General features: G+C 54.9%; 69 protein-coding genes and 1 pseudogene (1 of these 70 only partly in view). 51 read left to right on the top strand and 19 right to left on the bottom strand.

Translation table 11 applies throughout. The annotated features are described in order from the left end of the window. A protein-coding gene (locus tag J2857_RS30420) for a hypothetical protein (protein ID WP_210013809.1) crosses the window boundary here: on the top strand, positions 1-517 show its 3' portion. Its footprint begins 236 nt before the window's first position; only the last 517 of its 753 coding nucleotides appear in the window; its start codon lies off the left edge, out of view; the stop codon is at positions 515-517. Then, positions 514-747: a hypothetical protein gene (locus J2857_RS30415; RefSeq protein ID WP_210013808.1), complete on the top strand. Its 234-nt coding sequence runs from the start codon at positions 514-516 to the stop codon at positions 745-747. The genes J2857_RS30420 and J2857_RS30415 overlap by 4 nt, the downstream gene beginning before the upstream one ends. A 32-nt stretch (positions 748-779) precedes the next feature. Here J2857_RS30415 and J2857_RS30410 read toward each other — a convergent pair whose 3' ends face one another. The 5 genes from J2857_RS30410 to J2857_RS30390 form a co-directional block, all read right to left on the bottom strand. Continuing rightward, positions 780-1637, bottom strand: coding sequence for a hypothetical protein (locus J2857_RS30410; RefSeq protein WP_210013807.1), 858 nt, complete (start codon positions 1635-1637; stop codon positions 780-782). Between the two features lie 71 nt (positions 1638-1708). After that, a complete protein-coding gene (locus J2857_RS30405) occupies positions 1709-2344 on the bottom strand; it encodes a hypothetical protein (protein WP_210013806.1) in 636 nt (211 codons plus the stop codon). A gap of 147 nt (positions 2345-2491) precedes the next feature. Beyond that, positions 2492-2764 (bottom strand): DUF982 domain-containing protein, encoded by a 273-nt coding sequence (locus J2857_RS30400; protein WP_245364065.1) that lies wholly within the window; start codon positions 2762-2764, stop codon positions 2492-2494. Between the two features lie 7 nt (positions 2765-2771). Beyond that, a complete protein-coding gene (locus J2857_RS30395) occupies positions 2772-3560 on the bottom strand; it encodes an Abi-alpha family protein (protein ID WP_210013805.1) in 789 nt (262 codons plus the stop codon). Positions 3561-3644: 84 nt separating this feature from the next. Beyond that, positions 3645-4208, bottom strand: a complete 564-nt coding sequence (locus J2857_RS30390) for a hypothetical protein (protein ID WP_210013804.1) — start codon at positions 4206-4208, stop codon at positions 3645-3647. Between the two features lie 111 nt (positions 4209-4319). Between J2857_RS30390 and J2857_RS30385 the strand changes: the two genes are divergently transcribed. The 4 genes from J2857_RS30385 (at position 4320) to J2857_RS30370 (ending at position 7256) form a co-directional block, all read left to right on the top strand. Further along, positions 4320-4664 carry a DUF3768 domain-containing protein gene (locus J2857_RS30385; RefSeq protein ID WP_210013803.1) on the top strand — a complete coding sequence of 115 codons (345 nt, stop codon included), beginning with the start codon at positions 4320-4322 and terminating at the stop codon, positions 4662-4664. After that, positions 4664-5131 carry a thermonuclease family protein gene (locus J2857_RS30380; RefSeq protein WP_210013802.1) on the top strand — a complete coding sequence of 156 codons (468 nt, stop codon included), beginning with the start codon at positions 4664-4666 and terminating at the stop codon, positions 5129-5131. Before J2857_RS30385 ends, J2857_RS30380 begins: the two co-directional genes overlap by 1 nt. A 12-nt stretch (positions 5132-5143) precedes the next feature. Continuing rightward, positions 5144-5803 carry an abortive infection system antitoxin AbiGi family protein gene (locus J2857_RS30375; RefSeq protein WP_210013801.1) on the top strand — a complete coding sequence of 220 codons (660 nt, stop codon included), beginning with the start codon at positions 5144-5146 and terminating at the stop codon, positions 5801-5803. Positions 5804-6092: 289 nt separating this feature from the next. After that, the gene (locus J2857_RS30370) at positions 6093-7256 is read left to right on the top strand and encodes a Shedu immune nuclease family protein (protein WP_210013800.1); all 1164 of its coding nucleotides are present in this window, start codon (positions 6093-6095) and stop codon (positions 7254-7256) included. Positions 7257-7300: 44 nt separating this feature from the next. Here the strand turns inward: J2857_RS30370 and J2857_RS30365 are convergent, their stop codons facing one another. After that, positions 7301-8143: a hypothetical protein gene (locus J2857_RS30365; RefSeq protein WP_210013799.1), complete on the bottom strand. Its 843-nt coding sequence runs from the start codon at positions 8141-8143 to the stop codon at positions 7301-7303. 95 nt (positions 8144-8238) lie between these two features. Beyond that, on the bottom strand, positions 8239-9324 hold the full coding sequence (gene ligD, locus J2857_RS30360; RefSeq protein WP_210013798.1) for a non-homologous end-joining DNA ligase: 1086 nt from the start codon (positions 9322-9324) through the stop codon (positions 8239-8241). Between the two features lie 181 nt (positions 9325-9505). Between ligD and J2857_RS31200 the strand changes: the two genes are divergently transcribed. Next, entirely contained in the window at positions 9506-9700 is a 195-nt protein-coding gene (locus J2857_RS31200) for a hypothetical protein (RefSeq protein ID WP_245364063.1), read from the top strand. Here J2857_RS31200 and J2857_RS30350 read toward each other — a convergent pair. Further along, positions 9697-9993, bottom strand: a complete 297-nt coding sequence (locus J2857_RS30350; RefSeq protein ID WP_210013796.1) for a hypothetical protein — start codon at positions 9991-9993, stop codon at positions 9697-9699. The two genes, J2857_RS31200 and J2857_RS30350, sit on opposite strands and share 4 nt — an antisense overlap. A gap of 129 nt (positions 9994-10122) precedes the next feature. On the opposite strand from J2857_RS30350, the gene J2857_RS30345 reads away from it, so the two are divergent. Then, on the top strand, positions 10123-10290 hold the full coding sequence (locus J2857_RS30345; protein WP_210013795.1) for a DUF3606 domain-containing protein: 168 nt from the start codon (positions 10123-10125) through the stop codon (positions 10288-10290). A 7-nt stretch (positions 10291-10297) separates the two neighbouring features. On the opposite strand, the gene J2857_RS31460 is transcribed toward J2857_RS30345, so the two are convergent. Further along, positions 10298-11362 carry a TIR domain-containing protein gene (locus J2857_RS31460; protein ID WP_210013794.1) on the bottom strand — a complete coding sequence of 355 codons (1065 nt, stop codon included), beginning with the start codon at positions 11360-11362 and terminating at the stop codon, positions 10298-10300. A 1188-nt stretch (positions 11363-12550) separates the two neighbouring features. Here J2857_RS31460 and J2857_RS30335 point away from each other — a divergent pair. The 19 genes from J2857_RS30335 (at position 12551) to J2857_RS30245 (ending at position 22795) form a co-directional block, all read left to right on the top strand. Continuing rightward, on the top strand, positions 12551-12829 hold the full coding sequence (locus J2857_RS30335; RefSeq protein WP_210013793.1) for a hypothetical protein: 279 nt from the start codon (positions 12551-12553) through the stop codon (positions 12827-12829). A gap of 63 nt (positions 12830-12892) precedes the next feature. Beyond that, a complete protein-coding gene (locus J2857_RS30330; RefSeq protein ID WP_210013792.1) occupies positions 12893-13348 on the top strand; it encodes a hypothetical protein in 456 nt (151 codons plus the stop codon). 94 nt (positions 13349-13442) lie between these two features. Next, the gene (locus J2857_RS30325) at positions 13443-13934 is read left to right on the top strand and encodes a hypothetical protein (protein WP_210013791.1); all 492 of its coding nucleotides are present in this window, start codon (positions 13443-13445) and stop codon (positions 13932-13934) included. Beyond that, positions 13931-14173 (top strand): hypothetical protein, encoded by a 243-nt coding sequence (locus J2857_RS30320; RefSeq protein ID WP_210013790.1) that lies wholly within the window; start codon positions 13931-13933, stop codon positions 14171-14173. Before J2857_RS30325 ends, J2857_RS30320 begins: the two co-directional genes overlap by 4 nt. Next, the gene (locus J2857_RS30315; protein WP_210013789.1) at positions 14170-14457 is read left to right on the top strand and encodes a hypothetical protein; all 288 of its coding nucleotides are present in this window, start codon (positions 14170-14172) and stop codon (positions 14455-14457) included. The genes J2857_RS30320 and J2857_RS30315 overlap by 4 nt, the downstream gene beginning before the upstream one ends. A gap of 184 nt (positions 14458-14641) precedes the next feature. Next, positions 14642-15082 carry a hypothetical protein gene (locus J2857_RS30310; RefSeq protein WP_210013788.1) on the top strand — a complete coding sequence of 147 codons (441 nt, stop codon included), beginning with the start codon at positions 14642-14644 and terminating at the stop codon, positions 15080-15082. A 233-nt stretch (positions 15083-15315) separates the two neighbouring features. Further along, on the top strand, positions 15316-16059 hold the full coding sequence (locus J2857_RS30305; protein ID WP_210013787.1) for a hypothetical protein: 744 nt from the start codon (positions 15316-15318) through the stop codon (positions 16057-16059). 76 nt (positions 16060-16135) lie between these two features. Further along, complete coding sequence (locus J2857_RS30300) at positions 16136-16498, top strand: hypothetical protein (protein WP_210013786.1); 363 nt, start codon at positions 16136-16138, stop codon at positions 16496-16498. 7 nt (positions 16499-16505) lie between these two features. Continuing rightward, positions 16506-16889 (top strand): hypothetical protein, encoded by a 384-nt coding sequence (locus J2857_RS30295; protein ID WP_210013785.1) that lies wholly within the window; start codon positions 16506-16508, stop codon positions 16887-16889. Between the two features lie 12 nt (positions 16890-16901). Beyond that, a complete protein-coding gene (locus J2857_RS30290; RefSeq protein WP_210013784.1) occupies positions 16902-17327 on the top strand; it encodes a hypothetical protein in 426 nt (141 codons plus the stop codon). After that, positions 17327-17788 (top strand): hypothetical protein, encoded by a 462-nt coding sequence (locus J2857_RS30285; RefSeq protein ID WP_210013783.1) that lies wholly within the window; start codon positions 17327-17329, stop codon positions 17786-17788. Before J2857_RS30290 ends, J2857_RS30285 begins: the two co-directional genes overlap by 1 nt. Then, positions 17716-18306, top strand: coding sequence for a hypothetical protein (locus J2857_RS30280; RefSeq protein ID WP_210013782.1), 591 nt, complete (start codon positions 17716-17718; stop codon positions 18304-18306). The genes J2857_RS30285 and J2857_RS30280 overlap by 73 nt, the downstream gene beginning before the upstream one ends. Before the next feature lie 172 nt (positions 18307-18478). Further along, positions 18479-18799: a hypothetical protein gene (locus tag J2857_RS30275; RefSeq protein ID WP_210013781.1), complete on the top strand. Its 321-nt coding sequence runs from the start codon at positions 18479-18481 to the stop codon at positions 18797-18799. Further along, complete coding sequence (locus tag J2857_RS30270) at positions 18780-19304, top strand: hypothetical protein (RefSeq protein WP_210013780.1); 525 nt, start codon at positions 18780-18782, stop codon at positions 19302-19304. The genes J2857_RS30275 and J2857_RS30270 overlap by 20 nt, the downstream gene beginning before the upstream one ends. Beyond that, positions 19249-19536: a hypothetical protein gene (locus J2857_RS30265; RefSeq protein WP_210013779.1), complete on the top strand. Its 288-nt coding sequence runs from the start codon at positions 19249-19251 to the stop codon at positions 19534-19536. The genes J2857_RS30270 and J2857_RS30265 overlap by 56 nt, the downstream gene beginning before the upstream one ends. 159 nt (positions 19537-19695) lie before the next feature. Further along, a complete protein-coding gene (locus J2857_RS30260) occupies positions 19696-20547 on the top strand; it encodes a hypothetical protein (RefSeq protein ID WP_210013778.1) in 852 nt (283 codons plus the stop codon). A 258-nt stretch (positions 20548-20805) separates the two neighbouring features. After that, complete coding sequence (locus J2857_RS30255) at positions 20806-21459, top strand: hypothetical protein (RefSeq protein ID WP_210013777.1); 654 nt, start codon at positions 20806-20808, stop codon at positions 21457-21459. Continuing rightward, complete coding sequence (locus J2857_RS30250) at positions 21456-21824, top strand: hypothetical protein (protein ID WP_210013776.1); 369 nt, start codon at positions 21456-21458, stop codon at positions 21822-21824. The genes J2857_RS30255 and J2857_RS30250 overlap by 4 nt, the downstream gene beginning before the upstream one ends. A 20-nt stretch (positions 21825-21844) precedes the next feature. Next, on the top strand, positions 21845-22795 hold the full coding sequence (locus tag J2857_RS30245) for a hypothetical protein (protein ID WP_210013775.1): 951 nt from the start codon (positions 21845-21847) through the stop codon (positions 22793-22795). A gap of 2 nt (positions 22796-22797) precedes the next feature. Here J2857_RS30245 and J2857_RS30240 read toward each other — a convergent pair whose 3' ends face one another. After that, positions 22798-23868, bottom strand: coding sequence for a hypothetical protein (locus J2857_RS30240; RefSeq protein WP_210013774.1), 1071 nt, complete (start codon positions 23866-23868; stop codon positions 22798-22800). A 686-nt stretch (positions 23869-24554) separates the two neighbouring features. Here J2857_RS30240 and J2857_RS30235 point away from each other — a divergent pair. Further along, on the top strand, positions 24555-25640 hold the full coding sequence (locus J2857_RS30235) for a hypothetical protein (protein ID WP_210013773.1): 1086 nt from the start codon (positions 24555-24557) through the stop codon (positions 25638-25640). Here the strand turns inward: J2857_RS30235 and J2857_RS30230 are convergent. Beyond that, entirely contained in the window at positions 25522-26745 is a 1224-nt protein-coding gene (locus J2857_RS30230; protein ID WP_210013772.1) for a HEPN/Toprim-associated domain-containing protein, read from the bottom strand. The genes J2857_RS30235 and J2857_RS30230 overlap by 119 nt on opposite strands. Before the next feature lie 115 nt (positions 26746-26860). Between J2857_RS30230 and J2857_RS30225 the strand changes: the two genes are divergently transcribed. The 5 genes from J2857_RS30225 to J2857_RS30205 all read left to right on the top strand — a co-directional run bounded on the left by J2857_RS30225 (position 26861) and on the right by J2857_RS30205 (position 29561). Next, complete coding sequence (locus J2857_RS30225) at positions 26861-27613, top strand: hypothetical protein (protein WP_210013771.1); 753 nt, start codon at positions 26861-26863, stop codon at positions 27611-27613. A 92-nt stretch (positions 27614-27705) separates the two neighbouring features. Continuing rightward, on the top strand, positions 27706-27957 hold the full coding sequence (locus tag J2857_RS30220) for a hypothetical protein (RefSeq protein WP_210013770.1): 252 nt from the start codon (positions 27706-27708) through the stop codon (positions 27955-27957). Between the two features lie 608 nt (positions 27958-28565). Next, a complete protein-coding gene (locus J2857_RS30215) occupies positions 28566-28934 on the top strand; it encodes a hypothetical protein (RefSeq protein WP_210013769.1) in 369 nt (122 codons plus the stop codon). Positions 28935-29031: 97 nt separating this feature from the next. After that, entirely contained in the window at positions 29032-29367 is a 336-nt protein-coding gene (locus J2857_RS30210) for a hypothetical protein (protein WP_210013768.1), read from the top strand. Continuing rightward, positions 29355-29561 (top strand): hypothetical protein, encoded by a 207-nt coding sequence (locus J2857_RS30205; RefSeq protein ID WP_210013767.1) that lies wholly within the window; start codon positions 29355-29357, stop codon positions 29559-29561. The genes J2857_RS30210 and J2857_RS30205 overlap by 13 nt, the downstream gene beginning before the upstream one ends. 143 nt (positions 29562-29704) lie before the next feature. Here the strand turns inward: J2857_RS30205 and J2857_RS30200 are convergent, their stop codons facing one another. From J2857_RS30200 to J2857_RS30180, 5 genes are all read right to left on the bottom strand, one after another. Beyond that, on the bottom strand, positions 29705-30034 hold the full coding sequence (locus tag J2857_RS30200) for a nucleotidyltransferase domain-containing protein (protein ID WP_210013766.1): 330 nt from the start codon (positions 30032-30034) through the stop codon (positions 29705-29707). Between the two features lie 7 nt (positions 30035-30041). Next, the gene (locus J2857_RS30195; protein ID WP_210013765.1) at positions 30042-30413 is read right to left on the bottom strand and encodes a hypothetical protein; all 372 of its coding nucleotides are present in this window, start codon (positions 30411-30413) and stop codon (positions 30042-30044) included. 39 nt (positions 30414-30452) lie between these two features. After that, positions 30453-31226: a hypothetical protein gene (locus J2857_RS30190; RefSeq protein ID WP_210013764.1), complete on the bottom strand. Its 774-nt coding sequence runs from the start codon at positions 31224-31226 to the stop codon at positions 30453-30455. A 70-nt stretch (positions 31227-31296) separates the two neighbouring features. Then, on the bottom strand, positions 31297-32139 hold the full coding sequence (locus tag J2857_RS30185) for a hypothetical protein (protein WP_210013763.1): 843 nt from the start codon (positions 32137-32139) through the stop codon (positions 31297-31299). Between the two features lie 33 nt (positions 32140-32172). Next, on the bottom strand, positions 32173-32628 hold the full coding sequence (locus J2857_RS30180; protein WP_210013762.1) for a hypothetical protein: 456 nt from the start codon (positions 32626-32628) through the stop codon (positions 32173-32175). Between the two features lie 691 nt (positions 32629-33319). Here J2857_RS30180 and J2857_RS30175 point away from each other — a divergent pair. From J2857_RS30175 to J2857_RS30165, 3 genes are all read left to right on the top strand, one after another. Next, on the top strand, positions 33320-33778 hold the full coding sequence (locus J2857_RS30175; protein ID WP_210013761.1) for a hypothetical protein: 459 nt from the start codon (positions 33320-33322) through the stop codon (positions 33776-33778). An 11-nt stretch (positions 33779-33789) separates the two neighbouring features. Beyond that, positions 33790-38400 (top strand): AAA family ATPase, encoded by a 4611-nt coding sequence (locus tag J2857_RS30170; protein WP_210013760.1) that lies wholly within the window; start codon positions 33790-33792, stop codon positions 38398-38400. A 97-nt stretch (positions 38401-38497) separates the two neighbouring features. Then, positions 38498-38899 (top strand): hypothetical protein, encoded by a 402-nt coding sequence (locus J2857_RS30165; RefSeq protein WP_210013759.1) that lies wholly within the window; start codon positions 38498-38500, stop codon positions 38897-38899. Between the two features lie 377 nt (positions 38900-39276). On the opposite strand, the gene J2857_RS30160 is transcribed toward J2857_RS30165, so the two are convergent. After that, positions 39277-39978, bottom strand: coding sequence for a hypothetical protein (locus J2857_RS30160; protein WP_210013758.1), 702 nt, complete (start codon positions 39976-39978; stop codon positions 39277-39279). A gap of 484 nt (positions 39979-40462) precedes the next feature. Here J2857_RS30160 and J2857_RS30155 point away from each other — a divergent pair, with 484 nt between their 5' ends. After that, positions 40463-41047, top strand: a complete 585-nt coding sequence (locus J2857_RS30155; protein ID WP_210013757.1) for a hypothetical protein — start codon at positions 40463-40465, stop codon at positions 41045-41047. A 61-nt stretch (positions 41048-41108) separates the two neighbouring features. Then, complete coding sequence (locus J2857_RS30150; protein WP_210013756.1) at positions 41109-41627, top strand: hypothetical protein; 519 nt, start codon at positions 41109-41111, stop codon at positions 41625-41627. Positions 41628-41637: 10 nt separating this feature from the next. Here J2857_RS30150 and J2857_RS30145 read toward each other — a convergent pair whose 3' ends face one another. Then, on the bottom strand, positions 41638-42219 hold the full coding sequence (locus tag J2857_RS30145) for a zeta toxin family protein (protein ID WP_210013755.1): 582 nt from the start codon (positions 42217-42219) through the stop codon (positions 41638-41640). Between the two features lie 6 nt (positions 42220-42225). Beyond that, a complete protein-coding gene (locus J2857_RS30140; protein ID WP_210013754.1) occupies positions 42226-42417 on the bottom strand; it encodes a hypothetical protein in 192 nt (63 codons plus the stop codon). Between the two features lie 282 nt (positions 42418-42699). Between J2857_RS30140 and J2857_RS30135 the strand changes: the two genes are divergently transcribed. From J2857_RS30135 to J2857_RS30075, 13 genes and pseudogenes are all read left to right on the top strand, one after another. Further along, the gene (locus J2857_RS30135; RefSeq protein ID WP_210013753.1) at positions 42700-42870 is read left to right on the top strand and encodes a hypothetical protein; all 171 of its coding nucleotides are present in this window, start codon (positions 42700-42702) and stop codon (positions 42868-42870) included. After that, positions 42870-43709 (top strand): hypothetical protein, encoded by an 840-nt coding sequence (locus tag J2857_RS30130; protein WP_210013752.1) that lies wholly within the window; start codon positions 42870-42872, stop codon positions 43707-43709. The genes J2857_RS30135 and J2857_RS30130 overlap by 1 nt, the downstream gene beginning before the upstream one ends. A 1-nt stretch (position 43710) precedes the next feature. Then, positions 43711-46056, top strand: coding sequence for a TraM recognition domain-containing protein (locus J2857_RS30125; protein ID WP_210013751.1), 2346 nt, complete (start codon positions 43711-43713; stop codon positions 46054-46056). 246 nt (positions 46057-46302) lie between these two features. Then, positions 46303-46656: a hypothetical protein gene (locus tag J2857_RS30120; protein WP_210013750.1), complete on the top strand. Its 354-nt coding sequence runs from the start codon at positions 46303-46305 to the stop codon at positions 46654-46656. A 47-nt stretch (positions 46657-46703) separates the two neighbouring features. Beyond that, positions 46704-49106 (top strand): hypothetical protein, encoded by a 2403-nt coding sequence (locus J2857_RS30115; protein ID WP_210013749.1) that lies wholly within the window; start codon positions 46704-46706, stop codon positions 49104-49106. 63 nt (positions 49107-49169) lie between these two features. Beyond that, positions 49170-49643 carry a hypothetical protein gene (locus J2857_RS30110; RefSeq protein ID WP_210013748.1) on the top strand — a complete coding sequence of 158 codons (474 nt, stop codon included), beginning with the start codon at positions 49170-49172 and terminating at the stop codon, positions 49641-49643. 96 nt (positions 49644-49739) lie between these two features. After that, positions 49740-50105 carry a hypothetical protein gene (locus J2857_RS30105; protein WP_210013747.1) on the top strand — a complete coding sequence of 122 codons (366 nt, stop codon included), beginning with the start codon at positions 49740-49742 and terminating at the stop codon, positions 50103-50105. Between the two features lie 7 nt (positions 50106-50112). Beyond that, positions 50113-50559 carry a hypothetical protein gene (locus J2857_RS30100; RefSeq protein ID WP_210013746.1) on the top strand — a complete coding sequence of 149 codons (447 nt, stop codon included), beginning with the start codon at positions 50113-50115 and terminating at the stop codon, positions 50557-50559. A 10-nt stretch (positions 50560-50569) separates the two neighbouring features. Beyond that, positions 50570-51046, top strand: coding sequence for a hypothetical protein (locus tag J2857_RS30095; RefSeq protein WP_210013745.1), 477 nt, complete (start codon positions 50570-50572; stop codon positions 51044-51046). Positions 51047-51048: 2 nt separating this feature from the next. Continuing rightward, positions 51049-51510 (top strand): hypothetical protein, encoded by a 462-nt coding sequence (locus J2857_RS30090; protein ID WP_210013744.1) that lies wholly within the window; start codon positions 51049-51051, stop codon positions 51508-51510. An 80-nt stretch (positions 51511-51590) separates the two neighbouring features. Beyond that, positions 51591-52583 carry a hypothetical protein gene (locus J2857_RS30085; RefSeq protein WP_210013743.1) on the top strand — a complete coding sequence of 331 codons (993 nt, stop codon included), beginning with the start codon at positions 51591-51593 and terminating at the stop codon, positions 52581-52583. Further along, positions 52580-53083 carry a DUF6634 family protein gene (locus tag J2857_RS30080; protein ID WP_210013742.1) on the top strand — a complete coding sequence of 168 codons (504 nt, stop codon included), beginning with the start codon at positions 52580-52582 and terminating at the stop codon, positions 53081-53083. The genes J2857_RS30085 and J2857_RS30080 overlap by 4 nt, the downstream gene beginning before the upstream one ends. Then, a pseudogene (locus J2857_RS30075) lies at positions 53073-53316 on the top strand (hypothetical protein); the annotation flags it as partial. The gene J2857_RS30080 and the pseudogene J2857_RS30075, both read left to right, overlap by 11 nt.

The following is a 53316-nucleotide window of genomic DNA, read 5'->3' as shown; positions in this document are numbered from 1 at the left end:
TTTCGACAATGAAGCCGTTTCGGCTGATCGGCCGGAACTGTCTTGGACCATCGAGCAATTCGCCATATTCGCTCATCAGAAGGCGACAGAGGGCGTTGCAGCCGATCAGGCCATGAGCGAGGCGGAATGGCGCTGGCAGGATTTCAGCGGCCACGTTGACGCCGAGGCCAAGCGCCTTTTTCAGATCGAGGCTTTGCCGCGAGATTGGTTCGACCGCGTAAGTCTCGGTTTCGATAGCCTGGACGAAGCCGAGAAGATCGACGCCGACCGGCGCAAGGCAGCGGCCGAGGCTTTGGCGCAGCAGTTAGGCGACTACCACCAGTTTCCGCATAATCCGGCAGTCACGATCTTTGACGCCGAAAACCCCGGAACTGTTCACGACGTTCTCTTTTCGTGGGCCACCGGCCATCTGTCCGATACCCAGGTTATCGAAATGCTCCATCTGGACGCGGACGAAAACTTAGATGAGATTGCCCGCAACAACCGAGTGCCACAGCCAAAGGAGCGGAAGCCATGACAAACAAGATCGAGCAGGCAAAAGCGGCATCCGACAAGATCGCAGACGCCTTCATCACAACCAAGGAAATCCTTGGAACCTGCTTTGTGAACGGCCACGGCATCCTTGCCGACCCCTCACTGACCCGGCAGGACCTCGCCCAAGCGAAAGCTGCTATCCTCGAAGCTCTGGCGATATATGATGCGACGGACTGGCCGCGCTCCGACGAATTAGACGATGCAGATCGATAGGAAGCCGCGATCCTTGGCACCGGGGACGCATCTCAGCGCATGAAGAGGCCGACGACGAGCAACCCTACTGCGATCCATAGCGGCAGGGTCAGCTTCGACAGCTTCTTTTCGAGGCTGGAAAGATCAACCGAAGGTGCCGGTAACACTGGCCTCTCCTCAAAAATCGACGGCGGATCAGCTTCCGTCTCTTCAGCTTTGATTTTGCCGGTCGCACCCTCGCCCTTCAGCAGCCGGAAGGCGAAGGAACCGATCTTCCCCAACACTGGAGGATCGATCTCGGCCGCGTCTTCCTTCGCGACCTTCTGATCACTCAGGTTCGCCAGAATTTTGATGTCAGTTGTCCGGATCGATGGCGACCATTCCGAGTAAAACCCGTGGACCCCGCCCAAGGTCACGACGGCTTTCGGATTGCCGGATTCAATAAAGCTCGCAATGCGTTCGAAGCGGCTGGCAGGCAGCACGATCTCCACCTCGACGGTATCGTTCTGCAGGAGGTTTTCGAAATCCCACTCATGCTCATAGCTGGGTGACCCGAATACGTGGAAACTTTCCTGGTCGTCCTTGGATTTCACAATCCGCAGCGTGAAGCTCTCGATCTTCCTGTTGGTGCCAAAAAATGAATAGTTGGCCGCAGCCCGGCGATCAGAGGTCTGAGGGGCTAGGCGACCGTGGATGTGCTCGTTCACGTCGCTCTTCTTGTCGGTCTCGAATTCAAGCGATCTGACTACGGTCAAATCCTTGGCATCGAAATACAGGCTCCAGCCCCAGGGCACGTAGTTCGGACTGATCTTCTTCGTGGCGGGGTCCAGCTCTTCGATAAACCACGAGTAAAGATTCTGGTGCGGGCTCTTTGTGCTGATCCTGACCGGTTTTTCTAGCTTATAGTCCACTCTACTTCCCCCGTTCCCTCGATCCATGATTGATAGGATCAGGGTAGGGGACTACGCAAGATGGCGGCGTATTATTCCGCCGCGCCGATCTCGGTCAGAAGCTGATCGATTTCTGCTTGACGAGCCGCGTATGCTTCAACGTCTGACCGACGATATGACCGGATTCTCCTTGCCTGCATTGCTCGCAGAACCAATACCCCGTCTCGTCCGGACATCTTCTTGATTTCCTCGAACGAGCAGAACGCTTTGCTGCTTTCCGGGCTCGGATAGGCGGTGAACATCTGGAACCCCGAGATCGACCATATACGACCGTGCTTGACTTCCTTCTCCGCGATCCTCCTGGCAGCCTGTCGCATACGCTTGCGCCATTCGACGTCAGTGAAATCGAGGCCGACGGCCGAGGCATGAAACGGCTTGCTCTTTCGAAGCCACAGATCATTTTCACCGGAGCCGGTCATGACCGCCTTGAGCTTGTCCGGATCGCGAAGAACCTGGAGCCATTCATGCGCGTAACTCGCAACCTTTTCGGGATCGAGCGCCTTGATCTCGGATTCGAGACCGGCAGCAACCTGCTCGATCAGGTCCGGTCGATTGCGCAGCCTACGATAGATCATCCGAGACATAATCAGGCTCGACAGTGCGTTGATGTGCTCGGCGTGCAGTTCAGTCATCGGGCAATCCCACTCGATACAACGGATGTCGATCATACCGGAAATGCTGGGCTCTGGAATCCCAGTTGAAGCTAAAACGCCTTCGCTTCCAACGCCTCATATGCGTTTCTCAGGTCGCTAGGGTCCAATAACTTTCATTATCGGACCTCAGAATGAGAGGGTGAAAGAACGGATAAAACTACCCTAAAAGTCAGGGCCGTCGTCATCTCCCATCACCGATAGGCCCGCTTCATAGGCAGCTTCGATGAAGGCAACGCGGGCATCCTCCGGAACATCGTCCTCGCTTCCGGCCAAGACGGCACCACAGACCATCAGTGCCGTCAGATAGCCATCTCCGTCAGTCGGACCCGGCCATTGCTGCATGAGGCAATCCGCCAAGTCAAAGACAGTAGATAACGTGGAGTAATCTCCCCAAGCTATCTGAACCGGCGTGATCGGCATGGCTTCGCCCGGCATGCCTTCCTCACTCGACCTCAACAGCGTCGGGAGAAACCACCATTCCCTTGGAGCAGGCCTTCAGAAACAGCTTACCAAAATGCGTGAGCTTCATTGAAAAAACCGACAGCTCATTGTCATCGCGTACCTTCAATTCGAGCTTTCGAAAGCGTTCGTTCGCATTGTGATATTCGATCAATCCGAGGTGTTGCAGATGCTCTTGGTACACCGGGAAGAGTTCCGGTTGGCTCAAAGCTTCGTAGCCGAACGTCTCATCTTCAACTTCTTTCCTGACCTCGACCGCAAGATCGCACTTATCGAGCCGCGCTTTTCGCCATGCCGGATCGGGGTAAACCTTCTTCCCGACAGGTGACATGATTACGGTTTCCTCCCGACTGGCGAAATCTTGCAAAAAGATCAGTTCATCGGGAGCCAGCTGGGTGATGACGCTGAAAAATGCAGGGTGCGCTTCTCCAACACGTTCCCCATCCATGGCTCTTGAAAGGAGCTGGATAAACAGCTCCGTTATCGGATCGCCTTCAGGCTGGAAACGGAGCTTCTCAACGATAGGTAAAGCGATGGATTCCACAGGGTCAATCCTACGTTCCTGCGGAACCTGCCGGATGGCGCGGTCGATATACGATTCCAAACGATCTTGCATCGCGCCGACAAGCTGGAAAGGGAACAGAAGAAGACGTGTTGTCTTCGCAACGTCAGTTCCGAATTTATCCACTTGTCGAACGGTGTCCGGAAGAAGGGTTCCTGCGGCTTGAGCCACTGCGACGCCGGAAGCGACAATAGCCTGCGGGTCTGTCATGTCTGACCTCCGATTTCCGGGTTAAATCTCCGCTTGCATATTGTATCAGAGGCCAACCAATTCAATTGAATTGCCATGACTTCTTCAGTCGTCAAGATTGATAGCACGACGAGGACTGCGCTGTCGCTCGGCCGCCCGATCCCGCTCGACCTCTGCCAGCCAGTGGATCGCATTGTCGAGTGTCATCCAGGCCATTGCTTTCGCCTGGTCGAGGCTTTCCTGCCAGCGAGGCCACGAAGGTGAATAGCCGGAATCGACGTGGGTCATGTGAACCTTCCACCGACCCTTCGTTTTCGGGAGTAGAGTGATGACGAAGCCTTCCGTCTTGGCGGTCCAGCTACCGTCGGGCAACCGCGTCCAGTCGAGATCGTCGTAGGTTCGCTTCAGACGGCGCTTGTAATGCCCTTCCAGTTTCACCAGAGCCAGAAGTTCACCGGGAACCTTGATTTCATTCGCTAGGGCTCGATGAATGCCGCGAAGAATCGTTTTGTACGGACGGTAGTCGCCCAACGATGTCATCCGATCCGCCAGTTCGACCGGCGTCCAGCCCAACTCGTCTAATCCCTTCTTCAGTTCCGCCGCCAGCTCCTCAGAGGTCCACTCGCGTTCGCCAAAGATGCTCTCGATTGTTTCTTCGATCTCTTCCATGCGTCACCAGGTTTAATTGAATATGTCTCTATAATAGAGACAGAAATTTGTAATACAAGAGACATCACGCCTTGTCGAAGTGCTCAATGTCCACTAATTTCGCGAAAACCCATGGAGAAAGTTGTGGACCCTAAAATCTTTCGCATCCGATACCTGAACGACGAGCTTCGCACTGAAGGTAGTTGCCGTAACGGTCGTGTGGTTGCAGCCGGTCGCCTGGCTCAAGAACACGAGAAGATCGGAGCCGTGGCTGCTGCCGTAGCGGCCTTTGACGAATGGAGCGATGGCGACGATCCATATGGCGAGCACGACTTTGGCAAGCTCGATGTCGATGGAGAGGCAGTCATCTGGAAGATCGATTATTTCAGCCTGGACGAATTGCACGGCTCCGATCATCCGGAGGACCCGAATGTCACCGTCCGAATTCTGACCCTCATGTTTGCAGAGGACTACTAATGCCCCTGATCTCGCTCCTTGCCGGGCTTCTCGCAGCCTCGACCTTCGTCTCGCCAGCTCCGGCGCTTCAAGGCCTTGAGATCGCCTCTGCGTTCGAAACGCAGTCGTTCACAGTGATTGACGGCGACACCATCCGCCTCGACGATGGCACTCGCGTCCGCCTGAATGGCTTCAACGCTCCCGAATCTCACAAGCCCCAGTGCGACCGAGAGGCAATCCTTGGCAATCGAGCGAAAGAACGTCTCGAAGAGCTGTCAGCCACCGGCAGGACACAGGTGATGCAGGTGCCATGTGCTTGCAAGCCGGGCACGGAAGGCACAGATAAGTGCAATTACGGCCGGTCTTGTGGCATCCTTACGCTCAATGGTCGGGATGCCGGGAAAATCTTGATTTCCGAAGGACTAGCAGTTCCTTTCATTTGCGGCAAGGATCGCTGCCCGAGGACCCCTCGGCCGTGGTGCAATTGAGAACAGGATGAAATGGTGAAGCTCGTTGGTAACTGGAGTGACGAATGGCTCGACATGTCGCCGTTCGTTGTGCACTTCGCTAAGGATTCCGCCAAGCAAACCGCTTATCACAATTGTACGAGCATCCTCGCAGCGCGACGGATCGAAGCCCGCACCCGTTTCGGTTCGGGTAAGAACTACCAGGCATCACCTCGGTCAGTCTGCTTCAGCGAAATACCACTCCATCACTTGAGCCGACTAGCCGATGAGCGCGGGCCATTTGGGATCGGTTTCCGGAAGGAATTTCTTGTTGCTCGTGACGGCGGACCTATCATGTACGCGTACAAGGACACGTCACATGCCATGGCCATCAGCAGCCTGGTTTCGAAAGCGAAAAACGATCCCACAAATGCGGTTTGGAAGATCGCTCCATTCGTTGATCAGCCTGGAGATTACGGGTCTACGACGTACTTCTTCGAGTGGGAAAGAGAGTGGAGGCACGTTGGCGACTTCGACTTTCACCAATCGGATGCGGCATTCCTGATCATACCCGAAGATTTGCATTCGGCAGCACGCGCCTTTTTCAATGAAGCGGAGAACGAAAACACCGGCCCCAACTACCTATGTCCGTTCATCGACCCCTACTGGACCGTCGAGAAGGTGAAAGCGGCTTTCAATGAAGCTCAGACGTGACGGGATCACCTACATCGGACCAGTTGAGCAGCCGTTCGAGGCCGCCGTCGACGATTATCCGGAGTACATAGCCCTTGGAGGATCATGCCCACGATGCGAACGCGAGGGCTGGATCGACCGGTTCGAAGTCCGCAGGAAATGGGGCAATGCGATCTTGGAATCGCTTCAACCCCGGTTGCGATGCCTGGGTTGTGGAAACAAAGAGGGCAACCGGTGGATACGCGGGCAACTGCCGCGCTAAGCCTGCAAAAAGCTGCTACGAATAGCTCAGTGAATCTTGGGCACAGTTATGAGCAGCGAAGAAGAAATTTTCCAGAACTCCAGGACGGATAAGACCTACGCGAGCCCCGCTTTTAAGGACTACACGGGGCAGAAACTTCGCATCGCGAACAAATTTATTGATGGCGAACCCGGGTATGCTTTTGCCAACGTCAAAGAAGAGCTTGTCATTCGTCAAACCGACGCCGGACGCTTTCAAATCAAGGCAACGTTTCTAGAAGATGACCGCGCTTTTCGGACGGTCACCATCCAGAAATTCACGTCTAAGGGCAACGCCAAGGAGTATTTTTCCCTTGGGGCAGGCGAGGTCAGGGCGCTCCTGAAGTTCATGTCCAACATCCAGAAGATACATTTTCCAGACGACGGCCGCTTGAACATCCGAGACAGCGATCTTGAAGAACTACTCCTTGAGCCCGACCAGCTGCGCCGGATCGCCGCCGACAATCAGCAGCTCCTGGCCGCGATTGCTCGAAACGAGATAACCACCGAAGATGTCGTTGCTCTCTCCTTCCGAAAAAAGCAGCTAGCGATTTTTGAGCGATTGCTTTCCGATCCGGACTATTTTGATGAATGTGTTGCCCAGCATGGGCGAGGACCGGAAGGGTTATGGCAACGCTTCCTTGAGAAGAACCACTGGATTCTCGGTTATTCCCTCAGCCTGATCAATTTCGGCCCGCTAGATGACAGGAAGTTAGAGCAGACAGTCCGTGGTCATGACATCGACGGCCCAGGCAAACGCGTGGACGCGCTCCTACGATCTCGGGCCGCACTTACAACATCTGCTTTCGTCGAGCTGAAGCACCATCGCACAGACTTGGTGGCTCCAGATCAGTACCGGTCGGGCATCTGGGCTCCCTCAAAGGAGCTTGCGGGCGCGGTTGCGCAGGTTCAGGGGACGGTAGCTGCTGCCGTCGAGCGTTGGGGTGCGGCAGTCCGCTTGACCGATGGCGATGGCGAGCCGACCGGGGAGACGGTCTACACTACCGAGCCCCGCTCTTTCGTTATTTGCGGTCGTCTGACTGAATTCCAAGCTGAGCACGGAGTGAACGAGCGCAAGTTCGCATCCTTCGAGCGTTTCCGCAGAAACCTGCTGCGCCCGGAGGTTATTACCTTCGACGAATTGTACGAGCGAGCATGTCTGATCGTCGCAGCGAACGATCCGTCGGAGAAATAGGGCTGGCGGCCGCTCCAGAATTAAAAAAACTTTAGCTCTGGAGATCAAGTGGAGCAGCTCGGCTTCTCCGAAGACATCTTGAGGTCGGTCACATCTACAACATCGTAAGAGGGCATGTCTTCGAGGCGCTTCTGCACCGATTTATAGGCGCGGGTCTCGGTCAACCACTCCGGTCGTCCTCGGCGCTTTGCTGTCACGCACACTGACACCGTCTCGAAGGCATCCGCAACGTCGTGCAGATGGTGTTTATACCCGTCTTGCAGCAACATCGGAATCTGTTCGGAGAACAGGGTTGCTTCACCACTTTTCACGACGACAGAAATATCCTCGAAGGTCTGACCGGTTTCGTTTGTCAGATTGACGTAAAGTCCTTTCGGAAAATAGTGGATCACACCTGCGTTCGTGGTCCGCGCGAATGTCCCCGGGCTCGCATCCACGCTGATCCATTTCAGAGAGGTTTCAACGAGTTGCCCCGTGTCCTGTTTTATTGCGACCGTCTGACCCTTTAGCTCACCAAGGTCTTTCTCGACACGACCGAGGGCGAGCTGAATTTTTTCGACTTCGGGAAATGCCTTCGCTAGCGCTCCACCTTCTGCCTCGGCTCCAGCGGACAGCGCCGAGAAAACATAGATAAGGCCGCCCAGCATCAGGCATGAGAGACCGAATGGCTTGAGAGTGGAGCTGAGTGAAGCATCGAAGCCGACCGTGTCTGCCAGTTTCGAAGTTACCCAGCGGGCTGGGACAAGAATCGAGATGGCTCCGATGCCAAACAGGGCGATAAGAATTCCCGCGAAGATCGCCGGATTTTGAAGAATATCCGCGCACGCTGCCAAGATGGAGCAGATGCCCATGAATGTAGGAAACGTAAATTTTTGAACCGTCTGCATAGTAATGCCCCCTGAGGAGGCCGAAATTAGGTTGCAGCTATGAAATTTTGATAAACTCAGGTTGATAAGTGGCGGTCGCAATTTCGCTCCGGCTGTCAGCCCTCATCATCTTCGTCCCCGATCCGGTAGACATCTGCGTTATCCTGCAGCTCTCTCAGTCCCTTATAAGCGGCGTGGCGCAGCTTTCCGTCCGTCGTCCAGGCCCGGTATTCAATTTCCGCGATCAGGGTAGGCTGCAGCCAGGTAACCCGGCGCTTCCCGGAGTAAGCCACGGGCGGTGCTTTCCGCTTCCACAGCAGCTTATCCATCGTCGCCCGAAGTTGCTGGGAATCCCGCTCCTTAAATCCGGTCCCAACCGAGCCGACGTACTTCAGCTGATCGTCTTTGTAGCCAGCAAGTAAAAGAGATGAAAATCCTCCTCGCGATCCAGCCGACGGCTCGTAGCCCACGACCATGAAGCTATCGCTCTGCACGCACTTTAGTTTGATCCAATCGCCAGTTTTACCTGATCGGTAGGAGCTGTCTCGGTTCTTACCGACAATTCCTTCCAGCCCGAGCACGCAGGCATGTTCCAGGAGAACGGCAGGATCAGCTTCAAGCTCCTCCGAAATCTTGATTGCCCCATCTTCGTGACCGGCAAGAACGTCTTCCAGGAGATGCCGCCTTGTCGAATATTCGGCTTTCCGGAGGTCGTGACCATCCAGGTAGAGCAGATCGAAGGCATACATGATCGCCGGGCTGACCTCCTTGCCCTGCCGCCGCCCGACGGCACCCAGGCTTGATTGAAGCAGATTGAAATCGGATCGCCCCTGTTCATCGAGCATCACGGCTTCACCATCGATGATCATGCTGGCAGGCCCAAGAGCTTTGACGGCCTCGACGATAGCCGGAAATCTATGTGCCCAGTCGTATCCGCCACGCGTCATCACCTTCACCCGCCCTTGGTGCGAATGAACGGTGATCCGGTATCCATCCCATTTGATTTCCCAACCCCAATCTTTGGTATCGGCCGGAGGCTTCTGCCGCAGATCGCAGAGTGCCGGTTCTATACGTTCCGGAAAAGGATCGAACGGGAGAGCTGGTTGCTCAGGATTTCGCCTGCGGATTGGGCGCGACTGCAGCGGCGCGTTCTCATCGCGCAGTAGTGGCTTTGATCGAGGAGGGCGGGGCGGTTTCGTCATGTCAGCTATCGCAACACGAAATCTTTAAAAAGCTGCCTATCGCCTCTATCTCCCGCTCATGAAAGAGGACGCTACCGACGATCCAGGCCCGCCGCCTCGCTACCAGTGGCGAGAGACGTGGAAGGGCGAGGGACACCGCGACTATCAGGCATGGGATGGCCCGCGCTCGTTCGGGAGGATCATGCTGGAAACCAACGGCACCATGCAAAAACAATGGCGGTGGTCGATCTCTCATATCGACGGCGTGAGGCGACACCTTCCGGAGCAGCATAACGGCTGGCAACCGTCACCACGGTTAGCGGCGGAGAAGGTCGAAAATCACTATGAGCGGCTGATGGAGTTCAACGGCATCCCTTTGAACACCCGTCGCCCCTAGCTCATCATCCGACGCTCGAAATTGTCGAGCAACTGGACCGCCCGCAGCACAACCTCTCCGGCCTTGTCCGAGTAGTCCGCCGCCAGGGCTTCATGTTCTTGATCGATCTTAGACGCAAGCGCGTCCATGTGCTGCGCCCCGCGATCCTTGACCGCTTTCGACACGAGCGCTCGATAGTGGAGCGTCTTTGCGATTTCCGTCAGCACCAGGTCGCGTTGCTGGACCGTGAGCTTGGAGAACGGAACGTCGGACGGCGGGATAATGTCGCCTCTGTGGGCAATCTCTTGAGACATACGCGAAACCCCTAATCAAGTGATTCGCGACTCAAGAGTGATTCGGCGGAAAAGTTCCGAATCGGGTTCTGCGGAACTTCCAGAATCGTTGTCGGTTATCTTTTCTCTCGACAACACAGGAGGTTCAGCATGTCGAATACTAAGCAGGATCGCGCCCGAGTAGCAGGCGGCCAAGATCATGAAGTACGCTACGAGGCCGAAAAGGAAGGCGTCTCGAAAGCTGCCGTGAAGGATACCGTCAAAGAAGTTGGCAACAGCCGGAAGAAGGTTGAGGCTGAGCTAGACCGCAAGGGCTAAAATCCCACTACGATTGGCGGGCCTCGCCGTGGCTCGACTTGGCTCGCCTCTGTAGGACTGCCTGTGTCGCACCAACGATCTTCGCCAGTGCATCGTCAGGCGAGAAGGGCTTCGTGATCAGTTCCACCGGGTGCGGCCGATTTCCTGTGAGAAGCCTTTCAGGGTACGCGGTCACGAAAATCGCGAAGCAGTCGACCAAAGGATAGACGGCGTTGATCAAATCAATGCCGGACGACCCGTCCGCGAGCTGAACCTCGGTGACGATGATATCTGGCTTGTCGACCAGTGCCATCGTCATGGCCTCTTGTTTTGTGCGGGCAACACCGATGACATCATACCGCGCACGCTTCAGCATTTGTTCAAGATCGAGCGCAATGAGCTTTTCCGGCTCGACTATCAGCACCCGGGGACGCCCCTCGTCTTTGACAGAAATCCGCTCCTGAAGCCTAGCGTTGTCTTCTTCCAGATCGGAAATTTGTTTTTTTACCCTCTTGGCCTCATCGTCGGCGGTCTGCTTCAAAGCCTCGACCTCCGCTAGAGCGCTGTTGAGCTTGGTCTTTTCGACCAACTTTGATGAAGGCAGACCACGAAGAACGCCCGGAAGCTTCTTGCGCCAGTTCGCCGCCTTTGCTTCCCAGGTTGCGGTACTGCGAGCTTCTAATTCCAAATCTTTAAACGTCTCTCGGAACTCTGAAAGCTTGGCGTGGTCGTTGATCCTCCACGCCTGCTTCAGACCAAGTGTTTTCGTCACGACATCGAAGGGCACTCCTGGAACGACGACAGCCAGAGTCTTTAATGCTCGGGACCAGGCCGCGCCCAGCTCCATCAGGCAAAAATGGCTCTCAAGGTAGCTCGGAGTTAGAAGGGCAAGAACGAGAGCAGGCTCTTCGATCTGACTGCGGATGTATGCGTTGAAGTCTTCCGTCAATGGGATGCTGTGCCCAGGCAGGCTGGTGCAAAATATGTCTGAATCCCGCACGCCGACAGCCTCTTTCAGAAAATCGACAACTAGTCGCGCCAGTGCCACGTCTGCGACCGCGTGGCTGATGAACACTTTGCCAATGCTGCTCACTTTTTCCCCTCGTCGTTCCCGCTGTCTTCCACCTCATATATAGATGCCTGATCGCCGGGAGCGAAGGCGAATGTTCATTTGGCTTTGTTCTTGTCTTGTTCTGGTTTGCGACTGGCGGTAAGTTGCCTCCATGAGCACTATCGAGACCCTTGGCGATGCCCACAACGCGGGCTGGAGTTTCACCGTTGTCTGTCGTCATGGCACAATGGATACCGGCAGCTCGTCGCGGAAGTGCGACTGGAAATTTGAACTTTGCACCACCACGCTTCTCGCCACACGTGGCCGAGACTTTCCGGTGTTCGATCTCAAAGATCGCCTGCGCTGTCCTCGATGTGGTTCTCGCTCTATTTCCGTGATGCCGGTAATTCCCGGAGCGCCGAACCGCAAAAGCGCGTCTCGACGGTAGACGATCCTCCCACGCTGATCTCTTCATCGGTATATGGCCGCGTCGAATCGTGGTTGTTTTCTTTTATTCCTTTTTCCTCGATCATCCTCGCCTCCATCTCTCCGCCCTGGACACTTCATTGCAGCTCGATCCGGCAGGGTCGGGCTAAAGCCCTCAATGGGTACGCTACGCCCGTCCTCCCCATGCTCGCCACTACGTGCCTGCGCGTGGGTCTGGGCGGCCCTTGCCCCTTTCCAGCTCGACCCGCATTTGGTCCTCTAAGGGCGAAGCGACGGTGACAAGGATGGCACTACTGAGGAAAGCGATCCCATGCCTTTTGTCGGCATGGAACTCGAAGGTCGGGGCTCGCAACAGCTCTCAGGATGGCCGACGGGAACGGTTTTCTGCGGGCGGCTTCATTTGTCCTGCTGACGCATTATCGCGGCTGATCCTTTTCATCCTGTCGAGATCATCCCGGCTGGCGCTAAGTTCCGGAATTAGAGGACAAGTTTCCTTTGGGGAGCGAGGGCGAGACCGGCAGTGTTGACATGACGACGGTTGCCATGGGCCGAGATGTCAACATTTGCACCTGGAATGATCCTTGGCGGGATTGCGCCCGCCATCAAGGAAAAATTCGGAAGTCACCAAAAGAAAATTCGTTGACGACGGCCTGAAAATCCATGGCCTATTCCTTCGAGTTTCTACTCAGCAACATTCAGAAATACAATAGTCATTGATGCCCGCATCAGGAAGAAACATAATTAAATCATAGAGTTGATCACGGGGATCAACGGGGGCGGGAAATGAACAAAGAACGTAGGAAACAAATTGCGACGGTTCTAGCGAAGGTCGAAGAGATGGCTTGGGAGCTATCTGAAGGTGACGTCCATTCCTACCTATACGAGGTCAAGGAAGACGAGCGCTCATACTTCGACAACATGCCCGAGAGCATCCAGTCTAGCCACAAGGGCGAAGACGCCGAAGCCTGCGCCGACACTCTCCAAGAGGCCCACGACATGCTCGAAGAGGCGTGGTCGATCCTCAGCCATGTTTGCGAAAAGCTCGAAGCAGCAGCAGCCTGACGAAAACGGGGAGGGCAACGACCCTCTCCATCGACATCAAAAAACCATCCAGAGGAAACACCGATGAAGAACAAGATTAGCCGCGCCGAGCGCAGAATGAACCGATCAAAAGACGCGCGAGCTGTCTTCGTTAAGAAGCGCGACGTTCACAATCCCCATACCGCAAACGGTTCCGTAGACATCAAGGCGACCGTCGAGCGAATGAAGAAAGTCCTCTCAAGACATCCGGTCATTATCATGGCTCAGGCCTACCGGGCTGCTTTTGAGCCCTCCGAGCGCAAGATATGCCCTGAAGGCGTCTTTGCCGAATGTTTCGGCCGATACGGCGTTGGCGATTACGTCACTCGCGATGGCACCGACGTCCATCAGTGCGTGAGCATGGCCCACGACGGTGACATCACCGCAACATTCCGCTGCATCGTAGCGCCTGAGCGGGGCTGGTGCGAAGTGGGCGAAGAGACGACCAATCTCTGCCGTCGCTATGATCCAGTTGAATTCGATCCGGCTGCAGCAGCCTGATCCCCTGATCTGAATTCCAACATCACCGCCATTTCGACCGGCTCGCCCTCGGGCCGGATCGGCACCCCTTTGCCTATTTTCTGGAGAAACCACCATGACCGACCACAAGAAACCGCGAAAGACATCGCCCCTCGATCAGATAATGCCCTCATTTACCTTTGGCGACATGAAAGCACGCGCGAACCACCTGGCAAACTCCACCGTCATCACCCAGGAGGAGATGCACGAGTTCCGAGTTCTCCGGAACTGGATCGCCCGCATGGACGGCTACAGCGACGATGCGACATTCATCCTCGACGACGCGAGAGTTTTGGATGGCGGTAAACCCGTCAAGATATTCGACATCCCATATCGCCTTTACCCCAACGCCATTCCGACGCTGCAGGTCAACAAGTCGATCTCACTATCGGCCAGGGAACGGACCCTTGTTGCCGAAGCCATCGAGAACCTGATCGAGCAAGTGAACAGTGAGGAAGAAGAACGCATCCTGACGAGCGTCCTCGAACGTCTTCGTGGCCCTGTTAACTCCTTCGAGCGCGAGACATCCGCTCCGGCCTATCCGTTCCCAGGAGCCGGAAACCCATGAGCATCAAAGCCCACCTCGACCGAGACTTCTTTGTTTCCGAGCGCAAGCGACTGCTCCTGACCCAGCCGCAGATCGCTGCCATCCTCTTCCAGAGCCTCGACACGATCAAGAAATGGGAGGGCGGTTCTCGCCGCATTCCGCCATTTGTTGTGTACGCATTCGCGGCCTTGGATGCCGGTATCGAGCCTCATGGAAGGGATCGCATCCTTCATACTGAAACCGGTGGTGATACCCAGTGAACACTATCTTCGATCACGCCCTTTTGGAGCTGACCCTTTGTGAAAGCTCCCTGGCTCACTTGATCCGAGAAGCTGAAGCCGAACAGGAGAGCGCCCTCGGAATCTTTGACCGGGCTCTCGCGGCCATCCCGTTCGGCGGTAGCCCAGAAGCCTATGAAGTGGCCGGGATTAAAAAGAGGAACGTTTCCGCGCTCCTGCTGCACCTGAAGACCCTGGCACGTGCGGTCACACAAAAGCGGGTTCTGGTCGAGGCAACGGCAGCAGAGATTGCGAAATATTTCTGAGGGCATCAAAGCCCAATTCGTTGACGAGCATGGATGCCGCCAAGCCCGAGCTATAGGTGCGTCAACAACTCGTCATACTCAGCAACATTTGGAAATGCATTAGCGATTGCGGCCCGCATCATGCGGGGGAACAATCAAATCATAAGGTTGATCGACAGGCGATCACCACGAGGCGGAGGATACAATGACCATGACACTAACATACGACAATACCAAACCGGTTGACTTCTCGGGTATCGAGGCGCTCGCCGTGGCTGCCTGCCATCGAATTCCTTCAGGGCTTCTTTCTTCCGAGGAAAAGGCCGAGATCGCGGCTGAATATGCAATCCGTTTCGCTAATGAGAGCCGTCAGACCCAGCGACTGGTTGATGCCCTTTTCAACGACGACACTGCAGCCGACGGACGGATCGTTTTCACCAACCACGCCCTCGACAGCATCAAGACGACGAACGATAGGGTAATGACTAAACGGGTCCTGCACGCCATGGAACCGCTGTCGTGCCACCCAGGCGTCAGCGCTGAGCTGCTGGATACCGTCCATAGAATGCTGATCGACATGTACTATTACGGCCGCGAGCGCCTGCTGACCGAGGCCTACGAGATGGGCGCTGGCGTGAAAGTCTGAGGACCCTCGAAAATAGAACCGAGAAACAAGGGGCTTCGGCTCCTTTTTTCATGTCCGAAATTCTGATCGGCCGAAAGTCGCGCGACATCCGAAAAATATTTCGTTGACGCCCGCCCAATCCGCCTCGTCTCTACTCCCGATTTTCTCTCAGCAACATTCAGAAATACAATAATCTTTGCGGCCCGCACTTTCAAAAAGCATAATTAAATCATGGAGTTTGGGAGACGAAGACAATGAAAATGATCAGCAAATTCGAGCGCCGCTATCTTCTTGTTGAAGCTGGTAAGGTCGAGCAAATCGACAACTTTCCGCTCACAGTGCGCGGTCACCAGCTGGCCTGTGAAGCCGCCTACAATATGCATATCGAGGCAGTGATCGTCGCTGGATGGGCTCAGGTTCAGACCGTCTGTCCGCTCGACGAACTGCACGAAGCTGCCCTGGAGCCCTTCAAGGTTATTGATCTTCGTCTGTCGGTTTTCTGTTCGAAATTCAACGAAGGCATCATCGACACGAAGGCGGCCGAGATCATCGCCACGATGGCAGACACCCGGTTCCTTCCGATCTGGGACACAGAAGGCAAGCTGAATTTCCAGTGCAAGCAGTCCGACCACCTTATCACCGAGGATCGCCAGAGCGCCCGAATCCATGGTGAAGCTGCCATGCTGATCCCGGCGAGATCGAGCCGGATGTCGTTCGCGATCTCCGCGCCGGAGCCTGCAAAGGAATGTACTCCTATCCCTGCGAAGGACGAAGACCAGCTTCGCAGACTGGCTCTGGACCTACGCAGCCAGGGTGCTGAGAACACCCATCTAATCGCGAAAATCGAGATTGCCCGGTCGAAGCTGACTGGTTCCAAGCGCGACGCCTTCGAGGCCCGTTATCGAAGCGAACATGAGGCCATGAAGACCAGTGGCGGTTTCGGCCCTGGCGCACTCGCCGGGACACTTGCAGCCGTTCGCGAGATCATGGCTGCCTGACACCAATTCGGCTTCTGACCCATGCGGCCGGGAGCCCCCAATCATCATCGAAATCCGAATTAGAGAGGAACAACCGATGTCCGACATCAACGAAAACGAAGATTTGACCGAGGTCGGAATGACCCTGGTCGCGGCCCTGATGGACACGGTGAACGACACCGCCAGATCGATGGCAGAAGTTCACAACGCGAGAGCAGCGGCGCTCAACGAGAAATATCCGACCCCTAAAAGCATGGAAGAGGCGGGATATACAACGGCGGCCATCTGCTACAATCAGGACATCAAGACCATCACCAAACTGATGGACCTTGGAAAAGAACTGGCTGTGGTTCTGGAGCAGCTCGAACACGTTCAGTCGCTGAAAACCAGCTACCTGATCCACGCAAGCGACGACATCGATGCGGCGCAAAACGCGACATCCAGTCGCTCAATCATGTGAGTTTGCCATGTCAGATTTTGATCAGAACACGGACTTCACCACTGAGATCGAAAAGCTACTGAAGCACTTCGACGTCCAACTCGCCGCTTTCGACCACGAGAGCGCGGAGGTTTCCAACGAACGTATGTCGGCGCTTCAGGCTGAGATTGCGGCGCGCCCCGGCGAAACCTCCATCGAATTTAACAAGCTGTCGATCATCGGCGTGAGTTTTCAGACGGATGTGAAAGCGATCACTGCGCTACGACAGCTGCGCCAGAACATGCACGAAACGCTTTTGACCCTGCAAAGCCTGCAGAGGAGCAGGGCCACGTCGGTTCTGGCGATGCAGGAGCATCTCGACAGCATCGAAGCAGGAAACGGTCCCACGCTTCACGCCGGTCGAAAGCACTGAGGAGATCGAGCCATGTCAAACCCAAAAAAGACAGTAAAGCGCCTGAAATCCGATGTCAGCTCGATGCGAGCTGGAATGCAGCACACCCTTCAGCTGTTGAAGCAGGTAGCCCGCGATCAGCACCTGAGCCTGAACGACAGGCCTCAAGCTATCGATGAGCAGGAAAGGTACGAGGTCATATGCGACCGAGAGCGGCTCGATCTGATCGAGACCTCGGGCCGTGCATTGCTGCAGGCCATGGAGTTGTTCGACCTGATCATCATGAACATTGACACCGTCGCGATGGAAAATTGCGGTCTCGACCACATGAAGAGCCAGCTCTCACCCGCAGCTCTTGCAGATTGGAATGCCGGTAATAGCCGTCTGGCGAAGCAGGATCACGAAGACATGCTGAAACGCATTCTTCAGGACCACGCTGCAAAGCGGAGGGCCATGTAATGTTGCGGATCAGCACTGTGATGGAGCTGGGCGGGAGGGAAGGGCGGCAGGCTGTTTTTGCCGCTCATCTCAGCCGATCCAGAATGAATCTGCTGCACCACGACAAACGACCGACGGATCAAGACTGGCAACAGGCTCATGAAATCGTGCGCGAGCAGATCGGCAACATCATTTCCATCGAGCGGCTCCAGCAGATCGTCGACCTCGACCGAGAAGCCCTGATTGCGCTGGCGATGGAAGGGGCCGAGGACATTGCCGTTCGCGACCTGGTGCTTTGCTCGATCAGTCGTTTCTACCTTGATTGTCTTTGGCCGTCTCTTGGCGAAGGCATCGACATCGAGCGGTTCATCGAAATCCTGCGAGCGAGGGTCTCGGAGTTCAACGTCGGATGTCCGGACGAGGGCCTGCCATCGCAGATCATCAGCCTGCGGGCTTGGAAGGAGAGGAGGAAAAATCGATGAACATAGTACGCACCATCAAACTGCCATCGGAAGAGGCATTCTTTTGGATGCTCAACGAGCGTGAGGCAAAGCATGTCGCCGACCTGCTGGAAGGGGACGAATTCAAATCATTGCCGGTGACCTTCCGGGCGCTCGTGGCAAATTTCGCCGCACATTATGAGGGTTCGAAAGGCCGACAGCCTTTGAAGGTATCGCTCGAATGGCTCGACTTCATCGAACGGCTTACCTCTCCAGGCTCGGGGAACGCCATCGGAAAATTGACAGACGAGGCTGGTCAGCAGGTTCAGTTCATCCGGCCGATCCCAGAAAAGGCGGCTATCACGGCCGACGACGTAGCCCTGCTCGACAGGTATTTCGGGCCGGTCGAGGCTGCACCACAGTCTCAAAAACATCTGCTTCCCGGAACAATGTTGCCAGTTCCCGACCACCTCAGCAGGCTTGGTATCGTGCCGAGGAACCCCGGCTATTCTGCAATCAAGCTCAGCATCGAGCGAATCCGGATGAAAAAGGCCGTCTGACCGATGGCGGTGATCGTTAATAAGGCTCCTTCACCGGGGCCTTTTTTGTTCACACAACGTCATGTCCAGCAATATTCAGCAACACGATAATCGTTGCAGCCCAAAATTTCGAAAATGACAATCTTCTCATAGGGTTGGTCATTGGGATCGACCGGAGCTGGGAGAAGCCAAAATGAGACTACCGATACCGAACCACCTTTTCTTGCTGGACGTGTCATTGCGATTGAAGGTCGAGATGTACGAAATGATCAATATTTTCGAGGGCACTGAGCAGATGCTGATCAACATGCAAGTGCTGCACGAAGTCTGGAAAGGTGACGCATCGAAGAGCAATTCCGCCGATCAGGCTCTAGAACAGGCTGATGTCGATGATGCCAAAGTGGTCCGCGATGCGTATGATAAACTTTCGAAGGCCTACAACGAGGCTTTCACAATGGTCTCGGACCATCACATCAAACGTGCAGAAGCGCATAATGCGCAGCTCTACAACTGAGCATAGGCCGAACAAATCGCTCGTTGAAGAGGCTCCTTTCCAGGGGCCTTTTTCTTTGGCCGCCGCTCAGTGGTCCCTTGCAAGCCCAGGCCTGACTCTGAAGGTCTTGAAACTGGGAGAATACATTATGATTGCTGTAATTTGGGATCACCGTGAACAGGAAAGTTTCGCGCTGGATTTCGTCTTCGATGTCGATGTCGATAAGCAAGGAACCGTACGCGGTTGGCGAACCGGCCAACTGCTCAATCATCCAGTCGTCGGCATGGTCGCCAATACCGCCGCCCGCGCCGGTTACGCCTACGACGAGGAACGTTTAGCCTTCAAACCTGATCTTGCTCTCGGAACGCCTGAGATGATGGCGCGAAGAATGGTCGCAACCCTTCAAAAAGAAGGGTATCAGCTGAGACACGTCGGCCACCTACCACCATGCCTCAAGAAGGAAAACGATCATGACCGCAAAACTGATATGGACGTCGAACCCGTTCGCCTTTCGGCCGTCGCTTGAGGACCTTCCTGCCGAGGACCGGCCGACGGTCCAGGAACAGATCGTTCGTGCGATGGTGGGATTAGAAGGTGTGAAATTTGACTTCAAACGCGGCCCATTCAAAGCGGCCTTTGTCGTTCAGGATCATGCGGTTGAAGCTGTCGTCGCCGCCCTGGAAGTCGCCGGGATCGCCGTTGAACACGAAGGCGAAGTGCCTAACCTAATCGCGCCAAAGTCCCTCTCAATCCACTGAAGTAATCAGACACATTCGGCAACAAAAAATATTTCGTGGACGGGACTAGCAATTCCGTCCTCTTCTATTTCCGGATAGTTTTGGCCGTTCTGTCGGCTATTTTTGCTCCCAGAGGGCCATGTCACGCTTACCTCCTAAACATTTCCTTGGGAGGGAAACATGACTTTCATCAACAAATACTTCGACAACAGAAAATACCAGCAGGACGCTGCTCAGTACGATGCGCTGAAAAACCAGTCGCATGGGCCATCGGCCTTCCTGCGAGGCGCGGACCAGAAGAGCCGGGATAAAATTGCTGCCGAGGCAGCTGCTGCAAAACCTCCGGTCAAGGAGGAAATCGAGCGTTCCGCCGTCGAGGAGATGGCACGCAAGAAAAATGCCAAAGCAGCAATTGCCACGGCCAAACTATTGGTCGCTGAGATGCCGCCGGAGACCCGATTTAAACCCGCTGAAGCAAACTCATACCGAGCTTTGAAAGGCGTCGAGCATTATCAGGTGTCTGTTGTCGGGGCATTTAGTAACCCAAGGACTGGAGAGGAATTCACCCTCTATCAGTCCAATTTCAGGGGTGACACGAAGCTCTCCGAGAGTGGTAATCTCGAAATTGATGTCAACAGGATCGAGAAGCCGAGCCAAGAACGTCAGGAAGCAAAGGTCTACTTCGCCAAGCGTAAGGTTCGTGGTCGTGACGGTCAGATGATTACCGATCCGAAGCTCGCGTTCCGCCATGAGGACGAGAACCAGCTGATCTTGAACTGCTGCCACCTGGCCGGTGTACGTCCTCCAGCGTCGGCACTCATGAGGGTTCAGCAAGCGAAAATCGAAGCTGCCAAAGAAGCCAACAAGGCTGCAGGCTGGCCTATTCGCGAGAAGATCGACGTCAGTCAGATCAACAAGGTTGCAGGTGTTAGGCAAGGAAACGTCATTCGACCGCAGTTCCCAGCCTACCAGGAAAAGCCGTCTCCGGCGATGAAACACGAGCAGGAGCCAGCCCGTCAACACGCTATGTGACAGGGACATCCTCCCAGTTCTCCGTCCCTGTCCTTGAACCCTCGCAGCTCCGGTTGCGGGGGTTTTCTTTTGCGACCTGGATAGAGCAGCGGCACTCTCAGACCCTGATCAAACTCTTGATAAATCCAGCAACATTCAGAAACACAATAGTCTTTGCGGCCCGCAAACTCCTAACTCAGAATAAATCCATAGGGTTATTCATGCCCGATTGAAATTGAGTTGGAGGATTATATGGGAGCGAACAAGAGGGTGTCTTCAATGACCTACCCGATGATCAACTGGTGGTTCGATATGCCATCATTCGGACCGGAGGGGGATGTTCACATGTGGGCTGCTGTCGCAGTCTGCCGGAAGTCAAATCTTACAGAGTCTAATGTTAGTTTGGAATATCTGCCGAGCATGATGACGATGGTCGAGCTTGCATCGGTCAACGCCAACGATGTGCTCATTCTGGCGAGGGACACCCGTGTCGAGAATGGCGAGCTGATCTCAGTGCGCCTCGATTACAGGGTCGTGTCGATCAGCGATCATGAGATCACCCTAGAGAGCCACTTTTCGGCTCTGGCTGCGATCAGGAAAGCCCGCAGGGTATCTGGCGCGAGCGTCACGACCGCAGTGATCGGCCGGAATGGCATTCGTCGTTCTGCCATCCCCACCAGCGACCCGGCTGGTGCGTGGGTAGTAGAAGCGATGGACCGAGCAGAGCGGCTCTTGGATGCTCAGAACGTGCCGGTGGACCAACGCCGCGAGGCGGAATGCGTCATCATCGACAGTGGCGCTCGCGTCGAACTCAAGCGGTTTCGCGAGGGATGGCGGCTAAAACGGTACGGCCAGAATAGAGGCCGTAAAACCGTCAGCTTGAAGGTTCCACGGTTCGGCTCGACCGCCATTGATATGGGAGAGGCAGCATGATCGAGATCAAGCAAGGTCATCTTATGCCACTGCCCGCGCCAATTAAAAGCGGGAAGGCTCGGGGATTTCTTCAGAGGATCACGTTTAGACGCGATCTCCATCTCATCATTAAGGACATCAACAATTGCGCCGCGACCGTGATGGGTCAAATCCGAGCTGCGATGAGCAAAGACCCCGAAATCAAGAGAGAGGGAACAAGGTTCCGCTACTGGATTTCGAAGGACCGGACAAGAGAATGCGGAATGAACGAAGCAATGGTCCTGTGGCTCTACATCGAATATCGCGATGACGAGTGGATGATCGTCGACGCGAAGAATGAAAAGACACGTATCGAACCCGGCTTTGAAAAGCGGTTCGAATTCTGAACATGGGAGGAGAAAAGAAAATGTCTACTAAGATGGCATGCGAGCGCTGGGCTTATTTTGACGAGTTCGGTTGCGTAAAAATGGATGCAAGAACGAGCATTCCAATTCCGGGAGCTGATGGACAGCCGCAGCTCAGGAAGTTCCCGTTGACCTTGAGGAGAGGTCAGATGATCGGATCAAACTTCGGTGGCGTCGCCATTGAGAAGAGCCCGCACGACAGCATTCTAAACGAGACGATTATCGCCTCGCTGATGCACCACGCCGACCGCATTGCGCCCTTTGCTGAATACTATGTAGCACCGTCGATTAAGGTTTTCGACATCGCGGGCATAGAGATTTGGGATGATGGAGGAACGGCGGAAATCTATGAGATATTAGATACCGGCATTTTCTATCGAACAAGAGCCGCCCTCTTCACTGCCGGTCGCGATCCAGCCGACACCAGAGAGCGCTTTTGGAAAGCATTGTTTTCCACTGTCGCAAAGGAAAAGGTCTACCTAGATGAAGCCTATGAAAATGCCCTGGTTCTATGGAGCGACGTCGGCACGAGTCAGGACGCCTGCTACGCGTACGTCGGCAAGCTCCTGAAGGACGCTTCGCCAAGCCTGGCAATCGCGCTCGATAGGAAGGAGATCAAATGGGAGCACGTTCCTCGGCTACGCGCCGAGTACAAAATAGGACCCTGGGCCACACTGGCATACCTTTGGTCGGTGTATGCTGACCGCGCTTGCGAGATCATAGAGAGCGGGAAAAAGTTCTCCGCCCCTGACCCTCAGGCCCCAGACCACATGTGGCTCTTCTACCGCATCTTCTTCGGTGTGGAAGGCGAAGCTATCGAAAGGGTTCACCCTGGCAATTGGTATGAGATTGATCAGATGAACGCGAAGCGAGCCAACTACCTGGCTCCGGCTGACCAGCCCAAGGTAGCAGTCACACCAACGGCCGTTCAACCAGTCCGCAAGGCCGGGTGAAATCAGCTCAGCGCAGGCTCTTTCGGAGCTTGCGTGAGCTGCCGACGCTTCATCGCGATTTTGGCTGCATCGTCGGAATTGATCTGGTGGAAGCTGTCTGGGCGTTCCTGACCAGTAAGGCGCAGGGCTTCCTGAGTGCGATGCTGCCGGATCGCTCGCGCTTCCTGACGATCATGCAGGAATTTCTCTGAAAACCGGATAGAGAAGCGGATGTCAGTCTTTACCTTTCCCTGCTTCAAAGCTTCGCTCTGGACGTCCGCGATGACCCCGCAGGCCTTCAGCTTCAGGATGCTCTTTTCTATATCGGTCAGGGCATCCCGCTCACGGGAACGGGAATGGCCGCAGCCCTTCATCAGGTCAGAAGCAAACAGGCTGATCGAATCCGTCTGGCGATCTTCGTCGGCAAGGAGAAGGGACGCGAACTTGAAAATCCACCGGGGAAGGGCACCCCGCACCTGCATCATCCAGGCGTAGTTGACCTGTTCGAACTCCAGCGCCCGAATTGCTTGGACGAGCAGCGGATTGAACTGGGCATAGGACATCGCCTTCGGATCGTTGTCGTCTTTATAGACCAACACCGGCAGGGCTGAAGCGTGAACGACCGGCTTCGGCTTCTTCTGCCCCGGCTGAACAACTCGCGAGATTTCGATCTTCGATCCCGCGAGGATCGCCAGCGCTTCCTTGATCTCGGTGTAGCTCAGAGTGTGCTTGTGCTTCCGCAGTTCTTGGTCAATCTGATAGAGCGAAAAAGGAACCATCAATTCCTCTTTCTCCCCGAAAGCCATTTTCTCGGCCGCGAAACGGCGAAGAACATCTTCGACAAGCGCCTCGCGGTCACCCGGAAGCTCATCCAGTTCCTCACCCTTGGCGTCGGTGATGCGCGCCGGATAAACGGTCACCGAATAGGTGTCGCCCGCGAACGGAAATTCCCGGGTCACGCGGGAGAGGTAAGGTGTATCGTTCTCACGTTCCGCTCGCTGCACGAATCGAGGTGCCAGGTCATAAAGGGCGGTGAAGTTCGTGTGCTTCTTGTCGGGCGTCTGGAATAATGACAGCTGAAGGACGTTGGTCATGAAGGCGCTCCGATTGGTGATGCGAAGGTGCCCAATGTCTCAGATTCGCGCAAGGCGTTTCGCTCAAACGCGCGCAACTCCTCGGTAAGTGCGTGAAAATCCTAGGTACGATTTCGCATCTTGGATTCCGAGGCGACTCAAGTGCGCGGAATTCCTCAGTACCTCATTACCCTGCTGATTCGATGCCCGAATAGGTCAGTATGTTGTTGATAGAGGTTCGATCTCGTCATTCTGACCTCACGATCCGGCCGACGGTGCGTCCGATCTGCTCGACTTTAAGATCGAGATCAGCCCAAACGCGCGAAATTCCTCGATAGGTGAGGGCGGTGGGCCCGAGGTCGATTTTGCAAACGCGTGAAATTCCTAGGCATCCGCGCGAAAATCCTAGGTATCCGCGTGCTAATCCTCAGCTTTAGCGCCGCTGTAGAATCGGATTATGGTTCGGCAACCAAAACTACGACGTGATGAGAAGATGAACGCATAAAACGAAATCGCCGCCCACGCGCTAACGTGAACGGCGATAATTTCAATGGGATCGTTTCCGAGCCCGATTTGCATCTCGGAAATTACCCCATCAACCATTGACCCGCAAGGACTTTCGGCGTTTCCGGAAGCGATCTTTTGCGTCCTCTTGGACCCAGGTGCCTTGCATTCGACCGACCGGCTTTCCGGCGGAAAGGTGAGGTATGCCCGATATTCTGCCAGCGGACTGCGCGGCCCTGATCGACAGCGATCCCATGAAGAGCATCCAGCGTCTTACCGCAGCGCTGGCCGCTGGAGAGATCGATCTCACCGTTCTCAAGACGTTCGTCGATGCCACCGCAGCTGGTCGCACCGTCCAGTTTCAAAAGACCCGGCCCGTTTCACTGATCATGCTGGAGCATATCCGGTCTCATCCGAACGAAGAGCCGCGTCGCGTTGTCTATCGCGGCTACGCAGACGGCCTTTGGTCATACGAAGATGTCGAGCAGTGGGAGGTAAATCACGCGGTTCTCTCAAGTGCGCGAAAATCCTCAGTACGCCGCGCTGCCTACCTCACGCGGAGCCGTCGTGTTCGTCGACCTCTACCAAGGGTCTCGGATCAGTTCGTCCCGAAGATGTCGATGGATGTAATTTGCCACCGCGATCTGCCGGACGGAGCAAAGGCCTGTCTCGCAACTCTTCTGACCCTGGCTGGCAAGAAGGACGAGGTGGTTACCTTCACCAGCTCGATTGCCACGATGCTGGGCCGAACCCCACGCACTGTGCGGAACTACTTCATCGCTCTAGAGCAATGCGGCCTGATCCTGCGCCGACCGGGGACCGATCCGAACACAGTCCACATCCGCATTCTGCCGATCTCGAAGCCGGAGCCCTATCAGGAGCCGAGGGATATCACCGCTTATCGCTTGGCCCGTCGTTCCTCTAATCCCGTCCTTCGCGAGATGGCTGAGACAGTCGCCGCATTCTCGTGGAACGTTCATCTGGCAGTCGGCCGGAAAGAGGAGGGGCGGAAAGAAGTTTCCGCATTTAACCTTCTATTGATTCATAAACCTGAGGAAGAACCGAAACCTCAGAGATCGGGGCCGACTTCTCATTCAAATTTCCGTCCAATCATGAAGACGAACAGGTCGCATTGGAGAGGTGCACAACAGCAGAACTCGCCATCACCCGCTATCGGCCATGAAAAGCTTGGAAGATATGGTTCAGGAGTGCATCCATCTCCGGGAACTGAACCCGCAGGCCCGCCGGATCACCACCAGCTTTCATCGCATCGAGAAAGTGCTGGGTAGCAGCGTTCTTGTTGTCCAACTCGCCCTGATATTTGCCAGCCACCTTATTCCATGCCGTCCATCGAACAGGTCGCAGGTTACCGCTCGGGTCCGAAAGAGCGGCACGCCCCAGGAAAAGCTCGATGGAACATGCGGAGCCGTTGATGTCCATGTTCCGGAGACCTTCGGGGCCGAGTGTCGGATAGTCTTTGCCGATCTCGACGTCAGGGAGGACCATCGTCCGGATCGAAGGCGGCAGATTAGTCATACGGTCGAGAAGATTTTTCTGTTCCCAACCGGCGGCGTCATTGTCGAAGAGCCCGATTGTCTTCTGCGCCAGCCGAACCCCGGCGAACGCCTTTATCATCTTGGTAACCGCCGAAACCCCGCCCTCGATCTTGAATTCCTCGAAGTCGATGAACTCGTACATATCAGCAAATTCCGGATACATCGCCCGGATAGCTCTCGACAGAATTTTGGTGTCTGAAGTCCCTTCTGTCAGGATCAGGACATTCCCAGCGGCTTCGATGAAGTCGTGTTCGTAATCGACGGGGAGGGCATCAAGGTTCTCGCGGATCGAGAGGGCAGGGTCATAGTCGAAGCTTTCAGTGAACTCTGTCCAAATCACTTCTGGCTTGTAAACATCGATGTAGAGGGCCAACGCAGCAAAACTGTCTGCGAAGCTGAAAATGTGGACCCCGTTGAAACGGAGGAATTCATCGACTCCCGCAGCAGCCTGCTTGGCCTCCCAGGTTTCAAAGGTGAGGCCCTTCTGCTCGGCAATCTCTTTCGCAAAATCCGGATAGTCTCCGTTAGCGACCAGCTCCTCCGCACGAGCGATATGGTGAGCGAACTCTCGTTCCCATAAAGCTCTGCATCGTTCAGCAGTGTAGCCCTGCACCTCCATACGACGCCGGACTTTGGCTGCCGGAGCGCAGAAGTAGCTAATGACCTTCTCCTCGTCTTCGTACCAGTCGAGGGCTTTCGCTTTGATGATGGGGTGCACGTCCTTGATCGGGAGCTGACGGAAGTCGTCATCTGCGAAACAGAGTCTGGACGCACCCTCCCAATTGTACTCCAGATCGCGGAAGGCCTTGTCGTCTGTGTAGAAATCGCGCTCGCTCATCTCGTCCTGATCTCGATCTTTTCCCCCGGCATACCATTTTCGTCGGCCATTTGTCCCTTGCATCGCGTCGGCCAATAATTTGATCAGGTAATCGCAACAATGGGAGGTTTTACCTATGATTAAACTGCTTCAAAAAATCGCAAAGGCGCTTGCATCGGCATACAAGACGTCTAAATCACTAGGTCGTATGGGCATCAGAAAGGCTGGTAATTTCAGCAGAGCTGCGCTCGGCTCGTTCGTAAACATGTTCGGAGGCGGTGGTCGTTTTCAACCGCCGGAGCCAGCAGAAGAAATTGAGACCGCGCTGGATATGTCCGGTCTCGATGAAGCTCTCGCTCAGCTCAATGCCGACATGGACGATGAAAACGAGGCGGAATTCAAGGCTCAGCACCGCGCTCTAACTGAGGGCAGGGAGCCGAAAGACATCTTTGACTATACGAATGCTGACAGCGACGACAAGCGCCGGGACATCGCAAAGCTGATGCGAAAGGACACCGTCACCTGGGTCAAAGAACATCTATCGGATGAGCAGCGTTTGCGCATTGCGAAAACGAGTGAGGACGCTGTGAAATACCACATCAGCGGCGTCCGCCCGATCCAAGGAGTTCCTGAGTTCCCGAAGAACGACATGAAGAATGTGGCTGAGTTCAAGCCGCTGGAGCCAGCCGATATGATGAAGGCAATGGGCATCAATGTCGCCAAGGCAATGAGAGTTGCTGAGGCTGCTGACAGAGACCCTTTGCAAAATTCAACGCCGGTCGCGGGAAATTCACCTCGCAAGCCGGTCAAAGGCAAGGCAGTCGATGAGCCAGAGCAGGATTATGATCGTGGGTACGCTCCCCAACCCGGATTCGCTCGTCTGAGATAATTGAATCTTCACAGCATTTTATGTAGATAGGGGCGGCTAACCACCGCCCTTATTGTCGTTTTGAGGAGCCCACCCCGCACATGGCCCTATCCATGGATCGCAAGTTCTTCGCGAGCGAGCGCAAACGACTGAAGATGACGCAGGAGGCGATGGCTGAGGTTCTATCCCAGAACATCTACACCATCAAAAAGTGGGAAGGCGGGGTCCGGAAAATCCCCCCATACATGGGCTACGTCCTGGCCGCCATTGAAGCCGGTCTAGAACCAATCGGCAAAGACCACCTTGTCGAGTACGCCCAGGTGAAGGCCGGTGGTGCTCAAGCTGACGACGGCGACGACGATTAGGATCGTCCCCAAAGAATTTTCGTCTTCTAATTCCATTTGAATGAGCGGTCCCGCAAATCGGTTTGATACCGGCGAGGGTACGCCGACAGACATTTCCATTTCAATTCCCCCGCCAAGTTCGGCCCGCCGTTCCTCCGCGCCACGTGTCGCGTCAGAACGGGGCCTCTCTAGGCGAAAGAATGGAAAGTGGAACCTTGGTCTGGCGGTGCCTATGCTAACGCCGCTTTCCTTGATCTTCGATCACCGCCACGCCCTTTTGGCCTGGCGGGTGGAAAGCCTGAGCGGCGTCTGCAAAGGCAACCCATCGCCTGACCGAAGCGAATTCAGTCGGTCTCGGCAATGTTGACATTTGACATCCGAGGGCTGGGATTTGCGTCAACGTATTTTGTTGACGTGTTCAGTGCTTGGCACTGGCGGCCTCTTGAGCAGCAATAATCAGCAACATTTCTTATTGTTGGCGGCAAGCGCAATTATATCGGCAGAAACATTTCATATTATCTAGCAATATTCAGAAACACACTATTCGTTGAAGCCGACAAGCTCCCATTCAATAATAAAATCATAGAGTTGATCGAAAGGCGGTCACTCAGGAACTGGGAGAAATACCAATGCTGACTTTCACACCGTCGCAGATCGAACATTCCATCGTTATTGAAGCCGCTCGCTTCAAGGGCAAAGAAAAGGGCTTCGTTTACCAGGAGGAACAGAGATACCCTTATCACGCTCGCGGCTTGGCTCTGGCTGTTATGGGCGTCCGCAACATGACCAACATCGACGGGCAATTCGCCCAGTTTGCCGATATCCGTATCCGCGTTCTGTCTGAGACCGATAAGGAAGCATTCTCTCCAGCCCTCGGCGACGAGAAGCTCTTCGATCTCCTATGGCTGGCAAACGAAAACCCAAGAACGCTCTTCAACGACTGCAAAGAATATCTCGAAAAGCTGGGGCAGAATTTGACAGTGAAAGCCGCCGCCTGAGGGTGGGTCTCGGTTTCCGGACTGTTGGGAGGCAGCGCCGGAGATCGAGCTTCACGGCTCAGAACAAGAAAACCCCAGAGGAACAGGGAGCAGGAACATGAAGGCAATTTTCAAGGAGTTCGGCCGGAGCCATGTGGCTTTGTCCTACGACGACGCGGACGGGAAACGCATCGAGCGCGAGTTCATGAAGCACGACAACGGGCTCATCTACGAGGTCTTTTACAACAGACCGGGCGGCGACCGATATGAATACGTTTGCGACGGTCTAAGCAATCGGGGCGAACCTGTCATCGCATATGGCGCGCTGATTGACACCATTAGGAATGAATACCAGGCGATGAGATCGACGCAGAAAAAGGCGCAGGCGGCGCTCGACGGGATCACCGCAGGGGCAGGCGTCAGGTATCTCGGAGGAGCGCCATGTGGTATCTGATCAAGGCGAATTTTGAGAGCTACCACGGCTGGACTGAAAATGAGGCAGTTCTGGAAGCTGCCCTTAAATGGCTGAATCGGGACAGAGAGAAAAACCTGTTCTCGGCCGTCGAGGTCGATGAAGCCGAGGCCTTGGGCAACATGACCGGCCTTCTGTTCCACGGAAAAAGCCGCCCTGAAGATTTCAGACACTGAGACGAGACCGCAGGAGGCCAAACGGCCTCTTTGCCTATTCCCGCGTCCAAGATGTCAACATTTGTCCCTGGGATACAGAAGTACCGAAATCGGTGCAAAAATTTCGGAGCCCTTCGGGCTCGTGGGTGACCGCCGTCGCGTAGTCACCTTCCGAGCGTGGTTTGATCACGTATCGCCAGCTCGCGGGCATCGATGGCATGACGTGAGAAGCGGTCCAGCCGGTGAGCCGGTATCTCGTTTTCATAGATGACATCGAACTTGAACGGGTGAACGATGTCTTCGATTTTGCCTTCGATGGCATAGATCAGATTTCGAGGGCAACGTCTGACCAAGAAATCGAGATCGGAATGCTCTTGGAATCGGCCCTCTGCCAACGATCCGATCACGAGAATTTCGACATCCATTGATGCCATCATTTCCGTGACTGTGATCGCCTTGCTGATCGCGTCAGCAATTCGTTCATTGAGCGTCATCCGATCATCAAGCCGGAATTCGGCCAGCCTTCAAATCGTCGTTCTCAACTTCCAAGCGAGCGATCTGAGTACGAAGCTCAGAGATCACCCGGAACGCTTCCGTCTGCTGTCCTTCCAACATTGAGACGTAATCGGAGGAAGTTTTGCCGGTGCCCTTCATGAACTTCCGGTTCGCGTCACGAAGTTGCGTGATCCCAGCTACCAGCTTCTCAATCATCGCGTTCGCCTGACGGATACGGGAATTTGCAAGGCGCGTGACCGCGTTCATCTCTTCCTGGCTGTAACCGGTTTCGATGACCTGCGGCTGACGAGGAGGGGTCAGCATGTCCGCGATCATGTAGGCTTTCGCCATCTGTCCAAACATATCGTTGCCAGCCATTTCGATCCCTTTCCTTCGTTCTTCTAATTCCGATTCAAATCAGGCCCGACGACGCGAGCCCCAAAAACGACCGGCGATGAGGCCGATCAGACCGCCGACACCTAGGAGACCCCAGGTCCCGAGGGAGACAATCCACCTGGTCAGGGTGAGGAAGAAATCATTGATTCCTTCCGAGGTGACCATCGCTTTGCTGACCATGACGTTTGGACGGCAGGCAGCTGCACCACGAAACTCGAACTGACCAACCCCACATTCCGCGACAATCCGATTGAAGTCGTTGAACTTCGAAAGGGTCATCATCGCGGTCGCATCGGGCCTTTGCATCAGCTGCTCCATCCGGAGCGCTTCTGCAGTGATCATCTCGCGACCGACGAAATAGCCGGAGCCAAGAGCGATCAGCACGATAACCGCACACCCGCCTGCAGCCTGGGTCATCCGGAATGTCTGACGACGGTCAGCTTCCTTCTGGGCCATAATGTCAACATTTGTAGCCAGCTGATCGAGGGAAGCTTTGAGGGCTTCATCGACCTTGGCGGCCAGGTTATCAGGAACGGATGCGAGCGCCTTTTCGACTTCTGCTTTCAGATCGTCGGTGACTGCCTCCCGGATGTCCTCGGGTAGCTTGGCGAAGAGTTCGGAGATTTCCTTGTTCAGGACACCAATTCGGGCGAAGGTCATGAACATGACCGACATGAACTCGTCGTCTGAGTAGCCGATCTTGGTCAGAATATCCCAAGCGAGGATGCGGTTCTCTTCGCTCAGCTCCAGAACCTTTGCGGTCCGGTTGAAGAATTCAGCCGCCTCCATTTTCACTCGCATGTCCTGTCCCTCTCATTCCTATAGGTGGAGCCCGGCCGCTAGCAGAGACCGGGTATTGCTATGATCAGAGATCGAAGAGAGCCTTGAAGGCGTCGTTCTCCATAAGCGCCTTCGTCATTTCGCGATACCAGCGAGAGACTTGGGTGCGTTGGGCGAGGGTCAGACGCTTGTCCGTCGTGGCCTGCTCGAAGGTCAGGTTGTAACGCTTGATGCGCGACGCGGCCGAGGGAGCCAGGCGAGGAACAATGAGTTCGAAACCGCCAGACGCGAGCAGACGTTCACGGGTTCGGCCGCCGATCTTTTCCCCGTGCTCGTCGGTGTAGCCGAACCACATCTCGAAATCTTCCTTGCTGTCCGCGTCGCGGAAATTCAGGACGGCGATATGCTTGATTTCGAGACCTTCAGTTGCATCAAGATAGCGGGCAACGCTTTCAGTGCTTTCGTCTTCGTGGTGCACGAGGTGGAAGACAACAGGCTGCTGCCCCTCCGACAACACGCCTTCGAAAATGCCGTGCAGGCTTTCGTCGCCATTGTCTGCGATCTCGGTCATGGCGTCGAATGCGCCCCCGGGAAGATCGTGCAGTGTGATCGCGCCGCCGAGGGTGACGGAGTTGATCAGGGTCTCACGTGGGCGAGCCTTGCGGAGATTGTATTGCATGATACCGACGGCAGGGTTCTGGTCCTCGATCAGGAAACCATCCGCGTCACGCGTTCCAAAAATCCGGAACGACGATCCCGTGCCGCCATCGCCGTCGAATAGGAGGACACTTTCACCCTTGTGCTTTCGCAGATGCTCGGCCAGGAAGCGGAAGAAGAACGATTTACCCACGCCGCCCTTGTCGGACGCCATGATGACGAAGAGAGCGGTCGAGTTTTGCAGCTCAGCCTTCTTTGCAGCAGTTGCCATTACACAATACTCCTTATGGCGCTGTCGGCATTCTTAGAGGGACTTACGATCTCTCTGTGCGGGATTGATGGGTGCCTTGGTTTCAGGCTTGCTGCCGTTATCGGAACCCGTTTCCGGTGCTTTCGCATCCGGCTTTGCGGACGTTTCCGCAGTCTGCTCGGAACTGGTTTCGGCAGCTTTCGGCGCGGTCGCCTTGGTGGATTTTGCTTTCGCTCTGGGTGCCGCGTTAGCCTGGCCTTCACGGCTGACCTCAGACCAGTAACTGCCAAAAGTTCCGGCTGTCGTAATGACGCCCTTGCTCCGAAGAACATTCACAATGTCTTCATTGCTGTATCCAGCAGATTTTGCAGCTTCGATTGCGGCTTTCATTTCGGGATCGCGCAGATGATCCTTCAGGGTCTTGTTCTTGCGGTTTGGCGTTTTCGCCATTTCCTTGAGGGCCGCTACAATGTCGTTGTAATCGACCTCTTTTGCTTCTTCGTCTGCCATCCGAGAAAACCTCATCGCGTTATCGTAGCGACATTGATGAAGTGGACATTGGGCTTTGTCAACCAGATTTCGAGGTTAATCATTTCCTCGCTTGCTCATAAATTCGCGCATCGTCAAACTTACGCTGAAATCGGACTGCGTTGGAGATTCGCAAAAGTTAAACAGCAGTTCGTCTAATCGCTACCATTCTATGATTTATGAAAAATCGGATTGACGTTACTAAAACCTAAGATAAGGTATCTAAACCTTTTATAACCTGTGTCGTCCACAAATTACGTTGACGGTTCCATAATTACCATTATGCGATTGATCAGGCTTTGACTGGGCTCTTCATAAATTGTCGCTTGGTGATGTGCATTGTTGACACTGCGGACATTACCTATGCGTTGACTTCAACGTTGTCATGATCGGTAACAAGATCGGATTGAGACGGAGTTCAGAAATCTTCAGAAATCAATTCTGTTTAAGTTGAGGAAGGAATTATTAATGAAGTTGGATTTCGGCTGTTGTGACAATTCACAAACTGATGTTTGATGATTGCGGAGACGCTTCTGGGGAAGCGGTGAACACTAGACGCCATCGGGATGGCCCTATTGTCCCGGCTGTCGCCGGGTAAGGCTCTGAAATCTAACGATTTCTTCGCCGGAAATAGTTGAAGGAAAATGCGATGCCTACAAGGACATCAAAAACGTTGACAAGGAAGAAGGCGGCACCCGCCAAGGCAAGGGCATCGTCCGGCTCAAAGCCGATTGAAGTCACTCTTCCGCAGCACGTTCTCGATCTCATCGATATCGAGATCGATGCTCATCGTCTTGAGAACGGCAAAACGCTGAAGCGCGCTGACATCATCAAGGAAGCATTGCTCGCTCAGCTGGATCGTGGCCGTCGCCTTGACGATGCTGTGAGCCAGATGATGACTGCTGTCGATCTCCTGAAGAAGCAGACCATGGGCGACAATGCTCTCAATTTCCTGTTCCGCGCTTTGACCGAAGGTGAGATCGCCAAGGTCGAACTCGAAGCAGCACAGGCGCAGAATGAGAACCTGGAACGCAACAACGATTTGATCGCTGGACTGCTGGAAGAGAATGCTGATCTCCGCCGAGAACTGGCCGCAAAGAATGCCCTGCTCGGCATCAAGCAGAGCGCGTAAGGGGCCATTCATTGTTCACGACTGTCGCCATCAGCCACCTCGGCTACTTCAGGGAGAACGCCTACAAGGCGAAGATGTCGGCTGCCAAATTGCAGGCCGAGGGCAAGTTGGACCATCGTCAATTCCGCTACTTCGACAACGAAGATGCGCCTGGTATCGCGTTCTCGCCCGAGCAGAAGGTTCCTTCCGATCTCCCCGTTCAGCCTCTTTTCGAGAATGGCCAGACCGTCAGCTTCGACGTCATGGAAGATATGGCGAAGGGTCGTCACCCGCTAACCGGCGACTACTTCGTCAAGATTTCTCCGATCACCGGTGAGCCGGTTCACGCGAACCGCCGTCCCGGCTTCGACAACATGACCGCGCCGCCCAAGGATGTCTCGGCGCTGTGGGCGCTGGCGATGGCCGAGCTGAAGCGGAACCCGAACGACAAGTATTCGCTTGAGCTGGTTCAAGGGATCGAGGCTGCATTGCACGAGGCCAATGATGCCATGCTGCAGCACGCCTTCGACAATGGCTGGATTGTCGGCCGCCGTTCGAAGCCTGTCATCGATCCTATTACCGGCGAGCACAAGCACGATCCGGAGACCGGTGAGCTTCTGATGGAGTACGGCTATGAAGCTGCCGTCGATGCTCCAATTATCAAATTCTTCCACCGCACGAGCCGTGACGGCGATCCGCAGCTGCACATCCATAACGTCTGGATCAACATGGTCGTCTACAAGGACGGGCATATCACCGCTGGCGACAACATCGAGCTGAAGCGTTACGGCGGCGCATTGGCGGCGAACTTCCGTGGCAACATGATCGATAGTCTCAAGGACAAGATCGGTCACCTGGTACCTGGAATGGATTTTGAGAAAATCCGCAAAGCATGGGGCATCGTCGGATTCGAAACCGAACTCCGCGACACCTGGAGCAAGCGTACGAACACGATTGCGGAAATGGCTGAAGTCCTCGGTTACGACAAGTCGAAGGATCGTGAGGCTTCAACCGTAATCAATCACAACACGAGGCTAAAGAAGGGCGACCTTCCTCCTTTCGAGGAGCTTGTTGAGACTTGGGGCAAGGAAGCCAGCGAATTCGGAATGGACCTTCACTCTGTCATCGACAAGATGACGAAGGCCAAGGAAGCTCGCGATGAAGAGCTGGATAAGGCGTGGGAAGTCGCTCGCGAGGATGCCGCTCGAATTGGTATCGAACTCGGAGAGAAACGCCCGGTCGAATTGATCGAGGAAGATGTCATCGAAGAAGCGTTCAATCAGCTTGTCGAGAACGAAGTCGCATTCTCTGAGAGGGAAATGCGCAAACACATTTATGAGGCTGTCCAGGTTTACGGTGGAACGCCGATCCAAACCCGCGTCTATGATAAGATTGCTGGTGATGAGAAGCTGATCGCACTCGGCAAGAAAGGCCCAGATAGCTTTTTCTCTACCCAGGACATCATCGACCGCGAATGGAAGATGCTTGCCAAGGTTGACATGATGGCGACGACCGCCCCTGCCCTTCGCAGGTCGATGGTCGAGCGCATCATTGCCGAGGGCAAGACCGTCCAGGTGAAGGAGAAGCAGGAAGATGGATCGTTCCTGACGGTCGAGAAAACCCTGCATCTGACCAAGAAGCAGGCTGATGCTGTTCGCTATGCTGCCGGTGAAGGTCAGATCAAGGTCATCGAGGGCCGAGCCGGTGCCGGTAAGTCCTTCACCATGGGCGCTCTCGTTAAGGCGCTCGGTGAAGACGGCTATGAGGTCTGGGGTACTGCGGTTGCCTGGAAGGCCGTCAAGGTTTTGTGCGACGACACTGGCATTGAGTTCGGTGGCGACAAGCGCGGTATGGCGATCCATGGCCTCTTGGAAAAGTGGAAGGTCGGGAAGCTCGACATTGGGAAGCACTCGGCCATAGTTTGCGACGAGGCAGGAATGCTCTCGCTGCGTCAGATGGAAGACCTAGTCGAGCTTTCACGGGTCACTGGTTGCCGGGTGATTTTGACCGGGGATAGCCGTCAGCTCGAAGCCGTTCAGGCCGGTGCCCCTTTCCGTGCGATCAGCTCGATCTACGGCTCATTCGTCCTCGACGAGATCATTCGCCAGAACCACCAGTGGGCTCGTAAGGCCTCGGTACAGCTGTCGATGCGCCAGACCTCTGATGCTCTCCGCGAGTATCATGACCGTGGCTTCGTTCATTTCGTGAACGGCCGGGATCAGGTTGTTGATCGCGCCGTGTCCGACATGCTGAAGAAGATGGAGACGCATCCCGGCGAGTCCTGCTACCTGATCGCTCAGACCAACGCTGAAGTTCGCAAGATCAACCAGGCCGTCCGTAATGCTCTCATCGAGCGCGGCGCTCTGGGCGATTTCGAATACAAGCTGGACGTTCTCGCCAAGGACGGCGAAACGATCTCGAAGCTCAGTGTTCGAGCTGGCGAGCGTATGCAGCTGGGCGAAAACCTGACCATCGACCAGGAGAAGCTTTTCAACGGCCAGACCTTCACGGTCAAGGACATCATTCCTGGCGACAGGAAGAATGGCACCGAGGACGCTTTCGTTGTCCGCTTCGACCACATGCAGCGGGACATGGTGATTAAGGTCAGCGAGCTGGTGGGCTTCCGTGAGGAGCCGTCGGAGAAGAACAAGCACCCTACCCCAAAGGTGCCGCAGCTGAACTGGGCCTATTCCGGAACCAATCATTCCGCCCAGGGGTCAACATTTTTGCATACATTCCTGCTGGTTTCGGACGGCTGGACATGGCGTCAAGCATATGTCGCGGCGACGAGATTCAAGGAATCCTGCAACATCTACGTCGAGCGCGAGCGCCTGATCGACAAACTGGCTTCTGCCGGTGGCGTCGAGATGAAGTTCTCGCGCGGTGGCAAAGTCGTTGCCAAAGAGAACCCTGCGGACAGCGGTAAGATCGTGACCGACGAGATGATCCTCGAAGACTGGCTTCGTGAGAGCCAGAAAGAGGACGCAAAGAAAAACATCAGTGATTTCGTAGACGCACCAAAAGAGGTCATCGAAGCCTACAAAGAAATTGTTCTTTATGAAGAGAAAGTGAGAGAGTTTGAAATGATGGAGGAAAGCCAGAAGAACACATTGCCACGCCGTCAGCCCCCTACCCGGCCCAGTGGTCCATTCGCAAATGGATGGAAGCCGAAAGTAGAGGATAAAACCTTATCGAATGCCGTGTCGAATAAGCCTATCAATGCCAAGGAGAACCCGGCTGAAGCGCTGAGACAACAGGCTGCCAAGAGCGGGTATGAATTCAGGGCGAAAGACAAATCGAGGAAATATCCTGAGAGCCTGGGCCGCGTGGCGCAGAATGAGCTAGATCACTTCGTGAAGCAGAACTTGGCGGAATACATGCTGTCACAGGGCGGGACAAAGGACCCTGAATCGGTATGGGGACGTGGCACCTTCGATAAGAGGTTCGGAGCAGGGACAGAGTACACAGTCCGTTTCGGAAAGGGCATTAAGTACGTCGCTACGAAGTGGGCGTCTAAGGGTAATTGGACTTGGTTCCTACGTGGTCAGAACAACACGAACGGCAACATCGTCGGCTTCCTGGAGCATTTCCGTGGCATGAAGAATGGCGATGCGAAGCATTACCTTCGCGGCGTTTTCGGCACGAGACCCGATAAGGAATTCGCTACGTCTAATTCAACTTACAAGCCGGAGCCGGTCATTCAGCTTCCGCCGAAGGAGCGGTTCGAGCGCGATCTCCCGAAGATGGCCGATTTCGACGTCTCGAAGATTGCGAAGCAGGAAAAGCGCTGGGCGCTTGGCCGTGAAGTCGGTAATGGCGTCTACAGCCAGGACCTGATCAACAGGGGGATCAACGAGGAAACTCAGCGTCGGCTGGCAGCATTCGGCGTTCTCAAGCTGGAGAGCGCACAGCAGAAAGACTGGATCGTCGAGGGTGACGGTGACAAGAAGACCTTCAAGCCCATCGAGAACCGCAACATTGATGGCTTCATGTTTGCTCTGAAGTTCGAGGATCAGGTTGTTGGTGTGATCCGTAAGGGACCGGTCGGCCGCTTCGAAGGTAAGCGCATGAACGAGACCTCTCCGGACACGCAACGTGTTTTGATGATTTATGGAAATACGGACGACCCGAAGTTCATCGCCTTCGCAGAGAGCAGCTCAGACTCTGCGACTGATTTCCAGGAGCAAAATTATCGTGAGGACACCCTATGGGTCACCACGGCAGGCAATCCTAAGGAAACCGAGCTGGCAATGTTCTACGATCTGGCACGGAAATACCCCGATGCTAAATGTCGCTTCATTGGTCAGAACGACGAGCAGAACAAGATATTCGAGACGACGGTCCAAGAAGCATACAAGACCGGCAACCCGGGTGGTGAGTTCATTGCAGCACGTCCTGATTCACAATTCAAGGATGTCAGCGAGGCCCTGCAGGCTCGTCTGAAGTCCTCGCGCGGCGAGCAGAGGTCGGAGCAGGCTGAACAGAAGACCGGCTTCCGCAGACCCCGCACGATGGAAGAATGGGCCGATCAGCTGGCGAGGGAACCAGGTAGCAAGATTTCCTCCAAGGAGCTTGAGGAGGCCAGGGCCAAGCAGCGCGAGGCAGAAGATAACCTTAGCCAGGGTCCACGGCGCGGCCGTTAAGTCCCGTTGCCCATTGAGAGCGAGACCCGTCGCCAAATGTGGACATCAACACGCTCTCGTGCTTCTATTCCTTACTACATAAATGAGAGCTGCCTCGATGAAACGCTCATTGTTTGCCTCACTGGCGATGTTATGTATTCCTCTCTGCGGACAGGCACTCTGCGCTGAGGTGGACGCCTTCATAATTTTCAAATGCCCTCCCGAGAGCCCATTTCTTTATATCGCGAATGACCCCTCTCTCATTCCGTTCGTGGACGAAGCTGGTCGCAACTACCTCATCGTTTTTGAGCTGAATTCAACTTTATTGCATCCGCAGGCTGAGGCGAATGTGGTGACGGTTGAAAAAGGCAAAGATGGATTCTACACAACCGACCGCGATCTCGTGAACGATGAATTTACGATCTCGGCGGAAGCCATCACCCATGTAAAACGTAAATTCGATCCACTCCATGGCGAAAGTATTGTTGGCTCCGAGGTGTGCTACCGAAGCCGACAATAGGTGAGCAACTCTTGTTTGCCACTTTTCCAAATCGCTATCGCAACGCTGTCGTCTGTAGAAACGAAATATATCTCGGACCCTCGGAAAATGCCTTCCTCAATATGCCCTTTGGATATATTTTGGTCTTCGGTTTCCGACACATTGACCCACTTTAATAGTGACGGATCAGCTTCTAGGCCTTGGACATAATATCCCTTGCCGCCGCTGTGACGTTCTCCGGGCCCTTTCCAATGAGAACTGTAACCTATGCTGCTTGAAGTGGAGATGTGGGTGACTTTTTTGTCTTCACAATCAATCAGGTAGAACCAACCCTGGTCCCATGGAAAACCTAGAATTAGAAAAGAAGCGAGCCGAATAAACTCCACGGGATAAGCCCTTCAGTAATACACTCGATAAAGATTTCTGATTTCCCGATCAAGATTGACGGCGATTTCCGTCATGTACCGTTCTGCATTGCCGACCGCCTCTTCAGCGATGGATACAGCATACTTGAACGTCGCGGTAGTTCCGATTGCGGCCGCCAGTCCGAGACCGGCCGCCACCCAAGGGTTCAAGGTCGTTGCGGCGGCGGCAACTACCTCGCCAGCTACTGCGCGAGCGGCATAGCCGGAAGCTACACTCTTTCCAATTTCGTAGGCGTATTGTGTCGGGGTGTTTGATCGATCATAGGCGTTAGAGGCGGTCAGAACTTTCGATGTGAATTTCATAAGGGGAGGCACGCCGTTTTCGATCACCCCCGCTGCCTTCATGTTGCTGATAGCCCCGTTTGCGATACTTAGCCCAGCAGACATAGTCCCCATAAAGCCGCTTATTGATTGAAGCGGTGGTTCCTGAGCGTAGTTCATTCGATCCGGGAGACCGTTCGTGTTTGCGTTCGGGTGAGAAAATATCCCTACGGAGACGCGCGTTTCCCCAGTGCCGAGGCCGTTCAATGCAGTCGAGGAAGCCGATGGCGAGCGAGGAAGGCCAAGTGCAGTAGATGTGTTAAAGAACGTGCCGTCGTTCCCCTGAGTCATCACCGCGCCGCTCACGCCGGAAGGTGACGAAGCTGCCGCGTTGACATCGGAGATGGTGCACATGTAAGAGCCCGATCCCACAGACGTTGTCGACGTTGGGGGCGGACTGCGGCTGGGTAGGAACGTGTCCATCGCGGCGGTCATCGCTGACCTGGATGCATCATTGCTCATCGCGGAAGCGGCATCGCCCGAGGGAGACGTGGCTCCATCTGCAGTACCTCCGCCCCCTGCAGAGGTGTTACCACCATCTCCGAGGTTTCCTCCACCATCACCTCCTCCACCGCTGTCACCTCCGCCGCCTCCGTCATCTAATACGCCTGGCGTAGTCGACCGTTGGGCTCTCCGTAGAAGGCTGGAAGTACGTCGGACGCTAGCTACCGCTGACGAGACCTCAAATTGCGATACGGTGTTGCTTTGCTTCTTCGAGGCGGTTCGAAGAAGAGAAGATGAGCGTTGAACGCTCTGAATAGCGGTTGACAAGTCTGAGGCTTGCGTAGTCATATCAGATGACTCTACTAGTTGAATTCAACTTCAGGCAGAGAATGTTATGCCGAGACTGTTGTTCAAATCGCCCAAGGCGACACGTATAGCGGTGGTCCATGCTAATTCTGGCACGCGAGTTTCCAAGGGTGATCTTCTATTAGAACTTCACGATTGGGAAGAGCAAAAGATTATGTCTCAGATCAAACGAGGTTTTGCTGAGAACGCGATCAAGGAAACTGAGATACAAGGGCCGCGAGTCCAGGAAAAAATTGCTGCGCTGGCGCAGATCGCTAACCAGAGGCAAGTCGCTCTTCAAGCGTCTCAGGATGTTTACGCCGCGCAGGTTGATGGACATAATAATGGACAGGGTTCGATCATCGACGTTGTTCGTGCGCGGCAAGACATGGCATTGAGGTCTTACCAAGTTCTGCAGGCAGCAGTTGAATTGGAGATCGTAAGTCGGAACGTATCGGATTCCCTGACGATCTTTTCTTCAGTTTCGTCGATCCTCACGAAGGAGGAATCTTATGTCAGCCAAGCTCGCGACCGGCTCAAAATTAAAGCGCCAAGCTCCGGCGTCTTCGACTGCTACGTCCTCAAAGGAACTCCCGTCAGACTCGGTCATCTACTTGGTGAGATCAAATACTGACACCAGTCAAACAGTATTCGCGATGATCGACTGTTACGTAGACGAGTTATCGGACAAGACGATGGTCGCTGAAGGCGACCCGATGTTTTTCTTGAACGCGTTCGAGATACAACGTGACACCTTTAAGCTTTCTCAAGAGTTGGCCCTGCTAGCGCTCACCGAAAAGCGTTTGGACGCGGCTTATCTCGATCAGCTCATATTTGCTCCATTGAAAGCCGCTATCGAACTGGCTGAGTCGGATCGAGATGCTGCGAATGAAGAACTTCAGTTCATTCAAATGGAAGTGGATGCCGGGGCAGCCTCGAAAATGGACTTAGACAGGGCTACAGCCCGCCTGGCCGAGATGGAGGTGGCCTTCTACAAGGCCAAAACTGAGAGCATACAAAAATCCATTGACGTGGAAGCAGAGCTTCGCCGCCTAGACGCAGACAAAAAGGATTTAAACGAAAGGCTCAAGCTGAACGCTGCGATAGCGGATATGTTCCGCTACCGCGCCCAAATCGCAGGCAAGGTCGAATATCACTCCTATCCAGGCGCATTCGTAGAGAAGGGCGACGCGATCTGCACGATCACAGCATGAGTTCGCAAGATCACGGGAACAGCTTTATCAGGCTTCGAAGAGTTCGATGAAACTCAATGTCACGAGACCTGTCGTAAACGATCTTCTTGTTCTCGATCTCAAAAACGATTTCGGGAATCCTGCCAGAGTTATCGATGATCGCAGCCGAGTGGACTAGGCTCAGGGCACGGCTCAGGTTCAAGAAAGAAGCTCGGTAGCGCCTGAGGATGTCCGGAGACGGAATGTGGTGGCCGCCGTCTGCAACACGGAAGCCCACGCGCTTGACGTTTAGCAGTGGATCATCCAGGGCGACGAAGAGAAGGCCAACCTCGAAGCCGTTCTTGATCGCGTCCTCGATTACTTTAATCGAGTGGTGGCTGCTCAAGGTGGTTTCGAAAACGAAATCGGCTTTTGTATCTATCAGTTCACGGACGCGGGTGACTGCCACCCTGCCCGCTTTGATCTGTCGCTCGCCCTTACTGAAATCGCCTTCGAGAGCTGCCTCAATGACATCAGCATTCACAAACTCGCCCGGAGGCTTCATCTTCGCGTAGATTGAAGACTTCCCGGAGCCGTTGGGACCGGCCAGGATCGTGCACTGCGGTTTCGACATGCTTATTTACCGGCTGGCGAGCTTGCCGGTAGGTGCCGGGATCGAGGAGGGTGTCTCTCGGGTGATCTTGCTGACAGTCGCTTTGGGCTTTGCTTCCGACCACGAAGGCTTGATCCCAAGCTTCTTCCCGCGCTCCTCGGCTTCCATGCCAATGCGCTCGATCTCAGGTAGCTTTTCATGCAGCAGCTTCAGCAGCATCGTGTTTCCTGTCGTTTCAGCGGATACATCATACCAAGAACCGTCACCGATATATAGCCACGATATGCGACTGAATCGAGGCCTGCCCTTTTGTCGGGCCCATCCTCTATGTCCGGCCTAACGCTCTGGATTCATAGATGGTTCATTCTGAATCATAAGCGCCCGAGATCATCAATCCCTCATTAATTGCGTTTGGACCATGATTTACACGCATCTTCCATGGTGGACAATGAGCACTTATGGTAATGACATATTGGATCGTTGAACCATGAGGATAATTGCATGCCCACCACATCATTCGAACTTACTGACGAGCAGTTTCGGGTCATCAAAGAGCTTGCCCTTGATCGGATGGCGAAGGGGAAGACCAAGAAATATTCGGCGTCCGCAATAATCCGCGAAGCCATCGAGAACAGTCTGCCTGCATTTCGCAGAGAGCTTGAGGGTCAATAATGACTGACGTCCTGCCGACCTCGACCGAGGTCCGTCCATCGCTTTTTAGCAAAATGCGCCTCCCGAAGATCAAGCGGCCGACTTTCCGTGTTCGTATCGATGCTGACGGCGTGCCGGAAAAGCATCGTGCTGAGTGGCCGAGCATGGAAGTCGCGCAAATTGCTTCTCGTGGCCGAGTTCTTGGTTCGCGTGTTTTAATCCTCTCTCAGTCAAAGATCATGCGGTCTGCTTTGATCGGGGTAGGTCTTTTCGCCGGTTACCATTTGGCGATCAATGCCGCGTCGGCTTGGATGCCTGAAATTCAAGAGCTGCCGCACGTGAGCCTCGCCATGCAGATCGACCACAGGCCCCCGAATTTCATCATGAATATGGGGCAGAAGTCGGCCGCTACCTATTTCGATTTGGGAGGAGGCCTGCAGGGTGATGGTCGTCTTGCGTGGATGGCCGATTATCGTCCTCGCCCGGATGGCCTTACCGTCGGCAATCTCAACGATCTTGTCGCAGCTATGCGCAAGGACCTTCCACGCTTTGGAAGAGTGTCGAAGCCCTGGGAGAACGTTGTTGCACTGCCATTTGGACCCAAGGTGTCCGGAGCGGAACAGGCAATCTCGAAGTTTGGTGACAGGCTGCAGACTGGCATCCTGATCGTGCTTCGCGACAGCGACGTAGTTCCCTTTGTCGCTCATGCAGAGGGTCAGTGGTCTGTCCTCCTCTTTAAGGACAAGGCGTGCCGCGCCTTCGTGGGGCCAGTCCCGTCGGGGTGTGAAGACAGAACGAAGTCTGGCACCGTTCCGAATGACGTTCGCCCCGTGCTCTCAATGATCGCTCCAAGAGGCTGATATGTTCAAAGGCATTTCCAAAGCGCTCGTTAAAGCAAGCGATTATGCTTTTCAGTTTAGCAAAAGCAGCAATTTGAAGGGGGATCGGTGGGCCTTCGCGAGTGAAATCGTACCATTCAGTCATTACCCCTCTGCGTGGTATCGGACACCAGCTGACCTGGTTCGCCCGCCGCTCTGGGATGGTAAACTCATCAATGGTGAAGATGCCGCTACACTCGCGTGGACCCAGGTCGATGATGACGTGATCAGCACCTTGCTTGCGAAGGCAGGTCGCCAGGCTCTGAAACTCAGCGCCATTCTCGCAGCGGGCGTTGCGTTGATCTCCTACCCGTTCCTGATGGATACCTGGTACATGCTGCCGGAATTCCCGATGTGGGCAGTTGAGAGCGGTGCTTATGGCGCAATCGCATCCTGGTCTCTGCAGGCGACCGCAGCGATGCTGTGGACCTGTGGTTCCGTTGCAATCTCGAACAGTTGGCCTATCGCCGTTCTCTTCCCAATTTTCTGGTGGAACGCTTTCACCGCCGGTATGCAGAGCTTGTGGGATCGCATCAGCTGGCGTCTTCGTGCGCCGACCAGCGATGCGCTCACCCTCTATCGCCTGAATGCCTCTAACCGACCTACCGAAATCACAGCTTATGGTCGCCAGGTGAAAAGCGCCGCAACGCGCAAGGAAACCAAGAGTCTGATCACGCTGGGCGAGGCTACCGGTATCATGCGCGACCGAGGTAATCAGCGATCACCGTTGAAAGGCCAGATGGTCTGCATCGACGAGGAGGCTCTCGGCAAACATGTTTTAGTCTTGGGGCAAAGCGGTACCCGAAAGACCACCTTGGTTCTCGCAAAAATGTTCCGGCGTATCATGGACGCTGAGTTCGGATCGGGTCGTACAATGGGGGCTTACGTCATAGACGGTAAGGGCATCCTGTATCGCGATCTTCAACCTTTCGTCCCAGAGGGTAAAAAGGTTTATGTGGTCGGTATCGGCGGGGATGAGCAATACGGCGTTGACGTTCTTGCTGGGATGGAGCCTGAAATGGCCGCATCGACTATGCTGCGAATGGCTCGTCAGCTTGATGCGGGTAACGGCAAGGGCGAGGGTCTTTGGAATGACGCTGCTGCCGAAATCTTCTTCAATTGCGCTCAGATTGCGAAAATCTTGGACGGGGAAGAGCTTCCGGTTGAAATGATGATGGAGCAATTCGAAGCTCGACCCTACTCTCTCTATGGTATTTATAAGCTCGCTACAGATCGAGATTTGCTCAAGGCTACAATCCTTGCAACCCGCTTGCTCTATAGCAAGAAATACAGAGACGACGGATCAGCGGAATCCGTGCAGTTTAAGGATGCCTACCTTGCATGCCGTGATCTGGAAACGGCATATCTCGACATTGCTAAGGAGACGGCGGACGGCTTTATGGTCAACGTGCGCCGCGTGTTCCAGGCTGCCTTCCGTCACAAGGAAGTCCGGAAACGCTTCTTCTGCGGGACTTACGGCCAGAAAGAGAATGAGAAGCTGGTCGCGATTGAAGAGGCGTTGAATGGCAACGTCGTCATGATAGCCATCAGCTCAAACACCGAAAATGAAGCTGGCACGTTGGCGACGATGTGGATGAAATGTCGCCTCATGTCTCAGGCTCTTCGTCGACAGAAATATCAGCCGGAGCTGATCGAGAAGTATTCCTGCTGCATGGTAGCAGACGAATACCAATCCCTGATCACCCATGACGAGAAGGACGACGCGACCGACACCAAATTTTGGAATGTGGGACGATCCACAAATTTGCACCTCATTGCCGCAACCCAGAGTATAGCAGCAATACAGCTTATGATCGGCGAGGTTGCAACGCGAAACCTCTTGAACAACTTCGCTACCAAGATCGTACTGAAAACCGACGAAGATGAAACCATCGAATACTATACCAAGATGATGTCTCAGGGCATGATGGCTCCTATCTCATACGACGATGTTTACGCCACCTACGAGGACGTAATCCGTAAGGAAAATCTCGGTCCGGAGCCGGGGCCGAGTTACCAACTGAAATTCTTTGACGGCTTGTGGCTGAACTCCTTCTCTCCGAGCACGAAGCCGCGTCGATCCGTCAACCTCGATCATGTCCGAGCAATGATCGAGCAGTTGAAGCCCGAAGAGCAGGTTAAAGCTCACATGGACCTGAATAAGGAAATCCGTGAGCGCGAACAGAGGGTTGTGGAGGCAATGCAATCGCGTGCCCGCATCTCAGTCGATGACTTCGGGAAGGGTGAAGGCTACGCGCTCTGCATGGTCGAGCGAGCTGGTCAGATGCGTGCCGACTTCGTGGACTTTGAGAAGACGGCTGATCTCTGAAAAGGAGGGGGCGAAAGCCCTCCCCTTTGGAAGGAGAAAGCAGGGAATATGTCCAAGTAGTAGTCAAATTAGATAAAATCTTACGAGTGTTCTATACCCGGATTTAACAGATTTTATCAGCAATATCAATTACTTAATACTTGACAAATCCGGCATATTCCAGCATTGTCTATGCTGACGGCCGATCCTTTGTTTCAAAAAAGGTCATCCCCGTTCTGTTTGTTTTGCGTTCGAACGAGGTTGAAGATGGCTGATAATGAGGGTGGCGGTAATTCATCGCCTTACGCTGGACTGGTCGAGAAGATCGCCGCAAACCTTGATGCTGACTGGCAAGAGGTGCAGCACCAGCGCTCCACCGAACTCCAGCAGTGGCAGGCATACGCCAACATGCTCAAGGGGCAGGATGCCTTGGCTGATGGACAGCAGCGTGGCGCTGAGACTCGTGACGGTAACTACGCTGCGGCAGGTGAACATTGGCGCGGTGTTAAGGCCGCTTCCAACACCCAGAAAGCTGAAAATGCGACCTGGAGCGCGACCCGGAAAGATGACCGGGAAGCCGCCAAAGATGTGCAGTCCGCTTCTCGCTGCCGAGCACGCTGATCATCCCATTCTTCTAATTCCGAAATCGTTGAGAGAGAGGTACGACCATGGCCGACGGCTTAAAAGAGCGCATTGGTAAACTCCTGCGTCCAATCTACGAATTCCGGCCTGGCCTTGGTATGGGTTTCGGTCGCGGCGGCTCCTTCATGTCGCAAGACGATTATGTGCTGCGTTATGGTCGCCTGATGCCAGGTGGTAGCTCCGCTAACGCCTATTCTCGCCCGGCTGTGGTTGAGACGCCTGAACACAAAGCTGCACTTGCTCAGGTGCAGGTGGATCAGGAAATTGAGGCCGCCTACAAGATGGGCCGCCTGATCAATCCTAAGCAGCTCACCGCTCTCTACAAGCAAGGGCGCACAGCCAAGTTGCCGATTGATACGGGTGCAGTTTTCTCCATCGAGTATAACAAGGTTGGCACCCCCACTCATGTGAAGCTCGATTTCGGTGGTGGTGATGTCTGGCGCTCTCGTGTCGGCTTCATGTCTGAGGCGATGACCGCGCATGCCCGTCGGGAAGCTGCATTGAAGTCCCAGGCCAAAACCAATCCGCCTGCAAACGCTCGTGATCAGGTCCGTGCAGCTGTCTTTGCGCCCGTTCTCGACAAGCTCAAGGCTTCTCGCGACCGGGATGTATATGACTTCCTCACTAAGGTCGAGGTAGCGCCTCGTAGCGTTCCCGCCTCTCCTTCCAAGGTTGAGAGCCAGGTAGAGGAACTGACGCTCAGGCAGGTGAATGTCCTGAGGAGCCACTACATCTCTCACGACGGAAACCAGAAATTTGAAAGCCTGAAGGATCATCCTGCTGCGCTTCGCGGTCATCCCGACGATACCGGCGTCTCGGCTAAGCTGACCCAGCTGGCGGCGATCCGCGATGTCCTTCGGGCTGAGCCAGAAGCAACTGTTAGCAGTCAGTCGGCTGCGCTCGGTCAGCCCGGCGAGACCTACTATCTGTCTGCCGACGGATCGGAGCTGCGTCAGACCTCCATCGTTAAGATTCATGACGAGGAACTCGATGACGTAATCGACCAGCCTTACGAGCGTTCCTATGACATCGCCACCCTGAAGCAGATCGGCACTGAGAATGAAGGCGTCGAATGGAAGGAAATCGATGCCATCGAGAAGGGCTTCGAGCCCAATGATGAGCAGGCAGCACTCCGCCTGGAAGTGGTCGAGCGCCTTCGTGAGGGTGACCTTGATACCCTAAATTTTGAGGGTGAAGGCGTTTCCTTCCACCTCGACGGCGACAACTTGATCGAGACTTGGACCGATCCGGACCAGTCCTTCGCATGGGATGCCAACAAGTGCGACGTCCCTCTCTTCGCCACGGAAACTCAGGATCAGGTTCTGACCCTTCAGCAGGCCGAGGATCAGGAAATCCGCGAACTCCTCAGCGAGAGCGTCGTCATTGAGCCGAACGTTCAGGAGCCGGTTGTTGAAGCCTCTCCCGTTGAAGTTCAGGAGAAGGCCGTCGAGCCAGTCAACGCTCTTGATGTCTCGCCCGCCTACCTGGAAGAGCGTGAACGCGCTGTTCAGGAGCAGGTTCGTGAGAACCTTGAGGCTGGCGTCTTGGAAGAAACCGACCTCTACGCCGATTACGACAATCAGACCTTCGAGCAGGAGCAGTCAGTAGAAAGCGAAGCTGCACGGGAGCGCAACGATTATGTCGCCCAGCTCTACAGCGAAGCCGAGCAGACACACGCTGCTTTCGAGATGGGCAACACTGCCGTCGCCATCGATCTGTCTGTCGCACCTAATGGCGTGGAGGACTGGGAATGGAAGCGTGCCGCCGACAACAGCCGTCTTGACCAGGAGGCAGCTGTAGAGGCTGAAAAGGCTCAGGTGGAACCTTGGATGTACGACGGGTACGAGACCCGCGTTGACATGGTCTCTCAGCTTCGCGAGCAGCCGGAAGGCACCGTCCTTCGTCATGAAAACGCTACCTACATGCTCAAGGGCAACGAACTCCTTGAGCGGACCCAGCACGCGGAATCGGAGGGGTGGGCTATCTGGGATGCAAACGATCCCCTTCAGCAGATCGACAGCGACTACAAGCGTGAACAGGACGTGCTCACCAAGTTCGGTCATCCAGATGCTGCTGAAGCATTTTATGAAACTCTGGACGAGGTAGAGGAAGAAGCTGTTCAGGTCGAAACTGCCAAGGCGGAAACCGTTTCAGCAGTTGAGACCCCAAACCAGTCGGAACTGCTGAACACCTTGAAAACAAGCGACATTCGCTTGGATCAGGTCGAGGCGACCGAGAAGGCTGAGAAACCTGTCGAGGCAAAGCGCCCTTCCTCTTGGGAGGAATACGCCAAAGGCCTTCTCGACGAGGCGAAGAAGGAAGGGACACTCCGCTCGGATGTTGCTGCCGACCTCGCCCGTCAGGAGAGCAAGGAAAAGGCCAAATCCGTATCGAAGAACGAGGGTGAAGAGCCCAGCCTTTCCGTCTGATCAACATCGGGAGCCGTCTTCGGGCGGCTCCTTTCATTTGTATTCTGGCAGAGGAAAACCATTATGAACGATCAGAGTAAGCAATACTTCAAATCCCTTGGTAAACCGGTCCTAGTCGTACTAATGGTTGCTGCGCTTTTCTATCATGAATGGATCGTGGCTTTTGCTACTCTAATCTCGATCTTAGCCTGGAATTATCACTACCATTTTCGATATGATCGAGCGTCGAGGTCGAAGAGGCGTTTGGCTTGGCTCAGCGTCGACCAGGCCGTCATTGCCCTGCTTTTAGGTGTTCCGCTTTTCCTCGGAGCCTACAGCCAGCTCAATGAGCAAGGGCACCCCTCAGCTTCGCAGCTATCTTCCTACGAGCGCACCTTTGAAGTTCTCTGCCTGAACTGGCGCGACGGGAACTGGTTTGACCGCAGCATCGGTCAGTACCGTGACCGCCGTTGGTGTAAGGACTACGTCCACCGCCTCCCAGGTGCGGATACTCAGGCCGTCGCCTCGGAAACCACCGCTGTTCAGCTCTGGAAATAATCCGTTCTTCTAATGCCCTATTAGCCCAACGCCCTATTGACATGGTGCCCAATGTCCACCATCATTTAGGCGTATCGAGTTTTTGAGGTGATAGCCATGACGAAGAAGTTTGATAGCGCCACCAAGGCGGGAAATGCATTCGGTGAACTTCTCAGCGATCTGCTGGCAATCGCACTCTTTGGCGCGCTGGTCTACTACGTCGCACTTCCGGTTGTCGGTTCCTTCATCGGTGCAATGATGACCAACAGCTATTACCGGAATTACTGTGATGTTTCGAAGTGTGTCCGCAAAGGCTTCGGATACGAACGCGCTGACGCAGCCGAGCGCCTGAAGGAAAGCCGCGACCGCGTAGCTGCCAGCCTTTGCCCGACCTATCACCAGGCCGGTGTCTGGGGTCAGTGGGTCGTTCACCGCAACATTTCCTGGTGCGCAGCCTATCCCCAGTACGACGTGAAGAAGTGAGATCAACATGACCAAGTTCCTTTCCAACAAAGCAACCGCGATGGCAGTTCTCGCGCTCTCATTCGCGCTGGCTATGCATGGCGAGCTGCTCCTCGGCTCCGGGCTTTTTTACGTCTACTTCCTCATTGTAATCCTGATCGCGGCGAAGGCATACGGCTCCTTCTCAGCCGGTTTCAAACCGTTCGCCGCAGTCCTCTTTTGCGGGAGCCTGTTCATGGCTCCCGCTCTCTATAGCGGGATCAGCGAGATGCGTCCGGATGCGGACATCCTCTCCACTCGCGAGGCCTACGCCCCAACACTTTGCCCGACGTATTTCAAGTCGAGTGGGTGGGAGCGCTACGTCCAGCGGCGGAACACGTCTTGGTGCCGCGACTACCCTCAGTACGACATGGCAGCTCAGATCGATACGGGATCGACGGCCAGCACGGAAACCACTGGCAACCTTTGGAAGTGAGAGCTGAATCATGAACCCGACTTCTATTCACCCTGACAACATCAAAGCACTCTTCAGCTATCGCGGCCTCATCCTTTTCATCGGGTTGAGCTTGGTTTTCATGGCCAAGGAACCACCGCTGGTCCAGCTTGGAGGCATGATCCTTGCTGTTTTCGCAATCGTCCTCACCATCCGGGCTCGCAGCCGTCGGAAGGTAACCGTCTGGGAATATCTGGTCGCTGCAGCTTGGGTCGCCGCCTGGCTCAGCCCGATCTATTTCGCCGTCAGCAAAGAGCCGAGCGCGCAGGCGCTACAAAACCGTGAAGGTTACTACCGGCGTCTCTGCCCCGATTGGATCGAGGGAAATCTCTGGGACAAGTACGTTCGCGGCCAGGAGCAGGCATGGTGCCGGAATTATGCAGATCGCCTTGCTGCTGAAGGCCTGCTGCAATCGGGCCAGCCGAAAGCTTCAGCGGAAGCCGTCTCCAGCAATCAGATTTGGAAGTGACCATGCAGCACGCACCTGTTGATCCTAAAGTATTGACGGTCTTCTCCTCTAAGGCTGGCCTGGTCATCTTGGCTGGTTGTGGGCTCCTCCTTTACGGCACCAAGCCCGACAACGAGATGTTCTTTTGCATCGGCGCTGCGCTTGTTGCCATGGTCTTTGCACACTCCATGTACCGGCAGTTTCAATACCGGCGATATGGTGCTGTTTTCGGTCATCTTATCGTAATCGGCATCTGCCTGTCGCCTAGCATCTATCTGTTCAACCAACAGCCGAGCGCTCGTGAGATCGCCACGCGAAATGAGATTCATGGTGACCTCTGCCCTAGCTGGTTCAAAATGAATTTCTTCGACCGCTACGTCGTCTTTCGCCACCGCGCCTGGTGCGCCAATTACGCTGATCAATATGAGCAGCCTTCTTCCGTTCGAATCTCGGCGGAGCAGTCCACCAAGAACCTCTGGAAATAATTACTGCCCTGCCCTGGATCGCTCGAAGGGGGAGGCTCACGCTTTCCCCTTTTTCATTTCCTCTCATTCCGGAGATCGTCATGAAAGCAGATAAGATCGAAACCTTGCGGACGCGCTATCCGTGGTACTTCGATCCGAGCGTTTCAACGCTTCCGGATGGTTGGTTTCATGCCGTCGATCATTTCCTCTCCCAGCTCAAGGACATTGGCGATCTTGCGGACTGCGTGATCGTCCGATTTGAGCGGATGCCCTATGGCCTGCAGGCCTTTGTCGCCCCCTGTCAGTTCAATTGGACAGGCGAGAGTGCTCTGGCACTCGTGAGGGCACAGGAGGCGCTCCTGCTGGCCTCGCAGTCGCTCTGTGAGGTCTGTGGCCTTCCAGGTGTCGAAACGCTGCCAGGAGCGACTGAGGGGGCTCAAGCTGGCTTCTTCTGTGAGGAGCACCTATCCTCGGCCGCCGTCCAGGTCGAACAAGAGAAAGCACGTTGGGCCGATCTCGCTTTCCTGTTCCGAGACGGCCCCCCTGCCCTCGACCGTTCGATGCCGGAAGACATCCGGAAGATCGCGTTCGACTACCTCGGAAAGATCGCTGCCAAAGTGCGCGAGTGGGATCAGGCCGGATACATCCACATCAAGCTTGCTTTCGATGAGGGTCTGCTGGTCATGAGACCTATCTACATTCCTGGCTACGAACTGATTGTTGGGATGGAGATCACTGAATTTTGCAGCACGGCCGAAGAGCTTGCTGACACTCGCCCGTATATCCAGGACTGGACTGACCGCGCTCGGACGATCTTTGGCACCCTCATTGATGAGGGGTGTGTGATCCGCCTGACCAGCCGCCAGTTCTATATTCTGCAGCAGACCTTGAAAATCGCGGCTTCGATGGAGGTCGGCTTCGTCCTGAAAGACTGCGTCGACTGGAATCCCGGCTATGAGGTCGATTACGATTGCGACACTACCCCTCACCTCGAAAAGGAACTCGATGGGTTGATGTCGGCGTTGGTCGTTCGCTTGGGTTTCACCGAAACTGATCGCCCTATCCTTCCCGAAGCTCCCGGAGGTCGCCCATGATGGCTGATATTTTGAACCCTGCCCCGACGTTTGAGCAGCTGGCGAACGCCCCTTCCCTCAATCGTTGGCGGGTCGTCGGTTACGGTCGCGAGGACCACATGCTGACGGGTGTCGTTCACGATCACCCGCGCCTCGACGATGGCAAGGTGATCTACACCTCGAAGCTTGTCCGCATGGACATGGCCGACGAACCGCAGTGGGCTGAGACCCAGAACAACTACTATGCTTTGGTCTCTCGCATGGGACCATGTGAAAGCCGCATCTGGGACCTGATCGAGAAGCATCATGTGGTCGTGATCAAGCCAGGCCATCCCTCGTATATCGAGCAGATGCGTGAGCTGTTCGGCCCGAAGATCATGCGCGTCGGCCAGTTCGAATCCACGCTCCTGGTGATGCTCGGCCGGAGGATCGTGACGAGGGAACAGGCCCATGACTTCTACCTGTCCTACTGCCAGGAAGTCGGCCTCGATCCTTTCGCGGGAGGCGAGGATGACGCATGAGGAAATGCTGACGGTGATCCGGACGCGCTTCGCTGCGCTCTGCGATCCGACATGGGAGGAGAAGGACTGGGAAATCTTCCTGGGTGTAGGTCAAGGCTGGTATCCGCTCGTGATCGAGTACCTGGAGCGTGTCGATGCTCATCTTGCTACGACTGCTTGGCACCGTCGTTTTTACCTGCGGCAAATCAAGGAAAAATTCGGGGGTCTCCGGATCATCCTGAGGCCGCAGCCCC

Source organism: Neorhizobium galegae (assembly GCF_017877055.1).
In the GTDB taxonomy this organism is placed as follows: domain Bacteria; phylum Pseudomonadota; class Alphaproteobacteria; order Rhizobiales; family Rhizobiaceae; genus Neorhizobium; species Neorhizobium galegae_D.
The sequence above is the reverse complement of the archived record's forward strand: the minus strand, read 5'-3'. Positions and strand labels throughout refer to the sequence as shown.

Excerpts from the sequence above, each read along its gene's own strand:
- J2857_RS30415 (WP_210013808.1), top strand. The coding sequence starts at position 514 with ATGACAAACAAGATCGAGCAGGCAAAAGCGGCATCCGACAAGATCGCA.
- J2857_RS30405 (WP_210013806.1), bottom strand. The coding sequence starts at position 2,344 with ATGATCGACATCCGTTGTATCGAGTGGGATTGCCCGATGACTGAACTG.
- J2857_RS30400 (WP_245364065.1), bottom strand. The coding sequence starts at position 2,764 with ATGCCGGGCGAAGCCATGCCGATCACGCCGGTTCAGATAGCTTGGGGA.
- J2857_RS30395 (WP_210013805.1), bottom strand. The coding sequence starts at position 3,560 with ATGACAGACCCGCAGGCTATTGTCGCTTCCGGCGTCGCAGTGGCTCAA.
- J2857_RS30390 (WP_210013804.1), bottom strand. The coding sequence starts at position 4,208 with ATGGAAGAGATCGAAGAAACAATCGAGAGCATCTTTGGCGAACGCGAG.
- J2857_RS30385 (WP_210013803.1), top strand. The coding sequence starts at position 4,320 with ATGGAGAAAGTTGTGGACCCTAAAATCTTTCGCATCCGATACCTGAAC.
- J2857_RS30380 (WP_210013802.1), top strand. The coding sequence starts at position 4,664 with ATGCCCCTGATCTCGCTCCTTGCCGGGCTTCTCGCAGCCTCGACCTTC.
- J2857_RS30375 (WP_210013801.1), top strand. The coding sequence starts at position 5,144 with ATGGTGAAGCTCGTTGGTAACTGGAGTGACGAATGGCTCGACATGTCG.
- J2857_RS30370 (WP_210013800.1), top strand. The coding sequence starts at position 6,093 with ATGAGCAGCGAAGAAGAAATTTTCCAGAACTCCAGGACGGATAAGACC.
- J2857_RS30365 (WP_210013799.1), bottom strand. The coding sequence starts at position 8,143 with ATGCAGACGGTTCAAAAATTTACGTTTCCTACATTCATGGGCATCTGC.
- ligD (WP_210013798.1), bottom strand. The coding sequence starts at position 9,324 with ATGACGAAACCGCCCCGCCCTCCTCGATCAAAGCCACTACTGCGCGAT.
- J2857_RS31200 (WP_245364063.1), top strand. The coding sequence starts at position 9,506 with ATGCTGGAAACCAACGGCACCATGCAAAAACAATGGCGGTGGTCGATC.
- J2857_RS30350 (WP_210013796.1), bottom strand. The coding sequence starts at position 9,993 with ATGTCTCAAGAGATTGCCCACAGAGGCGACATTATCCCGCCGTCCGAC.
- J2857_RS30345 (WP_210013795.1), top strand. The coding sequence starts at position 10,123 with ATGTCGAATACTAAGCAGGATCGCGCCCGAGTAGCAGGCGGCCAAGAT.
- J2857_RS30335 (WP_210013793.1), top strand. The coding sequence starts at position 12,551 with ATGAACAAAGAACGTAGGAAACAAATTGCGACGGTTCTAGCGAAGGTC.
- J2857_RS30330 (WP_210013792.1), top strand. The coding sequence starts at position 12,893 with ATGAAGAACAAGATTAGCCGCGCCGAGCGCAGAATGAACCGATCAAAA.
- J2857_RS30325 (WP_210013791.1), top strand. The coding sequence starts at position 13,443 with ATGACCGACCACAAGAAACCGCGAAAGACATCGCCCCTCGATCAGATA.
- J2857_RS30320 (WP_210013790.1), top strand. The coding sequence starts at position 13,931 with ATGAGCATCAAAGCCCACCTCGACCGAGACTTCTTTGTTTCCGAGCGC.
- J2857_RS30310 (WP_210013788.1), top strand. The coding sequence starts at position 14,642 with ATGACCATGACACTAACATACGACAATACCAAACCGGTTGACTTCTCG.
- J2857_RS30305 (WP_210013787.1), top strand. The coding sequence starts at position 15,316 with ATGAAAATGATCAGCAAATTCGAGCGCCGCTATCTTCTTGTTGAAGCT.
- J2857_RS30300 (WP_210013786.1), top strand. The coding sequence starts at position 16,136 with ATGTCCGACATCAACGAAAACGAAGATTTGACCGAGGTCGGAATGACC.
- J2857_RS30295 (WP_210013785.1), top strand. The coding sequence starts at position 16,506 with ATGTCAGATTTTGATCAGAACACGGACTTCACCACTGAGATCGAAAAG.
- J2857_RS30290 (WP_210013784.1), top strand. The coding sequence starts at position 16,902 with ATGTCAAACCCAAAAAAGACAGTAAAGCGCCTGAAATCCGATGTCAGC.
- J2857_RS30285 (WP_210013783.1), top strand. The coding sequence starts at position 17,327 with ATGTTGCGGATCAGCACTGTGATGGAGCTGGGCGGGAGGGAAGGGCGG.
- J2857_RS30280 (WP_210013782.1), top strand. The coding sequence starts at position 17,716 with ATGTCCGGACGAGGGCCTGCCATCGCAGATCATCAGCCTGCGGGCTTG.
- J2857_RS30275 (WP_210013781.1), top strand. The coding sequence starts at position 18,479 with ATGAGACTACCGATACCGAACCACCTTTTCTTGCTGGACGTGTCATTG.
- J2857_RS30270 (WP_210013780.1), top strand. The coding sequence starts at position 18,780 with ATGCGCAGCTCTACAACTGAGCATAGGCCGAACAAATCGCTCGTTGAA.
- J2857_RS30265 (WP_210013779.1), top strand. The coding sequence starts at position 19,249 with ATGACCGCAAAACTGATATGGACGTCGAACCCGTTCGCCTTTCGGCCG.
- J2857_RS30260 (WP_210013778.1), top strand. The coding sequence starts at position 19,696 with ATGACTTTCATCAACAAATACTTCGACAACAGAAAATACCAGCAGGAC.
- J2857_RS30255 (WP_210013777.1), top strand. The coding sequence starts at position 20,806 with ATGACCTACCCGATGATCAACTGGTGGTTCGATATGCCATCATTCGGA.
- J2857_RS30250 (WP_210013776.1), top strand. The coding sequence starts at position 21,456 with ATGATCGAGATCAAGCAAGGTCATCTTATGCCACTGCCCGCGCCAATT.
- J2857_RS30245 (WP_210013775.1), top strand. The coding sequence starts at position 21,845 with ATGTCTACTAAGATGGCATGCGAGCGCTGGGCTTATTTTGACGAGTTC.
- J2857_RS30240 (WP_210013774.1), bottom strand. The coding sequence starts at position 23,868 with ATGACCAACGTCCTTCAGCTGTCATTATTCCAGACGCCCGACAAGAAG.
- J2857_RS30235 (WP_210013773.1), top strand. The coding sequence starts at position 24,555 with ATGCCCGATATTCTGCCAGCGGACTGCGCGGCCCTGATCGACAGCGAT.
- J2857_RS30230 (WP_210013772.1), bottom strand. The coding sequence starts at position 26,745 with ATGAGCGAGCGCGATTTCTACACAGACGACAAGGCCTTCCGCGATCTG.
- J2857_RS30225 (WP_210013771.1), top strand. The coding sequence starts at position 26,861 with ATGATTAAACTGCTTCAAAAAATCGCAAAGGCGCTTGCATCGGCATAC.
- J2857_RS30220 (WP_210013770.1), top strand. The coding sequence starts at position 27,706 with ATGGATCGCAAGTTCTTCGCGAGCGAGCGCAAACGACTGAAGATGACG.
- J2857_RS30215 (WP_210013769.1), top strand. The coding sequence starts at position 28,566 with ATGCTGACTTTCACACCGTCGCAGATCGAACATTCCATCGTTATTGAA.
- J2857_RS30210 (WP_210013768.1), top strand. The coding sequence starts at position 29,032 with ATGAAGGCAATTTTCAAGGAGTTCGGCCGGAGCCATGTGGCTTTGTCC.
- J2857_RS30205 (WP_210013767.1), top strand. The coding sequence starts at position 29,355 with ATGTGGTATCTGATCAAGGCGAATTTTGAGAGCTACCACGGCTGGACT.
- J2857_RS30200 (WP_210013766.1), bottom strand. The coding sequence starts at position 30,034 with ATGACGCTCAATGAACGAATTGCTGACGCGATCAGCAAGGCGATCACA.
- J2857_RS30195 (WP_210013765.1), bottom strand. The coding sequence starts at position 30,413 with ATGGCTGGCAACGATATGTTTGGACAGATGGCGAAAGCCTACATGATC.
- J2857_RS30185 (WP_210013763.1), bottom strand. The coding sequence starts at position 32,139 with ATGGCAACTGCTGCAAAGAAGGCTGAGCTGCAAAACTCGACCGCTCTC.
- J2857_RS30180 (WP_210013762.1), bottom strand. The coding sequence starts at position 32,628 with ATGGCAGACGAAGAAGCAAAAGAGGTCGATTACAACGACATTGTAGCG.
- J2857_RS30165 (WP_210013759.1), top strand. The coding sequence starts at position 38,498 with ATGAAACGCTCATTGTTTGCCTCACTGGCGATGTTATGTATTCCTCTC.
- J2857_RS30160 (WP_210013758.1), bottom strand. The coding sequence starts at position 39,978 with ATGTGCACCATCTCCGATGTCAACGCGGCAGCTTCGTCACCTTCCGGC.
- J2857_RS30155 (WP_210013757.1), top strand. The coding sequence starts at position 40,463 with ATGCCGAGACTGTTGTTCAAATCGCCCAAGGCGACACGTATAGCGGTG.
- J2857_RS30150 (WP_210013756.1), top strand. The coding sequence starts at position 41,109 with ATGGTCGCTGAAGGCGACCCGATGTTTTTCTTGAACGCGTTCGAGATA.
- J2857_RS30145 (WP_210013755.1), bottom strand. The coding sequence starts at position 42,219 with ATGTCGAAACCGCAGTGCACGATCCTGGCCGGTCCCAACGGCTCCGGG.
- J2857_RS30140 (WP_210013754.1), bottom strand. The coding sequence starts at position 42,417 with ATGCTGCTGAAGCTGCTGCATGAAAAGCTACCTGAGATCGAGCGCATT.
- J2857_RS30135 (WP_210013753.1), top strand. The coding sequence starts at position 42,700 with ATGCCCACCACATCATTCGAACTTACTGACGAGCAGTTTCGGGTCATC.
- J2857_RS30130 (WP_210013752.1), top strand. The coding sequence starts at position 42,870 with ATGACTGACGTCCTGCCGACCTCGACCGAGGTCCGTCCATCGCTTTTT.
- J2857_RS30125 (WP_210013751.1), top strand. The coding sequence starts at position 43,711 with ATGTTCAAAGGCATTTCCAAAGCGCTCGTTAAAGCAAGCGATTATGCT.
- J2857_RS30120 (WP_210013750.1), top strand. The coding sequence starts at position 46,303 with ATGGCTGATAATGAGGGTGGCGGTAATTCATCGCCTTACGCTGGACTG.
- J2857_RS30115 (WP_210013749.1), top strand. The coding sequence starts at position 46,704 with ATGGCCGACGGCTTAAAAGAGCGCATTGGTAAACTCCTGCGTCCAATC.
- J2857_RS30110 (WP_210013748.1), top strand. The coding sequence starts at position 49,170 with ATGAACGATCAGAGTAAGCAATACTTCAAATCCCTTGGTAAACCGGTC.
- J2857_RS30105 (WP_210013747.1), top strand. The coding sequence starts at position 49,740 with ATGACGAAGAAGTTTGATAGCGCCACCAAGGCGGGAAATGCATTCGGT.
- J2857_RS30100 (WP_210013746.1), top strand. The coding sequence starts at position 50,113 with ATGACCAAGTTCCTTTCCAACAAAGCAACCGCGATGGCAGTTCTCGCG.
- J2857_RS30095 (WP_210013745.1), top strand. The coding sequence starts at position 50,570 with ATGAACCCGACTTCTATTCACCCTGACAACATCAAAGCACTCTTCAGC.
- J2857_RS30090 (WP_210013744.1), top strand. The coding sequence starts at position 51,049 with ATGCAGCACGCACCTGTTGATCCTAAAGTATTGACGGTCTTCTCCTCT.
- J2857_RS30085 (WP_210013743.1), top strand. The coding sequence starts at position 51,591 with ATGAAAGCAGATAAGATCGAAACCTTGCGGACGCGCTATCCGTGGTAC.
- J2857_RS30080 (WP_210013742.1), top strand. The coding sequence starts at position 52,580 with ATGATGGCTGATATTTTGAACCCTGCCCCGACGTTTGAGCAGCTGGCG.